This window comes from Desulfovulcanus sp. (assembly GCF_982781345.1).
In genome coordinates, this window is sequence record NZ_CEYAEZ010000016.1 from 1 (window position 1) to 42370 (window position 42370).

General features: G+C 43.9%; 38 protein-coding genes and 1 tRNA gene. 18 read left to right on the forward strand and 21 right to left on the reverse strand.

What is annotated here, in order from left to right; translation table 11 throughout:
• Nucleotides 1–197: 197 nt before the first annotated feature.
• The 8 genes from AC3WVG_RS04045 to AC3WVG_RS04080 form a co-directional block, all read right to left on the reverse strand.
• Entirely contained in the window at nt 198–482 is a 285-nt protein-coding gene (locus tag AC3WVG_RS04045; protein ID WP_488796899.1) for a hypothetical protein, read from the reverse strand.
• Between the two features lie 164 nt (nt 483–646).
• Nucleotides 647–1138 carry a phosphate-starvation-inducible PsiE family protein gene (locus AC3WVG_RS04050; RefSeq protein ID WP_488796900.1) on the reverse strand — a complete coding sequence of 164 codons (492 nt, stop codon included), beginning with the start codon at nt 1136–1138 and terminating at the stop codon, nt 647–649.
• A gap of 208 nt (nt 1139–1346) precedes the next feature.
• The gene (locus AC3WVG_RS04055) at nt 1347–4346 is read right to left on the reverse strand and encodes a phosphoribosylformylglycinamidine synthase subunit PurS (protein ID WP_488796901.1); all 3000 of its coding nucleotides are present in this window, start codon (nt 4344–4346) and stop codon (nt 1347–1349) included.
• Nucleotides 4347–4593: 247 nt separating this feature from the next.
• Nucleotides 4594–7101, reverse strand: a complete 2508-nt coding sequence (locus tag AC3WVG_RS04060; protein ID WP_488796902.1) for a sensor domain-containing diguanylate cyclase — start codon at nt 7099–7101, stop codon at nt 4594–4596.
• Nucleotides 7102–7351: 250 nt separating this feature from the next.
• Nucleotides 7352–8332 (reverse strand): polyprenyl synthetase family protein, encoded by a 981-nt coding sequence (locus AC3WVG_RS04065; RefSeq protein WP_488796903.1) that lies wholly within the window; start codon nt 8330–8332, stop codon nt 7352–7354.
• A gap of 69 nt (nt 8333–8401) precedes the next feature.
• The gene (locus AC3WVG_RS04070) at nt 8402–9193 is read right to left on the reverse strand and encodes a 1,4-dihydroxy-6-naphtoate synthase (protein ID WP_488796904.1); all 792 of its coding nucleotides are present in this window, start codon (nt 9191–9193) and stop codon (nt 8402–8404) included.
• A 119-nt stretch (nt 9194–9312) separates the two neighbouring features.
• The gene (gene mqnB / locus AC3WVG_RS04075) at nt 9313–9999 is read right to left on the reverse strand and encodes a futalosine hydrolase (protein ID WP_488796905.1); all 687 of its coding nucleotides are present in this window, start codon (nt 9997–9999) and stop codon (nt 9313–9315) included.
• Nucleotides 10000–10258: 259 nt separating this feature from the next.
• A complete protein-coding gene (locus AC3WVG_RS04080) occupies nt 10259–11572 on the reverse strand; it encodes a nucleotide sugar dehydrogenase (protein ID WP_488796906.1) in 1314 nt (437 codons plus the stop codon).
• Nucleotides 11573–11689: 117 nt separating this feature from the next.
• On the opposite strand from AC3WVG_RS04080, the gene AC3WVG_RS04085 reads away from it, so the two are divergent.
• Nucleotides 11690–11890, forward strand: coding sequence for a DUF2065 domain-containing protein (locus AC3WVG_RS04085; protein ID WP_488796907.1), 201 nt, complete (start codon nt 11690–11692; stop codon nt 11888–11890).
• Between the two features lie 52 nt (nt 11891–11942).
• Here AC3WVG_RS04085 and AC3WVG_RS04090 read toward each other — a convergent pair whose 3' ends face one another.
• The 8 genes from AC3WVG_RS04090 to AC3WVG_RS04125 form a co-directional block, all read right to left on the reverse strand.
• Complete coding sequence (locus tag AC3WVG_RS04090) at nt 11943–12644, reverse strand: ubiquinone/menaquinone biosynthesis methyltransferase (protein WP_488796908.1); 702 nt, start codon at nt 12642–12644, stop codon at nt 11943–11945.
• Between the two features lie 9 nt (nt 12645–12653).
• A complete protein-coding gene (locus AC3WVG_RS04095; RefSeq protein ID WP_488796909.1) occupies nt 12654–12827 on the reverse strand; it encodes a hypothetical protein in 174 nt (57 codons plus the stop codon).
• Nucleotides 12828–13148: 321 nt separating this feature from the next.
• Nucleotides 13149–14441 (reverse strand): hypothetical protein, encoded by a 1293-nt coding sequence (locus AC3WVG_RS04100; protein ID WP_488796910.1) that lies wholly within the window; start codon nt 14439–14441, stop codon nt 13149–13151.
• A gap of 62 nt (nt 14442–14503) precedes the next feature.
• Entirely contained in the window at nt 14504–14908 is a 405-nt protein-coding gene (locus tag AC3WVG_RS04105) for a cytochrome c3 family protein (protein WP_488796911.1), read from the reverse strand.
• Between the two features lie 329 nt (nt 14909–15237).
• Nucleotides 15238–16506, reverse strand: coding sequence for a glutamate-1-semialdehyde 2,1-aminomutase (gene hemL / locus AC3WVG_RS04110; protein ID WP_488796912.1), 1269 nt, complete (start codon nt 16504–16506; stop codon nt 15238–15240).
• A 126-nt stretch (nt 16507–16632) separates the two neighbouring features.
• Nucleotides 16633–17115, reverse strand: coding sequence for a siroheme decarboxylase subunit beta (gene ahbB / locus AC3WVG_RS04115; protein ID WP_488796913.1), 483 nt, complete (start codon nt 17113–17115; stop codon nt 16633–16635).
• A 347-nt stretch (nt 17116–17462) separates the two neighbouring features.
• The gene (locus tag AC3WVG_RS04120; protein ID WP_252379768.1) at nt 17463–17804 is read right to left on the reverse strand and encodes a P-II family nitrogen regulator; all 342 of its coding nucleotides are present in this window, start codon (nt 17802–17804) and stop codon (nt 17463–17465) included.
• Nucleotides 17805–17832: 28 nt separating this feature from the next.
• The gene (locus AC3WVG_RS04125; protein WP_488796933.1) at nt 17833–19182 is read right to left on the reverse strand and encodes an ammonium transporter; all 1350 of its coding nucleotides are present in this window, start codon (nt 19180–19182) and stop codon (nt 17833–17835) included.
• 867 nt (nt 19183–20049) lie between these two features.
• On the opposite strand from AC3WVG_RS04125, the gene AC3WVG_RS04130 reads away from it, so the two are divergent.
• The 13 genes from AC3WVG_RS04130 (at nt 20050) to glnA (ending at nt 33380) form a co-directional block, all read left to right on the forward strand.
• Nucleotides 20050–20856 (forward strand): 2-amino-3,7-dideoxy-D-threo-hept-6-ulosonate synthase, encoded by an 807-nt coding sequence (locus AC3WVG_RS04130; protein ID WP_488796914.1) that lies wholly within the window; start codon nt 20050–20052, stop codon nt 20854–20856.
• Between the two features lies 1 nt (nt 20857).
• Complete coding sequence (locus AC3WVG_RS04135; protein WP_488796915.1) at nt 20858–21832, forward strand: 3-dehydroquinate synthase II domain-containing protein; 975 nt, start codon at nt 20858–20860, stop codon at nt 21830–21832.
• A gap of 94 nt (nt 21833–21926) precedes the next feature.
• A complete protein-coding gene (gene pheA, locus AC3WVG_RS04140; protein ID WP_488796916.1) occupies nt 21927–23015 on the forward strand; it encodes a prephenate dehydratase in 1089 nt (362 codons plus the stop codon).
• A 57-nt stretch (nt 23016–23072) separates the two neighbouring features.
• Nucleotides 23073–24416: a 3-phosphoshikimate 1-carboxyvinyltransferase gene (gene aroA / locus AC3WVG_RS04145; protein ID WP_488796917.1), complete on the forward strand. Its 1344-nt coding sequence runs from the start codon at nt 23073–23075 to the stop codon at nt 24414–24416.
• On the forward strand, nt 24409–25188 hold the full coding sequence (locus AC3WVG_RS04150; protein ID WP_488796918.1) for a prephenate dehydrogenase/arogenate dehydrogenase family protein: 780 nt from the start codon (nt 24409–24411) through the stop codon (nt 25186–25188). The genes aroA and AC3WVG_RS04150 overlap by 8 nt, the downstream gene beginning before the upstream one ends.
• 140 nt (nt 25189–25328) lie before the next feature.
• Nucleotides 25329–26738, forward strand: a complete 1410-nt coding sequence (locus AC3WVG_RS04155) for an anthranilate synthase component I family protein (RefSeq protein ID WP_488796919.1) — start codon at nt 25329–25331, stop codon at nt 26736–26738.
• A complete protein-coding gene (locus AC3WVG_RS04160; RefSeq protein ID WP_488796920.1) occupies nt 26713–27282 on the forward strand; it encodes an anthranilate synthase component II in 570 nt (189 codons plus the stop codon). The genes AC3WVG_RS04155 and AC3WVG_RS04160 overlap by 26 nt, the downstream gene beginning before the upstream one ends.
• Nucleotides 27283–27413: 131 nt before the next feature.
• Entirely contained in the window at nt 27414–28403 is a 990-nt protein-coding gene (gene trpD, locus AC3WVG_RS04165; protein ID WP_488796921.1) for an anthranilate phosphoribosyltransferase, read from the forward strand.
• 39 nt (nt 28404–28442) lie between these two features.
• Complete coding sequence (locus tag AC3WVG_RS04170) at nt 28443–29213, forward strand: indole-3-glycerol phosphate synthase TrpC (RefSeq protein WP_488796922.1); 771 nt, start codon at nt 28443–28445, stop codon at nt 29211–29213.
• Between the two features lie 11 nt (nt 29214–29224).
• On the forward strand, nt 29225–29845 hold the full coding sequence (locus AC3WVG_RS04175) for a phosphoribosylanthranilate isomerase (protein ID WP_488796923.1): 621 nt from the start codon (nt 29225–29227) through the stop codon (nt 29843–29845).
• Between the two features lie 4 nt (nt 29846–29849).
• Entirely contained in the window at nt 29850–31019 is a 1170-nt protein-coding gene (gene trpB, locus AC3WVG_RS04180; RefSeq protein WP_488796924.1) for a tryptophan synthase subunit beta, read from the forward strand.
• 60 nt (nt 31020–31079) lie between these two features.
• Nucleotides 31080–31847, forward strand: coding sequence for a tryptophan synthase subunit alpha (gene trpA, locus AC3WVG_RS04185; protein WP_488796925.1), 768 nt, complete (start codon nt 31080–31082; stop codon nt 31845–31847).
• A 186-nt stretch (nt 31848–32033) separates the two neighbouring features.
• Entirely contained in the window at nt 32034–33380 is a 1347-nt protein-coding gene (gene glnA, locus AC3WVG_RS04190; protein ID WP_488796926.1) for a type I glutamate--ammonia ligase, read from the forward strand.
• Between the two features lie 158 nt (nt 33381–33538).
• Here glnA and AC3WVG_RS04195 read toward each other — a convergent pair whose 3' ends face one another.
• Nucleotides 33539–35047: an ATP-binding cassette domain-containing protein gene (locus AC3WVG_RS04195; protein WP_488796927.1), complete on the reverse strand. Its 1509-nt coding sequence runs from the start codon at nt 35045–35047 to the stop codon at nt 33539–33541.
• 274 nt (nt 35048–35321) lie between these two features.
• On the opposite strand from AC3WVG_RS04195, the gene typA reads away from it, so the two are divergent.
• Nucleotides 35322–37166, forward strand: coding sequence for a translational GTPase TypA (gene typA / locus AC3WVG_RS04200; protein ID WP_488796928.1), 1845 nt, complete (start codon nt 35322–35324; stop codon nt 37164–37166).
• A gap of 288 nt (nt 37167–37454) precedes the next feature.
• Here typA and AC3WVG_RS04205 read toward each other — a convergent pair.
• Nucleotides 37455–37530: transfer RNA gene (locus AC3WVG_RS04205), tRNA-Ala, on the reverse strand.
• 361 nt (nt 37531–37891) lie between these two features.
• On the opposite strand from AC3WVG_RS04205, the gene ahbD reads away from it, so the two are divergent.
• Both ahbD and ahbA read left to right on the forward strand, forming a co-directional pair.
• Nucleotides 37892–38962, forward strand: coding sequence for a heme b synthase (gene ahbD, locus AC3WVG_RS04210; RefSeq protein WP_488796929.1), 1071 nt, complete (start codon nt 37892–37894; stop codon nt 38960–38962).
• A 152-nt stretch (nt 38963–39114) separates the two neighbouring features.
• Complete coding sequence (gene ahbA / locus AC3WVG_RS04215; RefSeq protein ID WP_488796930.1) at nt 39115–39570, forward strand: siroheme decarboxylase subunit alpha; 456 nt, start codon at nt 39115–39117, stop codon at nt 39568–39570.
• A gap of 72 nt (nt 39571–39642) precedes the next feature.
• Here the strand turns inward: ahbA and AC3WVG_RS04220 are convergent, their stop codons facing one another.
• The gene (locus tag AC3WVG_RS04220) at nt 39643–40131 is read right to left on the reverse strand and encodes a universal stress protein (RefSeq protein ID WP_488796931.1); all 489 of its coding nucleotides are present in this window, start codon (nt 40129–40131) and stop codon (nt 39643–39645) included.
• Nucleotides 40132–40151: 20 nt separating this feature from the next.
• Nucleotides 40152–41108, reverse strand: a complete 957-nt coding sequence (locus AC3WVG_RS04225; protein ID WP_488796932.1) for a serine/threonine protein kinase — start codon at nt 41106–41108, stop codon at nt 40152–40154.
• 590 nt (nt 41109–41698) lie between these two features.
• Here AC3WVG_RS04225 and AC3WVG_RS04230 point away from each other — a divergent pair.
• Nucleotides 41699–41842, forward strand: a complete 144-nt coding sequence (locus tag AC3WVG_RS04230) for a hypothetical protein (RefSeq protein WP_488796935.1) — start codon at nt 41699–41701, stop codon at nt 41840–41842.
• Between the two features lie 353 nt (nt 41843–42195).
• On the opposite strand, the gene AC3WVG_RS04235 is transcribed toward AC3WVG_RS04230, so the two are convergent.
• A complete protein-coding gene (locus AC3WVG_RS04235) occupies nt 42196–42369 on the reverse strand; it encodes an RHS repeat-associated core domain-containing protein (RefSeq protein WP_488796934.1) in 174 nt (57 codons plus the stop codon).
• Between the last annotated feature and the right edge of the window lies 1 nt (nt 42370).

Sequence of the window (42370 nt, forward strand, 5' to 3'; positions counted from 1 at the left end):
AATTTGGGCCAAGATTGAAGCTAGTTAAATAACGGTGCAGCTATCGAATGCGCCCGAAGTTGGAGGCTGCCAGGGCGGCCAGAAAGGCAAAAAGGCAATACCTGACTTGCTGAATCTGCAAGTAGAGATGACGCAGAGGCTTCATCGACATGTCTCCAACAAAAAGGTTTTTAATGGCTGGTAGTAATCAACTTTAACTAACTAATTTGACGACGGCAAAATTCCAATTCCAGGAGAAGCATTACAAAGGTAGCCTTTTGATATTCGTAAATAAAAGTGGCGTAGCTATCATAGTCTGAAAATTTGATTTCTTGTTTACCAAAGTCGCCGGCCAAAGTTAGTTTAAAAATCTTATTGCCTCCATCATTTTTAATGCATTCCGATTTTTGTTTAATCTGATTTAACGGAATTTTTTTGCTAAATATCAACCATTTGGGGATGCATACACATTTTGAGTGAGGATCAATTTTGACTTGGCCCATAACCTGCTCCATTGACTAAAAAAGTTGAAAGAAATTTTGTCCTGCCATTTTTTACTTTATTCTTAGCACAGGATTAACCTTTTTGACAAGACTGGTGTGTAAAAAATAAAAAAGCAGTCTAAGAGACTGCTTTTTTATTATATATCCTTTTCCTTAATTTGCTTTCAAGAACCAGGTGTTTCTATTCCTACTATGGACTTTACCTCTTTTTTTCTCTGATCACATCGTCGCAAAAGTACAATGGCTACCACTAAAATCAGAATCAACGCGCCTAAAATAGCTGTTTCAACCATGGCCATTTTGAATTCTTCGATACTTGGGTGTGTTTCCACCAGATTCAAGGTCAGGGCCAGAATTCGGCGTACAGAAGCAATCAGGCCAACCAATAAAAAAGGTTCTGGTTTTATGACATGTTCCTGGTATGAAATCATTACTGTATGGGCTATTTCTAAAATCATAAGCACAAAAAATATCTTATTCAATATTGTGCCTACGGTTACGGCCAGTTCTTGATCTATAAAAAGTTTATCCAAGTTGCTCACGACGTGAATTACAAAGACACTGCCCAGGAGAATAAGAAGGATCCCAATTATAAAATGTAGAATATCACTACCAATCTCAAATACTTTTCTGGAAAAGACCTTGCGTGAAATCATCCTTACCTCCTGTCCTAAAACTAAATTTTCTTGTTAATAAATAAGCTAATAAATAAAGTGGTTCTTTGGATAGTCAACTGAAAATTGTTAGGAATGGATGTCTTGGTTGGGTTGGCTAAAGAGATCGAAGTGAGCAAATCTACGTAGCAAATAACATGAGTAGGGGCACAGCGTGTTGTGCCCCTTACTTTTGGAGTAGTAAGCTGGATCACCAATCGAGTGTCTTTTTCCAGGCAGCGGTTAGTTTTTCTACCTCACAGGCAAACAGTGTCTTATCTTTAAACTCAAATGTGAGCTTTGGTTCTGCCAGAGTTCGTCCTATAAGGCCCAATGTCTGACCTTGAAACAGGTCTTCAAATTTTTGTTTGTCTTCTTTTTTGACTGTGACCAGAAATCTACTCGCAGATTCACTGTACAGCATCTCTTCCAGAGATAAATCTCGTGGCAAAGTAGGAACATGGGCCAGATCCACACGTGCGCCCAGGCGACCGCCAATGGCCATTTCTGCCAGTGCCACGGCAAGACCACCGTCAGAGAGATCATGGCAAGACGTGATCAGTTTTTGCTGTATAGCTTGATTCAATGTTAAATATCTCTTCCTGGCACTTAAGGCGTCCACCAGTGGAACCTGTCCGGCCTTAAGTCCCAGTTCAGAGAAGAACTCACTGCCGCCTAACTCTTTTCTGGTCAGGCCCAGAATGTAGATCAGTTCTTCAGGTTGTTTGAAATCAGAAGTGACACAGATGTGGATGTCTTCGATCACGCTTATGACCGAAAATAAGACCGTAGGCGGTATAGAAATCTTTACTCCTCCACCGGTGTAGTCATTTTTCATGGAATCTTTGCCCGAGATGCAGGGCACACCAAAGACTTGGCAATAATGGGCCAAAGCTTTATTTGCCCGCACCAGTTGTGCGAGTTTATAATGTCCATCCGGTGTCTTTGCCGACTGAACTGGATCGCACCAACAAAAATTGTCTACCCCGGCCATATGGCGTAAATCTCCGCCCACGGCCACGGCATTGCGTATGGCCTCGTCAATGGCATTGGCCATCATCCAATAGGTATCGAAATCGCTGAACTTTGGACAAATGCCATTGCTAACAACCAAGCCCCGGTCTTTGCTTAGAACGGGCCTGATCACGGCGGCATCGGCCGGGCCATCGTTTACAAGACCCACCAGGGGTTTAATTACACTTCCACCCTGCACTTCATGGTCATATTGGCGGATTATATACTCCCGAGAACAAATATTTAACCTGGAGAGCATTTTTTCTAAAAATTTTTCCTGATCCCCAACTTTGTCTTTAGGAATTTCAACCCGCTCAGGCAACGAAGGCTTTTCCCAGATGGCTTTAAGTTCCATTTGGGGCAGGCCGTGATGCAGAAAGTCCATGTCCAGGTAGGCAACAATTTTATCTTTATACCGGACCAAAAACTTTCCGGAATCATTGAATTCGCCCAGAACTGAGGCCTCAACATCCATTTCCCGTGCCAGAGACAGAAAAGTATCAATTTTGTCTTTCGGAACTGCCAGGGTCATTCTTTCCTGGGCCTCAGACAAGAGTATCTCCCAGGGACGCAGGCCATCGTATTTGAGCGGTGCCTTGCTTAAGTCCAGATCACATCCGCCGCAGTCCTCGGCCATCTCGCCTACAGAGGAAGAGAGTCCGCCTGCGCCATTGTCGGTGATGGCATTATACAAACCCATGTCTCTAGCTCTCATCAAAAAATCATACATTTTGCGCTGGGTAATCGGGTCGCCGATTTGTACGGCTGTTGCAGGAGAGCCTTCATGAAGTTCCTCGGAAGAAAAGGTGGCCCCGTGAATACCGTCTTTGCCTATGCGCCCACCAGTCATGACAATCAAGTCTCCTGGCCGGGCCTTTTTCTCATATCCGGGCTGATCGTTGATTTCAGCAGGAATTGTACCGACGGTCCCGCAGAAAACCAGGGGTTTACCAAGGTAGCGCTCATCAAAAATTACCCCTCCATTGACAGTGGGAATCCCGGATTTATTACCACCATGCTCTACTCCTTCGCGCACGCCTTCCATGACCCGGCGAGGATGAAGCAGTCTTGGGGGGAGCTCTTTATCGTAAAAAGGCGACGCAAAACAAAAAACGTCCGTATTACACAGCAAATTGGCGCCCAGGCCTGTACCCATTGGATCCCTGTTCACGCCAACAATACCGGTCAACGCCCCTCCATAAGGATCCAGAGCAGAAGGACTATTGTGTGTTTCTACCTTGATGCAGACCAGGAGTTCCTCGTCAAATTCAATGACACCAGCGTTATCTTTAAAAACAGAGCGACAGAAATCCTTATCCCCTTTTTGCTGGCGGATGGTTTTAGTGCTTCCGGCAATATAGGTCTTGAACAGGCTGTCAATCACCTCTTTTTTATTAGTTTCCCTGTCTTCATACTCTATGCGGGCGTTAAATATCTTGTGTTTGCAGTGCTCAGACCAGGTTTGAGCCAGACACTCCAACTCCGCATCTGTAGGCTCAGAGGGCAGACCAAAAACCTGGCGTGCTTTCCGTACCTCTTCTCGGCTATAATAATTTTTTATGGCGTATAGTTCTTGAAGACTTAGCGCGAGAACCCTCTCACGGCTCAGGCGCAAAAGTTCTTCATCACTTAAACCTTGCAGAGGAACGATCTCCACCTCATCGCTGGCCTGACCAGTAACTTTGGGTTCAACAATAGGGAAGCCAGGTTGTCTTGACCACTCATCTCGGCTTTTTACTGCAAAGCGCTGAATAAGTTCGTTGGCCAAGAGGTCCCGGGCTATATGTTCAACCTGGTCTTGGGTTAAATTTCCTGTAAGCAGGAATTGTTCGCTGGTGTACACTTTAAAATCTGGCTGTTCAGCCCCTGTGGCGGAATCCAGAACCATTTTTAGGGCTTCAGTAGCAGTTTTCCCCTCATTGTCGGTAACACCCGGCCTGAATCCTACCTCAATAATCCAATCAAAATTCTGGGCTAGGGGAGTTAAGGAGGCTCTGTGCAGGACAGGATCAAAAAGGGCTTCTTTAGCCAGAACCTGGTCCACTTCTTTTTCAGTTAGTCCGGCGATGGTATAGCCTTTGATGATGCGCACCTGTTCCACCTGTATGCCCAGTTCATCCCTGATCTTTCGGGCTACTTTTTCTCCGCGCACATCTCTGACTTCGGGGCGCAAAGCAACTTCTATCTTAAAAAGCATAGTGTGTACTCCTTAAATTAAAGTTTACTTGTGAAATAATGAGGTCGTGGGGTTGTAGCTTCTAAGATTTAAAAGTTGAGGCTTGGAAATTTTTTTGTTTTTATTATCCTGGGGGGTGAATTTGATTTGCATATTTATTAAGTGGGTTTATTGGTTTTATCAGGCAAAATGCAATTATGCATATGCATAAGATTACTATAATAAATAAAAAAATCCAGTGCCTTGTGCTTTTGCAATCCCTCTATGCTTACACATCTTCTGCCCAAATAATTTTTTTGCCCCCTGAGCTTTTGGCCCTGTAACTTGCCAGATCTGCCTTGTAGAGCAAGTTATTTGCATCCTCACCTTCTTTTAACATGGCCAAACCAATACTTAAAGTTAATTGACCCTTAAATATCTGGTCAAAACTTTCTTTAATTCTTTCGGCTAGCGCTTCCAAGTTGTCTTTATCCACCTCGCTGGCCAAAAGGACAAATTCATCGCCCCCATAACGACAGGGAAAATCCATCCCTTGTCTTGAATTTTGACGTAAAATCCGGCCTAATTTTGCCAGAGCCCGATCGCCCTCTTGATGTCCAAAACGATCATTATATGTTTTAAATTTGTCTAAATCAAAAAAAATAAGGCCTAATCCTTTTCCGGTTCGTTTTGCCCGACTGACTTCCCGCTTCAAAAATAGTTTGAGTTGATGGCGGTTAAATATCTTTGTCAGATAGTCAAATGTCGCTTGCATTTTGATTTTTTGCTCTAATCGTCTAATGGTGGTCAGGTCACGGCCAACAATAAGATATTGAGGTGTTGGACCACTTAGTTTAGTTATGATTAACTCCAGGGTTTTCAGGGTATTTCCCAAAGGAATAGTGGCCTCGATTGGCATATCTTGTTGGTCAAGAATGCTTGGTCCCCAAATAGGAGCAATGACAGGTGCCGGAGTAGCAATGGTAAATAAATTTTTTCCTTTGAGGTGGGGAGCAGCATACTTTGGGGTGGCAAAGAGAATTTGGCCTTGTTTATCTACAGTTAGAACAAGATCTTGCATGGACTCAATCACACCATGCAAGAATTCGCGTTGCCGGACAATATCTGCCTCCAAAGAGGTAATATCGGAGATGTCCTGTACAACCACCATGATCTGCTCTACTTTTTCAATTTTAACTTTGTGGGCAGCGATATGCCAGCAAGGTTCTTTTTGTTTGGATGTGGGTTCAAAGGAACAAAAAAGTTTGCTGTAATATTTTGATTTGCCTTCCAAGAAGTCAAGCCATAGAGGATCAGGGGGTAATTTGTGCGTCTGTGACATTAAATTCCAGAAAAATGTACCCTGAATATGGGTGTTCACTCCTAATATCTCTTTTAATTTACGGTTTAACTGTAAAATTTCTCCATTAAGATTCAACTGGGCTATACCAACAGGAAGAAGGTCTATAGCCTTGGCTTTGCTTTCAATACCTAATTGTCGATAATAATAAACTTTATAGTGCCTGGCCAGGAAATCAGAGTATAAATTAAGTTCTTCTAACAGATCATGCGATAGCTCCTTTTTATCAATCCAGAGCCCGCCAATGTGCAAAGAGCCAGATGAAAGGGGTAACAGTTTACCCGATATGGGTATCTGTTCAAAACTCGCATATTTGCCTAGGGCCTGCACACCTTCTTTTCTCTGATATCGGTTTAGGTGATAGTATCTGGTCAAAGGAGAACGTAAGGCCAGATAAAAGTTGCTTAAGTTCCAAGTCCAGTAAAGATGTTTGGCTACTGTTTTGACGACTTTTTCTAAGGAGGCGCTTGACTGCCCAATCTCTTGGGCCATAAAGTAAAAATCTTGAATGCGTTGTACCGGCAGTTCGTATAATTTGATTCCATTTTCGGTTTCTCTTATGCCTAAAGTCTGGCACAGAGCCTTAAACCGATCTGTATTTTGAGCGCGTAACGCTTCAAATTCTTGTGCGTCAATGTGGAAAATCTTTTTGGCCCATTGCTTGAGTTGAAATAAAGCTTCAAAGTCTCTATGAGCGAACTCTGCTTCTGCCCAATAAGTTCCTAAAATTATAGCCTGGTCACAAGGTGAGTAATTGTGCAGGTTTTCAATGTCATGATGTTTGCCTATTCCTTGACAATTTTCTGCAGGGAATCCCCATGCATCGAGCAATGCGAGAGTAAGTTCCGGATGAGTTATGCCCCACTCATTTTCTTCCAGTTTCAGTTGGTTACCATGCAAAGAAATTATATTTTGTTTGTTTTCTGGTTGTAATTTTTTAAAAATATCCGCGCGTTCATCTTTCAGGCAACAAATTAAAAGAAGGGACAGGTCCTTTAGCAATGAGCAGAGATAAACCATCTCTGCTTTTTCCGGGCATACTTTCTTGGCCAAAAGCTCACTGGCAGAGGCCCCCCAGACAATCTGGCTCCAAGTATTATATTTTAAATTATAACATTTTTCGAGCTTGGTTGAAAGATTTCGTTGAAAGGTAATTGAGATGGCTATTTTTAAGATTTCTTTTGCCCCTAAAACTACGGCAGCTCTTTTTATGTCCGTAACTTTTTGACTCAAGCTGTAAAAGGGGGAATTGGCCAAGGAGAGAATGGCTGCGCTAAGAGCAGGGTCAAGGCTAATAATTTGGACTAATTCGTCCAAATCTGGTTTGGCCTTGGATGCCTCAAGCGCTAATTTAGACATGACCGGCGGAAAAACTATATAGAGAGTATCTTTGAGTGAGTTTTTCAGCTTATGGGCTAATTTTTTTTTGTCTTCCATTTTTTTTGTTTGGGGCCGGGACTTGGCTTAATAACATAATGATTTTACAAAATAATAATTAATATTTATAGCAAAACTAATAAGGCTTCTGGTCAAGTGATGCTTCTGATGTTCTTGTCGTCCTGAGCTCTAAAGAATCTGTGTCCAAACTCCATTTTAATTACCAGATTAGAAATCAGGATTGAAAAAATTATGAAAAATTGTCCTCTTAAGTAAGGTTTGGCCACAGACTCTAAACTCTATATCTATGCTACTTGTCTCTGGACAAAACCAACCCTAGAATTTTTTTTAGTATTTCTTTTTCCAGTGTGTCTGGAAAATTGTCCAAGGCTTTTTCGGACTTTTGCAAAAAAACTTGAGCTTCCTGACGTACTTTTTCGGCCAATCCCATCTCTTGTATAGATGTTATAACCTCTTCTATTTCTTCTTCACTCAAACTGTTTTCCGCTATTTTAGATAGTAGATTTTTTCTTTTATCTTCATCCAATTTTTTAAGATATAAAATAAGAGGCAAAGTAAGTTTTCCTTCTCTTAGATCCCCGCCCAGAGGTTTACCAGAGATTGCGCTTATAGAAGTATAGTCCAGGGCATCATCTACAAGTTGAAAAGCAATGCCAAGATTTAAGCCATAAACGCGTGCCTTATCCTGCATATATTCATCACTATTTGCAATAATAGCACCACACAAGCAAGCGGCCTGTATAAGAAAAGCTGTTTTGCCTTCAATAATTTGCAAATAAGTGTCTTCGGTTAGATTTGGATTTCTTAGCCAATGAATTTCTTCAATCTCTCCACTGGCTGTTTTTAAAATCGCCTCGGCCACACAGTGAGTCAAAGGTGGCAAATTGTATCGGGCCACGATCATATTGGCTAGTGCCAAGAGCCCATCCCCGGCCAGAACTGTCTGAGTCAATCCAAAAACCAAGTGTGCTGATTTCTTTCCTCTGCGCAAATGAGCATTGTCTAAAATATCATCATGCATTAGCGTAGCTGAATGAAGAAACTCCAAGGCGCAGGCTAGTGGATAAAGATTTTTATCTGTATAACCTAAAGCACGGCCCATTAAAATGGTCAGAAGTGGACGTAAGCGTTTGCCTCCAGCGCTTAAAGTATATTCGGCAACCTGGCGTACAGAAGGGTGTAACCCTTTTAACTCTTCTTCTAGAACCAAGTTTATCAGGGGTAATTCTTTTTGCAAATATTCTTTTACTTTCATCTTATTTTTATTCAAGTCCAAGCTGTTTCCATTATCATAATTGATTTATCGGTTAACTGGTTCATGAATCAACTGTTTAACTGCTCAACCAATTTCCTTTAGCATTTCTAAAGCTTTTTTTCCCAATGGGCCAATTTCCAGACTAAAAGAATTAACATAGGCATTTATATGCTCTTCAACGACAGGGTCATCCATTTCCTGGGCCAGGGATTTTATAAAAGGCCAGACAGCCTCTTTTTTCTTATGAGCAAGCCCAATAGATGCCTGTATTTTTTCCTGCACTGCGGAGATTAGTTTTTGCCCGAGTGATTTCTTGGCAATAATCACTCCCAGGGGAAGGGGAAGATTATCTGTCCTGGTTTTCCACCACTGGCCTAGATCCAAAATCAGATTCAGTCCATAATGTTCATAAACAAGGGCAGTTTCATGAATAACCAGCCCGGCGTCAACCTTTTGTCTCTGCACTGCCTCAACTATTTGATCAAAAACCATGGGAACAGGCTCAAAGTCATATTCAAGTGCCCCTTTAAGCAGCCAAAAGGCCGTTGTCTTTAACCCTGGCACGGCAATACGCTTAAACACCCCCTTTTTTCCCGCCAGAGCCACGAGTTTTGGCCCGTGCTCTAGCCCAAATGCTCCGCCACAACTTAAAATATGATACCTTGCATCAAGTTTCAGAGCCTGAACTGCTGAGACCTTGACTATATCAAATTTTCGTCTCTCAGCCTGTTCATTCAGGGCCTCCACATCATTCCAAAAGAATCTGCTCCTATACCCTTCTACGTCTCCGACCAACCCCAGTACCCAAGCTCCAAAAATATAACTGTCATTGGGGCAGGGAGAAATAGCTATGGTTAATGATTTAAGATCAGACATTGGATAATGTTGAATGTTTAATGTTGGATGTTGAATTATTTTAAAAGGCTCAAAGTTAAGCCTGGATTTGTGAAAAGGCTACGATTACCTCGAACTCAAAAAAACTCGAACGTCGAACCTTAAAAAAAAGTCGGCCAAATTGAATTCAATTTTTTTAAAGCCAGATTTATGTCCCAGTCTTTTTTTTCTCTAGAGCCGACCAAATTAGAAATAGCTCTTATTTCTATAAAAGGAATCTGTCTTAAAATACAAACATAAGCAAGAGCAAAACCTTCCATATTCTCAATATGTGCGCCGTATTTTTGTTTAAGCAACCGGGCCCTTGCTTGTGTCCCTGTAACTCCGGCTACTGTTAAGCTAATTACCCTGGACCAGGACATGGGAAGGAAAATACCCAAGTCTTTGCTGGCCAAGTCAGGAGAGAGTTCGAGAACATCCCAAATCTTTTCTCCGTTTAAAAGGGCCTGGGCAAACCCTAGGCCCCGAGCCTGGATGCCATCATCAGTGACCAGACCAAACTCAGGCCAGATTTCTCGTTTGGCCACACAAATATCTCCTAATCCGAGAAAGTCCAGGTCGAAACTCCCAGCAATGCCGATATTAACTACTCCGCTTACATTGTGTTCGGTTACACACGCAGATAATTTATGGCTGGCATTTAGGGGGCCAATACCTGTAACTAAGAAAGCCACCTCTTTGTTTTTATAAGTAGTGACAACCAGCCCTGAATCAGATTTGGGCATGGGCACGTGGCCGTGAATAAATGAGCCTAGTTCTTTTATTGTGGCCGCAGCAAAAACAAGCATCAACTCTTTTGGATCGCTAAGTATTTATGATTATTTTTAAGCTCAGTAATGCTTTTAATGTTGGCTTTATTCTTCGCTAAAATTTTTTGCAACTTATCAATCTGTTCCTGAGTACACTCAACAAAGATAGTGTCTCCAGAGTTTAAAGAGTCCAAGTGGAACCCCACCTGCAAAAATCCACTTCAACAATCTTGCCACAAATGGATGGTCATGATGCTACGTTAGTTGGCAGATCTATCATTTAACAAACTAAACCAATCTACAATCGCCAATACGATAGCCCATGAGCATTGATGTCGTTTGGCTTAAACATGCCTTTGACATCCACCAGCACTCCATTTTGAGGATTTTTAAACAACCTGGCCAAATCAGCAGCACTCAAATTTCTATAGCTCTGATGCGGCACGGCCAAAACCAGAGCATCTAAGTCTGTCAGTTGGTCAAAAGGAAGTAAATTAACTCCATATTCTTTTTCGGCCTCTTTTGGATCGGCTAGAGGATCATGGACAAGAACCTGAAGGCAGTATTCAGAGAGCTCTGTAATTATATCGATTACTTTACTATTTCTTAAATCAGGCACGTTTTCTTTAAAAGTAAGACCTAGGACTCCAACCCGCGCTTGGCCTATGAGACAATTACGTTTAATTAGTTCTTTGACTGTCTTTTCGGCCACATATTTGCCTACAGAATCATTTATCCGCCGGCCAGCCAAAATCACCTGGGGATGATAGCCTAGCGCCTCGGCCTTGAAAGTCAAATAATACGGATCCACTCCGATACAATGACCCCCCACCAAACCTGGTCTAAAGGGCAGAAAATTCCATTTGGTCCCGGCAGCTTCGAGTACTTCTAAGGTATCAATGCCCATGAGATCAAAAATCATGGCCAACTCATTCATCAAGGCAATATTTAGATCTCTTTGGGTATTTTCAATAACTTTGGCCGCTTCAGCTACTTTAATGCTAGAGGCCTTATGAATGCCGGCTTTGACCACCTGTCCGTATACTTGAGCCAGAAATTCTGTGGTCTCTTTGTTTTGGCCGGCAACAACCTTGACGATTGTTTCTAAGGTATGGACTTTATCACCGGGATTTATACGCTCCGGAGAGTACCCAACCCAAAAATCACGGCCGCATTTGAGCCCTGATTCCCGTTCTAAGATTGGCACGCATTCCTCTTCTGTTACTCCGGGGTAAACAGTGGACTCATAAACAACTACAGAACCTGCTTGTAAATTTTGTCCCACACTAATGGAAGCATTTATTACCGGCCTAAGATTGGGTCGACGATAAGTATCTATGGGAGTAGGCACAGCCACTATAATCAACTTGGCCTGCCCAAGGATTTTGGGGTCAGCGCTGAAGTTTATGGATGCTTTTTTCAATTCATCTGGTTCAACTTCTTTGGTTTTGTCCTCGCCTTTTTTTAGAGCCGCAATCCTTTCCTCACTAATATCAAAGCCGATAACTTGAAAATACTTACTAAAAGCCACCGCCAGGGGAAGCCCTACATAACCCAAACCGACAACAGCAATGGTCTCCTGTTTACTTATCAGTTCCTCAAAGCGGATCATTTTTCCTCCCTGATTTAACTCGTAGTTTGAGGCATTAATATTTTCTTTCCATAGCTATCAAATATGAGCTATCTTCTAAAACTGGACTTTCATTATCTTTGAGGATAAGTATTATCCATGAAGTTTGATTTTTCCCTCTTTCTCTCAGCCTTGGGGCTAGCTTTTGTCATAGAAGGGCTACCCTATTTTCTATGGGCGGAAAAAATGTCTCAAATTTTAAGCCTCTTGTCGCAAAAACCACCTTCCGCTCTTCGCCGAATGGGCTTTACGGCCATAATACTCGGCTTGCTTATCGTTTTTGTGGGCCGGAAATTTTGAATTTTCTAATGTATAGTTAAGAATCGTTTTTTAACGGTAAGAGGCCGCGACCCTACTTTTGTGCCACATGAATATACACAATCCCTGAACTTAAAGGGTAAAAAAATGCCCGGGAAAATCCAGTCTGAACAATTTCTCGGGCCAGCTCATTGGGACCTGGAAAACTGCAGATAGTTTCGGCAAGATATCTATAGGCGAAAGCATCTTTTGATACTATCTTACCTACCAGTGGCAACACCCGGGACAAATAAAAGTTGTATATACCCTTCCAGACTTTTCTTTTCCCGGTCCCGAATTCCAGAATGCACAATGTCCCGCCAGGCTTTAAAACTCGCAGGATTTCAGCATAGGCTTGATTTCTAGGTAAGATGTTGCGGATACCAAAGGCAATGCTTGCACAGTCCACACTTTCGTCTGGCAACGGAATTTTTCTTGCATCAGCCTGGAGAGGAAATATGCGTTTTTTTTCCCTGGTACTCAACTTTTTTTGTCCGGTGAGAAGCATAGGCAGGGTAAAATCAAGCGCCAGTACTTTAGCTGAAGGATTCTGACGCAAAACTTCTCTGCTCACGTCCAGTGTCCCTGCAGCCAAGTCTAGGACGAGCCCCTCTGCGGGCACGGCCATATTTCTGACTAGCCTATACCGCCAATAAATATCTAGGCCCAGACTTAAAAAATGGTTTAAAAAATCATACCAGCGGGCAATACGGCCAAAAAGTCCCGCCACTTTCTGACTGTGTTCAGAGATAGTCATTGCCTGAAATTAGCTTTTATCCTCGATTTGTTCTGACTGGGGCCTGGAAATGTTTTTTAAAACTTCTTCATAGATGAGCGAAAAGAATTCCGGAAAGTTGTTCGGAGAAATCCGGCCAATTTCAATAAACTTGACTACTATTTCTTTGGTTACCTGCAGTGCCTGCTTCTGTAGTTGGTCCATAGTCAATGTCCTTTAAAGTTTAGTGTCTAAGGCTCAAGGCGTAGGACACGTAATTTATCACGGGAACCATTTACCTTTTACCTTAAAATAAAAAAATCCGCCCGGTGGGAAATGGCTTTGACCAGACAATTTTTTATCCGGGCGGCAAAAAAGGAAAAAACCCGTTAGGCCCTCCCCTTTTTTTAAAAATATAGCACCAACTTGCAAGCTAGTCGAGAGTTTCTTCTGTTGAATAATTTGTGTCTAGCCTCAGCCAGCACTTTGACTCTAACCTAACTTATTACTTTATGTTTACGGCTAGTGATTTACACATTTTTTAAGCTATTTTTTATTACTTCTTTGAGCCAAAAGCGCATTGATCTCTTCTCGAATTACCTGGGCTGCTGCAGCTGGCACCTTTTTGCTCACAAATTCTTCCATTTCTATTTTTAACTGGTTGGCCAAAAGCTTCAAATCATCCCGGGTTACAAAGTTGTGAGAAATATCTTCAATTTGTTTTGAAAATTTTTCAGAAGAAGATATGTCTTTGATTTTTGCCAGTTCAGAGGACATATTTTCAAGCCTGTCTTGTAGTTTTCCCCAATACTTTAAAGCATCTTCAATTTCTTGAGCCAAAGCCTTCTTTTCCCGGTGCCAGTCTGAAGCCTTTTTCTCTAAACTTTGATCAACCAGTTCTATCACATATTCTTGCAATTCTTCTTTGAGTTTGTCATCATCCGTTTCTTTATTTTCAATCTGAATTTTGTTCAGTTCTTGAACAACGATTTCTTTTATCTCATCGTTTCCAGGAATGGATAAATTATCCAGTTTCTCTTCGACCTGTTCAATCTTTTGTTTCAACGGGTCAAGTTCAGTTGGCAGTATTTCCGCTATCTGGAGCTTAACTTGGTCAGCTACTTGGTTGTTAATCTCATTTATCAGCTTTGTTTTTATTCCAGTGAGCTTATCCTCAAATTCTGTTTTTAACTTATCTATTTTTTGTTCCAGATTCATCAATTTGTCTTCAAGAGCAGCTATTTTTTCTATGTCTTGATTCTCTGGATTATCTAGGGAGGTCTCCGTATTTAAAGCATCCTCGTCAAGTTTCTTCTCTTTATGTTCAGACTGATTTTCCTGAACGCTTTTTTCAATATACGATGAGCTCTTTTTCTCGGTAGAAACATCTTTTTGCTCTTCATCATGGCTACTTTCATCCAGATCGGCAATTATATTATCTAATTCCGCAAACTCATCTCCGAATTCTTCTGTGGTTACGGAAGATTGAATAGTGGAGTCCTCCTGGATCGGCCCTTCTCTTTTATCATCTGTTGCTCGTTCTTCGGGAGACTCCTTCGTTTCAATTAGGGCCTCTTCTTCAAATAAGTCGTCAAAACCTAAATCATCAATCTCATCTTCCTTTGTCTCATCTTCCGGCTTTGATTCATCTATGACGCTCTCAAAAATATCGCTTAACTCTTCATCAAAATCTTTGCCTTCTACCGCCTTTTCTTTGGGAAAGGCTTCCACGTTTTCAGACTCTTTCTTATCTGTTTCCTCTTGGGAGGTGCCCTCTTCAACCACTTCGGTTAACTCTATTATTTCATTTATATTTTGCTGCTCATTATTGGCGGTCATATTTAACCCTCTCACTTAATAAAAAAGGGGGAGCTATGTCTCCCCCTTTTTTCTTTTCCAAACTACTTTTTTTTGGGGTGGCAGCCATTACAAGAAGTTGGACCGGTCTTCTTTCCGGCCTTCTTCAGTTCTTTATGGCAGCCCTTCATACATAGCTTATGATAGGCAGTATAAAAGTACTTGATGCTCTTTCTGTCTTTTCCCTTTGCCTTGGCAATGTCATGACAGCCAGCATCAGTACACTTCTTGATGGGTGATTTGCCGTCCCAGGTGTGATGACACTTAGTACATTCAATTCCCTTATGCGCTCCTTTGTGGGAGAAAGGTACCGGAGCTTTTTTCATCTTTACCCCAGCAGGGGCCTTAAGCAACATGTCATCAGGTACATCTACAGCATAGAGATTTGGAAGAACAAATGCACCCACTAGGGCTGCACAAACCAGGGCCACAAACAATGACTTTTTCATCTGCACTCACCTCCTTTAAACGTTTTTGATTTGTAAAAAAAAGCACAAAATTAATACATTGTTTAGGAAAGGTCAATTTGCTCTGTCAAGTAGCTTATTCATTTTTTTGAAGTTTAGTGGACACGCAATTTTAATGATTATTGAGTTAGTGGAGGTGTGTTGTATCCAGCTTAACAAGAGTTTAACTTGTTGATCCTAATTATACTTTTAACAGCCGAAGGATATCAAACTTCCGGTTATTATACAGGTTCAAGCGCGATTGTGGAGTTTGCGCCAGCCCTCATTAACTTATTAAGTTTACTCCTTACCTAAAAAAGATCATCACATGATTAAAATTTAATTCTTTGCGCTGCGCTCAAAGTTTTTTCCAAGTCTTCCTCTGTATGTGCGAAGGAATTAAAAGCACACTCAAACCCTGAGGGAGCCAGATAAATCCCTTGTTCACGCATTTGGTTGTAAAATTTGATAAAAAGTTCCTGGTCAGATTTCTGGGCACTGGTAAAATCTTTTACTGGTTCAGAAGTAAAAAACAGTGTAAACATAGATGCAATGAGGTTTACCTGAACAGGGACTCCTTTTTCCGACAAAATATCTTTGAGCCCCAGGGCAAGTTCCTTGGTCTTTTGGGCCAGAAGTTCGTAGTCCATTGACTTCAAAGTGTTAATCGTGGCCAGACCTGCAGCCATGGCCAGAGGGTTTCCAGACAGGGTTCCGGCCTGATAAACGTCTCCGCACGGTGCAATTCGGGTCATGATTTCCTTTTTTCCTCCATAGGCGCCGACAGGAAGTCCTCCACCGATAATTTTGCCCAAGCAGGTCAGGTCCGGAATAACTCCATAGAGCCCTTGTGCTCCATTAAATGATACCCTGAAACCGGTAATCACTTCATCAAACACCAATAGAGCACCGTATTCTGAGGTTATTTGTCTCAAACCCTGCAAAAAGCCTTCTTCTGGCAGGACTACGCCCATATTACCGGCAACTGGTTCAACGAAAACCGCAGCAATATCTTCTCCATAACGGGCAAATAATTCTTTTACCTCGTCCAGATTATTGTATTCAGCAAGAAGAGTGTGTTTAACTGTTTCTTCTGGTACTCCCGGCGTGCCAGGAATGGACAATGTAGCTACGCCAGAACCGGCACTGGCCAAAAAGGCATCGGCATGACCATGATAGCAGCCATGAAATTTAACTACCTTGTTTCGACCGGTATATCCCCGGGCCAGGCGCAAAGCACTCATGGTCGCTTCTGTTCCTGAATTGACCATGCGAACCATTTCCACGCCGGGCAGGGCATCAACTATAGCCTTGGCCAGGTCAATTTCAGCTTTACACGGCGCACCATAACTCGTGCCTTTGTCTACAGCTTCGTGTAAAGCTTTGTTTACCGCAGGATGATTATGTCCCAAAAGCATGGGGCCCCAGGACATTACATAATCTATATATTTCTGCCCATCTTCTGTATAAACGTATGCCCCGTCTGCCTTGGCAATAAATAAAGGATCGGTCTTTACGCTCTTACAAGCTCTAACCGGACTGTTCACTCCGCCGGGAATAATCTCCTGGGCTAACGAAAAAAGTTTTTTGGAGTTAGTCATAAATTGCTCCTTCTACTGGGTTTATGGGTGAATAGCTGGATGAGTTTATAATTTTATGGGGGAAGATAGGGGCAGCCCTTTACACTCTTTCACCCATCTACTCATTCCCTTGTCCACTCATAAGCCTTAAAAATATTCCATCGAGGTCTTTTTTAATTCTTTATAACTAAATAATATTTCGTACTGGGTCACTCCGGTTTCTTTAACCAGTTCGGAGATAACCCGTAGACAATCTTCCTCGCTTTGACCATGAATCATGGTATACAAATTATATGGCCAATCCAGACAATTTATACGTTCATAACAGTGGGTGATTTCAGGTCTAGAGGCCATAATTCGTCCAACCTGGTCAATATCGTGGTCCTCTTCGACATACCAGGCAACCATGGCGTTGTGTTCATAACCGGCCTGCTGATGGCGCAGGGTAGCTCCAAAGCGTCGGATATACCCTTCATTTTTTAGTTTGGTAAGCAGGTTGAGCACCTCTTGTTCTGAAGTGCCTGTTTGCCTGGCAATCTCAGCAAAAGGAGTGGCTGAATCTGGCAGGTCTCCCTGGACGATCCTTAAAATCTCTTTTTCCTTAGAATTTAACTTAATAGAATAAGTCAAATTTTCCCTCCAGCAGTTAATCTGAATCGACTAAAAATATGCTTCTTCTAAACTTAATGATTGTTGGTTGCAAGTACTTATGGTCAAAATTTTTGTCTTTACCGCCAGATTATTCTTGCTTGATACTTTTTGAGCTCAAGGATGGTTGTACCTTGATTTCAAATCTATTTTTGCCTCTACGAAATATGCCTGGGAATAGTTTTTTGAGAGCTTTGACGGAGGGATAAAACTCAAAGGGAAAGGTAGCAGCGGCGGAAGGACAGCTTGAATTGTCTGATAAGTAAAAGGGCAGGTAGATTAGCCTGCCCTTTTGTTATTTATTAGGAGGAGGGATATATGCCTGAAGTTTAACCCATCGCTGCTGGGCCCTTTTCCTCGGTCCTAATGCGCATTGCATCAGCTATTTCCAGGACAAAGATGACTCCATCGCCTTCTTTGCCGGTCTGGGCGCCTTTTTTGATAGCTTCTATTGCTGGCTGGACAAAGTCATCGTTTACACCGATTTCCAGCCGGATTTTTTTCAATAAATTTACCTCTACCACCACACCTCTGTAGGTTTCTGTAAAGCCTTTTTGGCGTCCGCTACCCAGGACATTGGTTACGGACATATTAAAGATTTTGGCTGCATACAATTCCTGTTTTACACTGTTTAGTTTTTCTGGTCTTATATAGGCAATGATTAGTTTCATCTCTCCTTACTCCTTTTAGTTTTTGCTTTTATTCAGTAGTAAAGATCTGGAATCCATTGTAAGCTTCCATGCCATGTTCTGTAATATCCAGGCCCTTAAGTTCTTCTTCCTCACTGGCCCGAACACCCATGATGAGATCGACTATCTTAAACAGGATAAATCCCGCCCCAAAGGCCCAGATAAACACAGCGGCAACACCGATAATCTGTGGCCAGAGCGGAGCAAAACCACCACCATATAAGAGACCAGTAATATCTCCATAACCTGGTGCAGCAAAAATACCTACGCAGATAGTCCCGAAAGCTCCGCATACGCCATGTACGGATACAGCACCCACGGGGTCATCAACTTTCAGAACTTTATCAATGAACTCAACAGATATAACACAGAGGATACCGGCCAGGAAACCAATAATGATGGAGCCTATAGGAGAGACTTCATAACAGCCAGCAGTAATAGCAACCAGTCCGGCCAGAGCACCATTTAAAGTAAATGATGCATCAGGTTTGCCAAATTTTATCCACGCAGCGATCATGGAACCTAAAACTCCTGCTGCTGCTGCCAGGTTAGTATTTACTGCGATATAGCCGATGGTCCCGTCAGCGGTGGTTGTGGAACCCGGGTTGAAACCAAACCAACCAAACCAAAGGATAAATACACCCAGAGCTGCCAAGGGGATATTGTGTCCTGGAATGGCCCGGGAAGTTCCATCAGGTCCATATTTACCTTTACGGGCACCAACTACTATAGCTCCGGCCAAAGCGACCCATCCGCCAACAGAGTGAACGACTGTGGAGCCGGCAAAATCGGCAAAGCCCATACCTTCCAGCCATCCAGCAGCTGAATCACCTAACCATAGACTTCCCCATGCCCAGTGGCCGGAAACAGGATAGATTATTGCTGTGACAAATAAGCTAACAAGGATATAGGCGGGAAATTTAGTCCTTTCGGCAATACCTCCGGAAACGATAGTAGCTGCTGTTGCAGCGAACACGCTCTGGAAGAACCAGAAAGTCAGGGCCCACTGGCCATCAGGAGTGGTGGCATTGTAGCCGGACAGGGCAAAGCCGGAACTGCCAAGAAATCCGCCAATGTCAGTGCCAAACATGATGGCAAAGCCAAAGAGAAAAAATGTAATGGCACCAACACTGAAGTCTAGGGCATTTTTCATCAAGATGTTGGCTGCATTTTTGGCCCTAGTAAAACCGCATTCAACCATGGCAAATCCAGCCTGCATGAACATAACTAAAACGGCAGCAATCAAGGTCCATAAAATATTGGCATTGGCCTGAGACAAGGTCTCTTCTGCTGCCATGGCTGTGTGGGGGATAATCAAAGCTCCACCTGTTAGAAGCGCACACTTAAGCCACGAAGTCATCTTTGAAATTTTCCTGTTCATAAAACCTCCTTTTAATATTTTTTTCGGGCAATGTGTCAGGGTGAGGGGGATATATTTGTCTGTAACAAAATATGTCCTCGCTCCTCACCCGTCGCCTGAACAGTCTTGATTTACAGTGTTTTTAAAGCAAAGGTCGGACCAATTGCATAATATGTTGAGATCATTGAGTGATTTATTTGAATGTAGAGGGATATCTTAATATTTTTACAAATTTGTTAGTTAAAGATAACAAAAAGGGTTTTTTAGGGGTAGGGATTGTACAATTTTGTTAAATACTTTTGGATGAAGTTTTTGTGAGGTAATTATAGTGTTGGAATTATGTTATCTCTTTATGGTGATGTTTGTTTTACCTTGTTTTTTGAAGGAGCGAGTTTTAGATGACAAATTATACAAAATTGTAAATAAGCAATTACGCAGAGACCGGGCGTGTTATCTTAATATATAATCTGGTATATAATCTAGAGTATTTACTCCTTTATCGGGAGGGTGGAGGTATGAGGTATTAGGATGTTCGAAGAGGAAGTGGAGGTTGTGTATTGTTTGTAGAAGCAATCGTTTGACCTCGCTTGAATGGCCTAAAGAAAAATTGCTGATTTTGAAAAAAATAGTTGACAGGAACTCAGAAAAAGAATTAAGGCAAATCTCCATGTTAAACATACCTTCCAACCACAGCAGCTTTAGCTTTTATTTTTGGTACTTTTATTTTAGCAGGGCCTGTGGTCTGGAGGGAGTGGTTTAAAGTTTAATAGTCAAACCAAAACCAAAGGGCCGCAGGCAAAAGCCGGCGGCCCTTTTTTTGTTTTTAAGGTCCGCCAAGCCTAGCGGCCCCAAATAAAGGAGGACGGTATGCATCTGGGTAAAGCTATTCGTTTGGAGAGAATTTTTAACCGTAACACAGGGAGAACCATTATTGTTCCTTTGGATCATGGGGTCACTGTTGGACCGATATTTGGCTTGGTGGAGTTAAGAGAAACTGTGGACAAGGTAGCTGAAGGCGGAGCAAATGCTGTGCTTATGCATAAAGGACTTCCTCGCTGTTCGCACCGGGGGCATGGTCGGGATGTTGGACTTATTGTCCACCTATCGGCAAGCACTGCACTTTCACCGTTTCCCAATGCCAAGACTTTGGTTGGCACTGTGGAAGATGGATTACGTCTGGGAGCAGATGCTGTTTCCGTACATCTTAATCTTGGTGATGAAACTGAGCGGGATATGCTAAGAGATGTGGGAGAGATTACCTCCCGGGCCAATGAGTGGGGTATGCCCGTACTCGCTATGGTTTATGCCCGGGGTCCCAAGATAGAAAATGAATTTGATCCCAAGATAGTTGCCCATTGTGCTCGGGTTGGCGAAGAGCTGGGTGCTGATGTTGTTAAAGTTCCTTATACGGGCAGCCCTGAGACTTTCGAGAGGGTGGTCGAAGCCTGTTGCATCCCCGTAGTTATTGCCGGGGGACCAAAAATGAACAATGACCGGGATATCCTGCAAATGGTTCATGATTCTGTTGCTGCAGGGGGAGCCGGTCTTTCTGTGGGCCGAAATATTTTTCAGCATAAAAATCCCGCCCTTATAGTTAAGGCCCTGGCCAAGATTGTCCACGAAGACGCCAGTGTTGGAGAGGCATTACAAGTTTTGACAGAAAAGGAAGATTAAAATGCGTAAAGAGATTTATTTTAAAGCTATACCTTTTGACAAGAAATTGGTCACCCTTGCCCTGGAATCAGGAGTGGATGGGATAATTGCGAAAGATAAGGACGTAGACAAGATATCTGCCCTTGGCCGGACTACGGTTTTGTCTGAAGGTGAACTGGAGTGGATAGCTATAAAAGAGAAGAAGGACGAAGAGATAGTGGTTCAGAAGATTAAGGGAGGGCAGAAAGTAGTACTTTCTCGCGGTGTGGAGATTATCCCTGTGGAAAATATTCTGGCCCAATGTCCTGAGGTAGGCATGGAAGTGGCCAGTGCACAAGAGACTCGGACTGCTCTGGGCATTCTGGAAAAGGGGGTTCAATTTGTGGTAGTTCTGCCTGAGGGAGCAAGCGAGCTCAAGGAGATGGTAAAATTGGTCAAGCTGGATCTAGGCCGTATTGATCTTGTGCCGGCTCAAATAACTGCTATCGAGTCTATTGGACTTGGACATCGGGTGTGTGTGGACACTATTTCGATTTTAAAGACCGGACAGGGTATGCTTGTGGGTAATTCAAGCGGCTTTACCTTTCTTGTTCATGCAGAAACAGAAGTTAATCCTTATGTTGCTCCCAGGCCTTTTCGCATCAATGCCGGAGCCGTGCATTCATATACATATTTACCAGGGGATAAAACCAGGTATCTGGAAGAACTCAAGCCTGGCACGGAAGTCCTGGTTGTGGATAGCCAGGGTCAGGCCCAGAGTGTAGTTGTGGGCAGGACGAAAACAGAAGTGCGTCCAATGTTGCTTATAGCAGCCAAGACTGAACAGGCCCAGGGCAGTGTTGTTATTCAAAATGCCGAGACTATTCGTCTGGTGGGCAAAGATGGCCAGCCTAAAAGTGTAGTGGAACTGAACGTTGGCGATGAAATTCTTTGCCGAGTGGACCAGGCAGGTCGGCATTTTGGTCTGCGTATTCAAGAAGAAATCAGGGAAGAGTAAAGGCGAAAAGGTTTAAAGGTAAAGAGTCGAGAGTTCAGAGGCATGAGTAGAGCGTCGGGTCTCGCGGCTCAATAACCTTAACCCCTAAATTAAAATGAGCATAGAAGAATTAAAGAAAATAAGAGATAAGATCAGTGCCCTGGATCTAGAACTGTTGAGGCTTTTAAATGAAAGAGCAAGCTTGAGTCTTGCTGTGGGCAGGTTAAAATCCAAATCCAATGATACAGTTTTTAAGCCATTTAGGGAAAAGGAAGTTTTAGCCAGACTTCTATCTCAAAATAAAGGGCCTTTGCCTGATGATCATTTAAAAGCCATTTACCGAGAGATTTTATCTTCATCTCGGCGTCTGCAAAAACCACAGACTGTGGTTTATTTAGGGCCAGAAGGCACGTTTTCCTACTTTGCAGGGGTTGAGTTTTTAGGCCATAGTGCCGAGTTTCTTCCTAAAAACAATCTGGAAGACGTATTCAAGGCAGTAGCCCAAAAAAAAGCAGAATTGGGTATAATTCCTTTAGAGAATTCGTTGCAGGGTAGTGTGGGTCAGAGCCTGGACCTATTTTTGCGTTTCGATGTATACATTCATGCTGAAATCTTTTGTAAAATCAGCCACTCACTGCTTAGCCGGGAAGAGGATTTAAGTAATGTTGAGCGAGTCTATTCTCATCCCCAGGCTCTGCAACAGTGTTCGCAGTGGTTAAATACCCGTCTGCCAGGAGTTGCAATTATCCCTGAAGAAAGTACTGCTAGAGCAGCCAAGAGGGTTGTTGATGAAGCGAAAAGTGCAGCAATCGGGCACAAAAGATTGGCTCAGAAGTTTGATCTGAATGTACTGGCGGATGGCATTGAGGATTTGCCTGATAACTGGACCCGTTTTTTAATAATTAGCGCTGCCCCTCCGGAGACAGGAAGTCATGACAAGACTTCCCTGGTATTTACCCTGCCTGATAGGCCGGGGGCCCTGGTTCACGTCCTCCAGGTCCTGGCTCGGAAGGGGATTAATATGAAAAAGTTGGAGTCCCGCCCCTTGCGCATGGAAAAGTGGAAGTATGTCTTTTTTGTTGATGTGGAATGCGATCTGACTACAGACGCATATAAAGATATGCTTGAGGAACTACAGCATAAATGTCATACCCTGCGCATTTTGGGTAGCTATCCCAAGGGAGAGTATATTGACTTTGATTAACAGGGGCTGAGCGGGGAAACTTTAAGCTTTTAGGAAATGAGTGAAAGGAAGAATAGAGTGATTCATTTAAATGCGCCAAGCTCCAAATCCATATCCCATCGGGCTTTGATGGTTGCAGGGCTCGCGGAAGGGGAGTCTTTGATCTCCAATTTGCTTGCCAGCGAGGACATCGCCTGGACCAGGACCTGTCTTGAAAAGTTGGGAGTGGGGTTTGAGGATACAGAGGATGGGCTTAAGGTAAAAGGTTTGGGCGGAAAAATAGCTTCAGCGGCGTCAGCGCAAGCTTCTTCCGGGCCGCTTGTTCTAGATGTAGGGGAGTCAGGCACTACCTGTAGATTACTCACGGCTATTGTGGCTGCTGGCCAGGGAAGTTTTCAGATCCAGGGTCAGGGAAGGATGCATGAGCGACCCATTGATGCGTTGGAACTGGCTTTGAAAGAACAAGGCGTGACCTTTTCTTACCTACAAAATGCCGGATGCCCGCCTTTCATACTGCATACAGATGGCTTTCGAGGGGGAAAAATCGAGATCAGCATGGAGCAAAGCAGCCAGTTTTTGTCTGGCCTCCTTCTGGGCGCGAGCATGGCCAAAGAGAGAACAGTGATTACTGTCTCGGGCCGGAAAATTGTTTCCTGGCCCTATGTGGGGCTAACCATTAAAGTTATGCAGGAGTTTGGACTGGGCCCGGAAATAGAAATTCTGGAAAACGGGACCTGGCAGACAAAACCATTGGATGAGATTGATGAGATCGTACCCGGCAGGATCAGATTCATTGTAACTCCCGGACGGTTTTGGGCCAGGACTTTTAATGTTGAAGGCGATTACAGCAATGCATCCTATCTCTTGGCTGCCGGAGCTCTAAAGGATGAGCCGGTAGTCGTACATAATCTGAATCCTGATTCCTTGCAGGGAGATAAAGAGATTTTAAATATCTTGATTAAGATGGGGGCTAGGGTCACCTGGCAAGGCGAAGCTGGAGGGGGCCCAGCTAGAGTGTTGGTTGAAAAACAGAGATTGCACGGAGTCCAGCTTGATATGGGCAGTTGCCCGGATCTGGTGCCCACGGTGGCTGTACTCATGGCCTTGGCTGATGGTCCAAGCAGGATCACTAATGTAGCCCATTTGCGGATCAAGGAAAGTGACAGGTTGCAAGCAGTAAGTAATGAACTGGCTAGGGTGGGCTGTAAAACAAGGCTCCTTGAGGATGGGATAGAGATTTTCCCCCAAAAGATTCCTCAAGGACAAAGTTTTTTCTTTAAAACCTACAATGATCATCGTTTGGCCATGAGTTTATCCTTGTTCCAGCTTGCAGGTATTGACGTGCATTTGGATAACCCAGGATGCGTGGCCAAATCTTTTCCTGGCTTCTGGCAGGAATGGGCAAAGGTGGTAAATGAATAGTCCTCTAAAGAATGTAACCATCATTGGCGGACATGGCCAAATGGGGCGTCTTCTCACGCGTAAGTTCAGAGATGTAGGGGTAGAGGTTAATTCCCTGGATAAACCTTTATCCGAAGACTCCCTGGCCAATTGTATTCCTGAGGCCGATGTTGTGTTTCTGGCCGTGCCTATTACGGCCCTGGATGACGTTTTGCAGAGTTTAAAAAGGTTTTTGACCCCTCCCACCATTTTGGCTGATATCTGTTCCGTTAAAGTTATCCCCATGACTAAGATGGAAGAAAGTTATGCTGGCCCTGTTGTGGGCACGCATCCTCTTTTTGGGCCTGAACCTGCGGCCGATGATCTACTTAAAGTGGCATTATGTCCGTCTAGCCGAAAAGATGAGGAAGCTCTGAAAGCGGTACAGGAACTTTTTTCTCGCGGTGGTATGTATACTTTTATCACCAGTGCTCAGGAACACGATGAGGCCATGGCCTATATTCAGGGTTTAAATTTTATTACTTCCCTATCTTATTTTGCCTGCTTGCCCAAAGATCTGGATATGGACAAGTTTATCACTCCTTCGTTTAAACGAAGGATGGATGCAGCCAAAAAGATGCTTACCCAGGACCATGCCCTTTTTGCCAAACTATTTGAGCAAAATCCGTTTAGCGGCAAAAGTGTGCGCAGGTTCAAATCTTTTCTAGGTCTTTGCGCTGCAGGTGATGTGGAACTTTTGACCCAAAAGGCCCTCTGGTGGTGGCGTGCGTCTAGTGACAAGGGAGGACCTTAAGGCCCGGGTATAAGTTTAGACATAAAAGGCCGTGTCCTCCCAGAGGATACGGCCTTTTTAGTATTTAAACTGTGGCGGGTTTAAAATCCGTCGGACTAGCAGGGTTTAAGAGATAAGTTTGGGTAAAAAAGGAGAGGAAAATGATTAAGCTACAACAAAAAGGAAGGTGTTTACCTGCAGATACTCAGACCCCCGTGTCTTTGTATCTGGACCTGATTGGTCGCAAGCAGGGTATCCTTCTGGAAAGTTCAGAGGTGGATGGCCGGCTGGGCAAATACAGTCTTCTGGCCTGGGATTTTCGGCTTAGACTTGAGAGTGTTCAGGGTAAGCTGAAGATAGAGGTTAACGATCCTCGTCTACAGAGCTTAAAGGAATTTGAAGGGTTGGATTTCGTCCAGGGGCTTAGGCGGGTTTTACAGAATATTGAAATCGTTCCTCCGGAGGGAAGCGCCTTTCCGGCCATGACGCGTTCTTTATGTGGTTACCTGGGATATGGACTGGTTGGTCTGTGGGAACCGAAGTTGCGACCGGTGCTTCCACCCTCCGATGCCGAGGCCGTGCTTGTTTTGCCCGGTAAGGTCTTATTGTTTGAGCACCTTTATCACCATTGTTTTTTGTTGAGTTTAGACGATGATTTGAATTTGCCAAGGCCAAAGAGCCACAGCAAGGAAAGGGAAAATGTCCTTGGTCCGATACAGACTTATCCTGACCGGGAGACATTCAAACAAAGCGTGGCCGAGGTCAAAGAGTTGATCAGGCAGGGGGAAGCCATTCAGGTGGTCTTGTCAGTGCGTTTTGCTGCTGATTTTAGTGGTGATCCCTTTCTGGTATACAGGCACTTGCGTCAAATTAATCCCTCTCCATATACATTTTATATGCATCTGGGAGAGATAACCCTCCTTGGTTCTTCTCCGGAACTGATGGTTAAATGCGAAGGCAATAAACTGCAGCTTAGACCCATAGCTGGCACCAGGCCCAGAGGCAAAGATAAAGATGAGGATGAGCGTTTAAGCGAAGATCTGCTCCAGGATGAAAAAGAGCGGGCCGAACACGTTATGCTGGTGGATTTGGGGCGTAATGACCTGGGGCGTATTGCCCAGCCAGGCAGCGTGGAAGTGGATAAATTTATGCAGGTGGAAAGGTTTTCTCATGTTATGCACCTTACTTCTTATCTGTCAGCCGACTTAAAGCCGGGTTTGGATGCTCTGGATGTAATTCAAGCCACTTTCCCCGCCGGAACAGTATCTGGCGCGCCAAAGATCAGAGCAATGGAAATTATCTCCCAGTTCGAGAATTTGCCTCGCGGTCCTTATGCCGGAGCTATTGGCTGGATAGGTCTGGATAAGGATAAGGTGAATATGGATACTGGGATTACCATCAGGAGTTTGTGGGTTAGAAACGGTAAAATTTATTGGCAGGCCGGGGCCGGGGTCGTATTTGATTCTGATCCGGAAAAGGAATGGCTGGAATGCCAGAACAAGGCTCGCGCCATAAACAAAGCCATAACCAGCACAGGAGGCACTGATGATTTTGCTCATAGACAACTTTGACTCCTTTACTTTCAACCTGGTGCAGGTACTGCAAAAAATGGGGCACGATCCTGTTGTTCTTAGAAATAATGACGAAAGTTTGTTTACTTATGTAAAAGATCCAGAGCTTACAGCAGTGATCATCTCCCCAGGGCCAAGCAGTCCTGAAAATTCAGGCTTGTGTCTTGAGTTTTTAAGTAAGCTTAAACCAGAGATTCCGGTTCTGGGCGTATGCCTGGGACATCAGATTCTGGGCTACTATGCCGGGGCCAAGGTGGAAGTGGCAGATGAAATCATGCATGGGAAAACTTCACTGGTTTATCACGATCAAAAGGGGTTATTTAAGGGCTTGCCCAACCCCATGCAGGTTTGTCGCTATCACTCTCTTGTGGTTGTTCCGCAAAAAGATTCACCATTTTCAGTGACAGCCCGTACAGAGGACAACAAGGTCATGGGGCTTTGTTACCACGACAGACCTTGGATGGGCGTTCAATTCCATCCGGAATCCATACTTACGCCGGACGGCCCAAAACTTGTTCAAAATTTTATTGATTTGATGGATTGATGGTTGAATGGTTAAGTGGTTGAATAGTAGTATATAATAAGTAGATTATTGGCTAAATAGTTTATTGGTGGAATGGTGGAGGGATAGTTGACCAATCAACTAATCAACCAATAAGCAAAAAGGAGAGGAGAATGAATATTAAAGACATCTTGAACAAGGTTAGTGAGCATAAAGATTTGGAATATACGGAAGCTAAAGAAGTTTTTGCGGCTTTGTTTGAAGGAGACCTTACACCCGCTCAGAGCGGGGCACTACTGATGGGGCTTAAAAGCAAAGGAGAATGCGCCGATGAACTTCTGGCTGCAGTTGAGGTTGCACTTGGCAAGGCAAGGCTTGTAAAAGATATTGAAGGCGTGCGTATAGATACTTGCGGTACTGGTGGGGATGGGAAACAGAGCTTTAATTGTTCTACTGCAGTGGCTTTTTTCCTGGCTGACTTGGGTTATAAAGTAGTTAAACACGGAAACAAGGCGGTTTCCAGTACCTGTGGCAGTGCCGATGTAGTAGAGTCCCTTGGACTTCCTTTATTGAAAGATCCAGAGCAGGTAAAAGCAGAGCTTGAACAAAGAAATTTTGCTTTTATTTTTGCCCCGCATTTTCATCCTGCCTTTGCCCTCATAGCCCCGATTCGTCAGGAATTGGGTATTCGGACTATCTTTAATCTTATGGGTCCCCTTTTGAATCCAGCCCGGCCTACACATCAGATTCTGGGCGTGGCCAGGCCAGAGTATGGACCGCTCATGGCCAAGGTTTTGGCCAGAGGTGATGTGCAAGCGGCTGCTGTGGTTCACGGAGCTGGTGGATTTGATGAACTTACCCCCTGTGGTCCGGCCCAGGTGAGTCTGGTCCGGGAGGGTAGCGTAAAGGAAATAGCTCTTGACCCTCAAGATTACGGTTTTTCCAGGTGTGAGCCAGCTGATTTGACCTGTGAGAATAAAGAAGAGGCCCTTGCAATGCAAAAAGAGGTTTTAAGCGGTACAGGGCCAAAGGCTATCCAGGATATGGTGGCCCTGAATCTTGGACTGGCTTTAAGTCTTTTGCATACGGACAAGGACTTAAAAGAATGTATGGATATGGCAAGGGATGCTGTGGGCAAAGGGATTAAAATGATTGAGAGCTGATCAGCTATGAGCTACGAGCCATAGAATAGCGAGGAAGACATGCTGGATAAATTCAAACAGGCAAAAAAAGAAGAAATAGACAGGCTTAAGACCCTGGAACAAAAGGGAGCACTGCCGAAGGCTTATGCCGGGGGGCGCCTTTCCTTTGCCGAAAGTTTAAAAGATGGCCATGATATAAAAATTATTGCTGAATACAAGCGGGCATCTCCGTCCAAAGGAGTAATCAATGAGGATTTGGATGCTCAGGAGGTAGCCAGAATTTACAGTCAAAATGGAGCGGCAGCCATTTCTGTGCTCACGGAAGAAAAGTATTTTCAGGGTCATCTTGAATTTTTAAGTCAGATGGCTGGCTACGGTCTGCCTCTCTTGCGCAAGGACTTTATTTTTCATCCCTTGCAGATTGTGGCCACGGCAGCCACTCCGGCGTCGGCCCTGCTTCTGATTGTTCGCCTGATCCCAGAAGTTTCGGTTTTAAAAGACCTCATAGCCAGGACGTATGAACTGGGACTAGACCCTGTGGTGGAGATATTTAACCATGACGAGTTAAAAATTGCCCGCAAAGCAGGGGCCAAGATTATTCAGGTCAATAACCGTGATCTGGACACCCTGAAGGTGGACATTATGAACTCGTATGAGCTTATCAGATATAAGGAAGAGGGCGAGTTGTGGATCTGTGCCAGTGGTATTGAAAACAGAGAAGAGATCCTAAAGCTGAAAGACGAGGGCTTTGATGCCTTTTTGATTGGAACCTGGCTTATGTCTGCCCCAGATCCGGGCAAGGCACTTCAGGAGTTAAGGGCAAAGGGATAAGAAGAGGCAGTATGAAAATTAAAATTTGTGGTTTGACCAATAGAGACGATTTACAATTTTGTCAAAAACTCGACATAGATTATGTGGGGTTTATATTTCATCCACCCAGTCCGCGTAATGTATCTCCATCCTTGGTGGCCACGTGGGAACAAAAAAGTGAAAAGCGGGTAGGCGTGTTTGTCAGGCAAGATGCGGAGCAGGTCCTGGAAATTATGGACATGGCCGGACTGGATCTTGCCCAATTACATGGAGATCAAGATGAGGACTTTTGTCTCAAGGTAGGTCCGTCACGGGTGATCAAGGTCCTTTGGCCGGAGAGATTCTCTACACCCAGTGAGTTGCAAAAAGAAATGGAACGTTTTGCCCCGTATTGTGCGTACTTTCTCTTGGATGCAGGGAAATATGGCGGGGGGCATGGCAGGCGGATGAATTGTTCGTTTTTAAATCAGATCAAACCATTAAAGCCTCTTTTCCTGGCTGGAGGCCTGGACATCCGCATACTTGATGAGATTGGCGAGAGCTTGGGTGAAAAGGTGTTTGCTTTGGATTTTAATTCCGGGGTGGAAATGCGGCCGGGAGTCAAAGATAAGCAAAAAATATTGGAGTTAGTGCAGTCTTTAAAAGGAGAATAGTAGAATGAAAGAAGGTTACTTTGGTTCATTTGGCGGGCAGTTTGTGCCTGAACTTTTAATCCCACCTCTTAAAGAGTTGGAACAGGCCATGGATAAATTCTTGACGCACAATGATTTTTTGCAGGAACTAAAATTCATTCTTGCTGATTATGTGGGCCGGCCAACTCCTCTTTATTATTGTAAAAACTTGTCTCGTGAGCTTGGTTTTCATCTGTGGCTGAAGAGAGAGGATTTAGCTCATACTGGCGCGCATAAAATCAACAATACCATTGGCCAGGCCCTTCTGGCAAAATATATGGGCAAGACAAGCCTCGTGGCTGAAACCGGCGCCGGCCAGCACGGTGTGGCTACAGCCACGGCAGCGGCCATGCTTGGGCTTGAGTGTATAGTCTTTATGGGCGCCAAGGATGTAGAGCGTCAGGCAATAAATGTCAGACGGATGGAGCTTTTGGGCGCTAAAGTGGAAGCTGTTCAAAGCGGGACCAAGACCTTGAAAGACGCCATTAATGCCGCATTAAGGTACTGGATCTCTCACCAACAAACGACCCATTATTGTCTAGGTTCGGTTGTTGGTCCACACCCCTTTCCACTTCTGGTGCGCGAGCTGCAGTCGGTTATTGGCCAGGAAGCAAAAGAGCAAATCAAGGAGAAAACAGGCAGGCTCCCAAAAATTATAGTCGCCTGTGTCGGCGGAGGCTCCAATGCCATGGGCATATTTTATCCTTTTTATGGCGATAAGGAAGTGGAACTCGTTGGAGTTGAGGCCGGAGGGAGCGGGAAGCCGGGAAGTTATCATTCAGCCACTTTAAACAAGGGTACCCCCGGAGTTTTACATGGGACCCATACCTTCCTACTTCAGACTGATGAAGGTCAAATTCTACCTTCCCATTCCATAGCCCCGGGGTTGGATTATCCGGGAGTTGGCCCGGAGCATAGTTTTTTCAAAGATAGTGGGCGGGCCAGGTATGAAGTTGTTTATGATCATCAGGCCCTGGAGGCCTTTTATACGCTTTCCAAAAAAGAGGGCATTATCCCCGCACTGGAGAGCAGCCATGCCGTGGCTTATGCTCTAGAGTTGAAGGGGAAATTAAATAGTGATGACCACGTGGTGGTCAACCTGTCCGGTCGGGGGGATAAGGATCTGGGCATAGTTTTTGGTTTGGAGAACAGTTGAGCAAGTTCACTGCAAAAATACAACAAGGCCAACGAACGCATAAACTTGGTGGAGCAAATAATGAGTAAACAAGGACTTAGAGATAAGATAAATCAAGCGGGAGCTGAGGGGCGTAAGGCCCTGATCCCGTTTCTGCCAGCTGGTTTTCCCAGTATACAGAGGTTCTGGGAAGAGATTTTGATGTTAGATGAGCATGGTGCAGATATCATTGAGATTGGAGTTCCCTTTTCTGATCCTGTAGCTGACGGACCGGTTGTTGAAGGAGCCTCGATTAAATGCCTTGCGCAGGGAGTAAACCTGAAGTGGATATTTGCAGGTCTTAAAGAATATAGAACTAGACTAAAGGCTGAGATTGTGCTTATGGGTTATTTTAATCCTTTTTTGCAATTTGGTATAAAAAAGTTATTGGCTACGGCTAAGGAGGCAGGGGTAAGTGGCTTTATTGTCCCTGACCTTCCATTGGAAGAGGTAAAGCCATACCTCAGTGAGTTTAAAGCGCAAGGATTGGAATATATTCCCTTGCTTGGCCTGAATACTTCCGTGTCCAGAATGGAAGAGTATGCCGAGTTGGACCCGGCTTTTGTATACATGGTTTCTGTCCTTGGTATTACCGGAAGTAAGGTAGATATTAATCAGGTGTTAATTGAAAAATTAAAGCAGGCAAAAGAAGTCTTTTCCTGCCCCATTGCCTTGGGTTTTGGCTTAAAATCCCCTGAGCAGCTTGGCTCTATTGCAGAGCATATTGATGCCGTAGTCTTTGGTAGCGCGTTAATCAGATACATTGAGGATGGGGGAAGCAGTAGTGATTTTATGGGGCAATGGAGGTAAGTCTTTGGGTTACAATTTTGTAAAAAAAGAAAATTATTAACAAGAGATTTATAACAAAATTGTGAATTTTTACAAGAAGTCACGTGGTTTGTTTTTTTATAAATAGTTAAAAGATAACAGTCTTTTAACTTTTGGCCCTTATATTGTATGCATTTACTAAAGAATTTTAATAAACGGAGGTAAAAAATGGCTGATACCCCTATCTTCAATTGTAAGAATGCAGATGATGTGCTCAAGGCAGTTAAAGAGTATGATGTCAGTTTTATTCAATTTTGGTTTGTGGATGTACTCGGAACTTTGAAGAGCTTCCAGATTACTCCGGCTGAACTTGAAGCCGCTTTTGAGGAAGGAATGGGCTTTGATGGTTCATCCATTCAAGGTTTTACCCGTATTCATGAAAGTGACATGGTCGCTTATCCCGATCCCACTACATTTCAGTTTGTTACCTGGCGGCCATCAGAAAAACCAGTGGCCCGCATGTTTTGCGACATCAAGAACCCAGATGGTTCAGCCTACGAAGGCGATAGCCGCTTTGTTTTAAAACGTATGCTCGCCAAGGCTGCTGAAAAGGGCTATACATTTTATGTGGGCCCAGAATTGGAATTCTTTATATTTGAAAGCCCAGATAATCCTAAGATTTTAGATACTGGCGGATATTTTGATGCTCCTCCGCTAGATTTGGGCAATGATATCCGCAGAGATATCATCTTTTCCCTGAATAAAATGGGCATCCAAGTGGAATATAGCCACCATGAAGTAGCCCCCAGCCAGCATGAAATCGACCTGCGCTATCAAGAAGCCCTGAAAATGGCTGATACTGCTATTACTTATCGAGTTGTGGTCAAGGAAGTTGCCCGCAAGCACGGCTGTTATGCTACCTTTATGCCCAAGCCTTTGTTTGGTGAAAACGGTAGCGGCATGCATGTTCACCAGTCTTTGTTCAAGAATGGCAAGAATGCCTTTTTTGATGCTAAAGAGGAGTTCAGCTTAAGTGCTGATTGTAAAAAATACATTGCTGGTATCTTAAAGCATGCCAAGGAAATCACCGCAGTGTGCAACCAGTGGGTCAACTCCTATAAACGTCTGGTTCCCGGTTATGAGGCTCCTGTGTATGTAGCCTGGGCCCAGAGAAACAGGTCTGCGCTGGTCAGAGTACCTATGTACAAACCAGGCAAAGAGGCAGCAACACGTATTGAACTTCGTTCTCCAGACCCAGCATGTAACCCATATCTGGCTTTTGCCGTAATGCTCGCTGCCGGTCTGAAAGGTATCGAAGAAAACTATGAATTGGCTTCCCCTGTTGAGGAAAACATCTTTGATATGGATGAGAAAAAACAGGCCGAATACGGCATCGAGAGCCTGCCGGGCAACCTTGGCGAAGCCATTGCAGCACTGGAAAAGAGCGAGGTTGTCAAAGAGGCTTTAGGCGAGCATATCTTCAATGAATTTATTGCCAACAAAAAGATGGAATGGGATGAGTACCGCACTCAAGTAACTGAGTTCGAGATTAAGAAATACTTGCCGTTTCTGTAGAAGCCTTGACTATACGCCTATAAAAAAGCCCGGAGCCTTTGGCCCCGGGCTTTTTTTGTGTTTAGAACCTGTGGCCGAATCCTTTTGCCAATTCAAATTTCATGGTTAATTTCAGGCCTTTCAATCAGTGGCTGGAATCGGGATTGGGCACAGGCTCTTTACCCTTGGTTTAGCCACGCATTTATAGCTTCCTTAAAGGATCCCTGATAGACAATTCTACCCTGGTTTAAAACGATACCTTTACTAATGAAATGCTGTATTTCCTTGGGGTAATGGGTGGTCATAACCAGGTTTGTGCCTTTATTTACGGCCTTTATTAAAGTCCTTAGAAAAAGATACCTTTCTTTCTCGTCCAGTCCGGTTAAAGCTTCATCCAGAAGGAGTACTTCCGGGCTGTTTATCAAGGCCCGCAGAAGGAGGACTTTTCGAGCCTGGCCAAAGGAAAGGGTGTGGATGGGCTTATGAGCTAGATTGTCTGCCCCCCATTTATGCAAAAATTGTAAAACATTAAGCTTTTCTTTTTTCTTGAGGTCAGAGCAGATACCAATGGTACCTAAAAGGCCTGAAGCAACCAAGTCAAACACTGTCATCTCTGGTCTGAGTTGGGCCCCGAGTTCCGGAGAGACAAATCCGATTTTTTGTCGCAGTTCCCATAAGGTTATTTTGCTTTTTCCCCACCACTTTATCTCTCCGCCCGGAAGTGGGTGAATTTCGCCGAGTAGCAAGCGTAAAAATGTACTCTTGCCGCTGCCGTTGGGTCCTAGAATAGCCCAGGTCTCTCCTTTTTTGAGCTCAAAATAAATATCCTTAAGGACTGGCTCCCCTTTCCGTTGTACAGAAACATTGCGGAGTTGAATAGCGATAGCTGCGTAAGCAGCGTTAGCTGGTGTTTTGCCCTCTTTGAAAGGTGATTTAAAAAGTTTTTGTGGTTGAGATAGTTGTTTAGGTTTAGAAGTTTTGGCTGGCGGTTGCGCCGTTTGTGCTAAAATCTGTCCATTTTTAATTTGCCAGAAATATTGGATAGTTGCTGGTTTTTCCTCGGCCTGGTGTGTTGTGCAGACAATGGTGCAGGATCTTTGTGTTACAATTTGTTCCAGGGTGGAAAATAATTTTAGCCGACTCTTGTGGTCCAGGTTTAGTCCCAGTTCATCCATGAGCAGGAGTTTTGGATTGCCCATCAGTGCCCTGGCAATCAAGGCCCTTTGGGCCTGTCCGGAAGAAAGGGTCAAGAATCCTTTTTCTTTAATCCCGTTCAGTTCAAACAGTCCCAGTAACTCAATGGCCTTTTCGATATCCTCTTCTTTTGGGCGTGTATATTGATAAATGGTATTGCTTATCCCCGACAAGACCAGATCAAGTACCTTTAAATTCAGGTTATGATGGGCGTAAAAGGCATAGTCTTCAGGACAGACCATCTTGATCTTTTCTTTGACCAAAGCAGGGCTGTGGCTCTTCCTTCCGTTTACGACGTAGGTTCTTCCCTTGTATGTCTCGGGAGTTGGCCAGAGCTGTCCGGCCAAAAGTCGTAAGAAAGTAGTTTTGCCGGCCCCGTTATCGCCTTGCACAAAGTGGATTTCCCCGGTTCTTATGCGCCAGGAAAGACGGCGTAAGATTTTTTTGGGGCCAAGATTTACATCTACATTTTTAAGAATAATTTCCAGTGTCATGGTCTAAAAATAGTCGATGATGCACGGCTTCGTCAAATTTGCCACCTCATTTTTCTAGATGGGAGAGTACGTTCATAAATCATCACGCGGTACTTCGCAGGCGGTAACTTCAAGGAAAGTCATCAAATATGGTGAAATCTTTTATTGATTTTTTACCGTACGTGGCGTAATTATGTAAACTTGAGCTTAGCTTAAGAAAAAGCGGTTCAACTGCTTGGTTGAACCGCTTTTTCATTGGATCAAATAATCATGTTACTTGTTAAGGAAGATATTCATGCATAAATCAGGATTACAAAATGAAAACATCAGGAACATCGCAATCATTGCCCATGTAGATCATGGCAAGACCACCCTTGTTGACAACATGTTCAAACAAAGCGGGCTGTTTCGCCAAGGTCAGGAAGTGGAAGAAAGGGTCATGGACTCTATGGATCTGGAGCGCGAAAGGGGGATTACAATTGCGGCCAAAAATTGTTCTGTGAACTGGAAAGGTGTGAAGATTAATATCATTGATACTCCGGGACATGCTGATTTTGGAGGCGAGGTCGAACGTTCCCTGTCCATGGCAGAAGGGGCCATTTTACTTGTTGATGCCTCAGAAGGCCCCTTGCCTCAGACCAGATTTGTCCTGAAAAAGGCCTTGGAGGCCGGGCTGGCCATTATTGTCTGCATTAATAAAATTGACCGCAGAGATGCCAGGCCAGGAGAGGTCTTGGATGAGGTGTATGATCTGCTCATCGACCTGGACGCCACTGAGGAGCAATTGGAGTTCCCTCTGCTGTACGCCATTGGCAAGGATGGGATTGCCAAAAAGAGCCTGGATGATCCAAACGAGGATCTTGAACCGTTGTTTGAAACAATCCTGCAAGAAATTCCTGCTCCTAGTTATGATCCTGAAGAGCCATTTCAGATGCTGGTTTCTGACCTGAGCTACTCTGACTATTTGGGCCGATTAGCTATCGGTAAGGTCTTTCATGGTACAGTCCGCTCCAATGAGACTCTGGTTTGTATCAATGAGCATGGGAAGCAAATCCCCCTAAAGGTCACAAAACTGCAAGTCTATGAGGGGTTAAATTATAAAGAGGTAGATCAGGTAGACCCGGGTGATATTGTGGTTCTCTCCGGGATTGAAGATGTCAAGATCGGGGACACCATTTGTACTCAAGAATCACCTAGAGCTCTGCCCAGGATTACAGTGGATGAACCTATTGTGTCCATGAGGTTTAGCATAAATACCTCTCCTTTTGCCGGTCGCGAAGGCAAGTATGTCCAATCCAGGAAAATTTGGGAGCGGTTGCTCAAGGAAACCCTGCTCAATGTGGCTATTAAAGTGGAAGAGACCGACGACAAAGACAGTTTTATTGTCAAAGGCAGGGGAGAGTTCCAGATGGCTATTCTCATTGAGACTATGCGCAGAGAAGGGTACGAGCTATGCGTGGGCCGGCCAGAGGTTATTTTCAAGAAAATAAAAGGGAAATTGCAAGAGCCCATGGAAAAGGTCTTTATAGATTGCGAGGAGGATTTCATGGGCGTGGTTACCGAAAAGTTGTCCATGCGCAAGGGTAAGATGATCAACCTGGTTAATAACGGCAGTGGCCGGGTGCGAATGGAGTTTTTGATCCCTGCAAGGGGGCTTATTGGGTACCGAAATGAATTCTTAACTGATACAAGAGGTACGGGCATTATGAATACCCTGTTCGCGGGGTATGGGGATTATGCCGGTCCTATCCAGGGAAGGTTTACTGGCGCGCTCGTGGCCGACCGGCAAGGAGAATGTGTAGCCTATGCTCTGTTTAACCTCGAACCCAGGGGACGGTTGTTTGTAGTTCCTGGTGAACCAGTATATGAAGGCATGATTATTGGCGAGCACAACAGGAGCAATGATATCAATGTAAATCCCTGCAAGAGCAAGAAATTGACCAACCTGCGTGCCTCGGGAAAGGACGAAGCAGTGACTCTCACCCCGGTTATGCCCATGACTTTGGAAAAGGCCATCCACTTTATCAAGGAAGACGAACTTGTCGAGGTTACTCCAAAATCCATCCGTCTGAGAAAGGCTGTCCTTTGTGCCAAAAAACGCCATGTCTTGGAGACTGCCGCTAAGAAGCGAGCTAATTAAGTTGAGATAGCATTGAACGTGCCCCTGCAATCCAGCCATGGCTGGATTGCAGGGGCTTTTAAGTAAGTTGTTTCAATGTGTTATCTGAAATATCTTTTTGTCTAAATTGTTAATTCGGACTTTTGCGGAAGGAACTCGTCGCTGGTTGATTCTAACTTTTTCTAGACTTTGCCCTGTTGATTGGGGGGTGTTGTTTAGGTTTGGTTAGCTTGCAAAGATTTCGGGATAGAATGGGCTGAAAAACAAAAAAGGCTTATGGATTATTGTCCATAAGCCTTTGATTTCTTTTGGTGGAGCTGAGGGGAGTTGAACCCCTGACCTCTTGAATGCCATTCAAGCGCTCTCCCAACTGAGCTACAGCCCCACAAACGAAGAAATCACTTCATAATTATCTTGTTCATTCTTGTCAAGAATTATTTGATGTGTACGTAAAAAATAAGAGAAGTTTTTTAAGATTGAAGAGAGAGGTTTTCTAGATTAGTCGGTTCCAGGTAAATTCTGTAACCATTTAATATTTCGGTAAATTTATATGAACTGGGGTAAAAATTTTAGTTTAAGGCTTTTGGGGCGGGTGAATATTTCTGCAGGAGGATAAGGAAGTACAGGATGTTTTTGTGGTCAGAATATAAGAGCGTGTTAGATTTTGACTTTATAACAAATTGCTGGCAAGGAAAGGTTCCAGCTAAGAAAAGCTACTAGTTTCAGTCATAAAGAAGGTAATTTAAATGCATCCACAAAAAGTGAATCAAGTGCCTCCATTGAGGTTGATTGCCTGGGAGGTTACCAGATCTTGCAATTTGGCCTGTAAACATTGCCGGGCTGAGGCTCATCCAGAGCCTTACCCGGGAGAGTTGACTACTGAAGAAGCCAAGGCTCTCATTGATACTTTTCCCCAAACAGGAGATCCGGTAATTATTTTTACTGGCGGAGAACCATTGCTTCGACCGGATATCTTTGAGCTTGTTTCCTACGCCAATGACAAGGGCCTTCGCTGCGTTCTGGCTCCCAACGGGACTTTGATAACGGCAGAAAACGCCCACAAGATGAAGGAAGCAGGCATACAGAGATGCAGTATTTCCATTGATGGTCCTGATAGCTTAAGTCATGACAGTTTTCGGGGCGTAAATGGGGCTTTTGAACAGGCCTTAAGGGGGATCGAGTACTTAAAGGAAACCGGTGTTCCTTTTCAGATCAATACTACCGTGACCAAGAAAAATTTGAGCCAGTTCAAAGAAATTTTTCATCTGGCTCAAGACTTGGGTGCTGTGGCCTGGCACATCTTTTTGCTTGTACCAACGGGTCGGGGGGCAGGCCTTGCGGAAGAGGTTATCACTGCCCAAGAGTATGAAGAAGTACTCAATTGGTTTTATGATTTTCGCAAGAAAACCGATATGCATTTAAAGGCTACTTGTGCTCCGCATTATTACCGGATTATGCGTCAGAGGGCCAAGGAGGAAGGAGTGCCTGTAACCAGAGAAAACTTCGGCCTTGATGCCATGACGCGGGGTTGTCTTGGCGGCATCGGTTTTTGCTTTATTTCGCACACTGGCCAGGTTCAGCCTTGTGGTTACTTAGAACTCGATTGCGGCCAGGTGAAACAGACTCCGTTCCCTGAGATTTGGGCCAAAAGTCCTCAGTTTTTAAACTTACGCAATCCAGAGTGCTACGAAGGAAAATGCGGTATTTGTGAGTATCACCGTGTTTGTGGAGGTTGCAGGGCCCGGGCCCATACCATTTATGGCAATTATCTGGCTGAAGAGCCATTATGTACATACAAGCCCAGGAGGCTTGGTTAATTGGTTTCTTAGTTGACTGGTTTATTAGGTTGGATGATTAGTGGGTTTACAGATTTAATGGCAAATTGGTTTCCTGGGTTATTTACACCATTTTCCAACCATTTAACTAATCAACCATAAGACCAAATAAACTAAATAACCTCATACAAGTTATGGATAAGATCGACAAAAAAATTTTAGACATCATTCAGACGGATTTTCCTTTGGTCCCCAGGCCATATGCCAAAGTAGGCGAGATGGTGGGGCTGACTGAGGCTGAAACGTTGGCCAGGGTCAGGGCTTTAAAGGAAAAGGGAGTGATTCGGAGAATCGGAGGTAATTTTCAATCGCGTAAACTTGGTTGGCACAGCACATTGTGCGCTGCGTCTGTCCCGGAAGAAAAGCTTGCAGAGTTTGTAGCAGAAGTAAACAAGCACCCTGGCGTGACGCATAACTACTTGCGCAACCACAGGCAGAACGTCTGGTTTACCTATATTGGTCCCTCCAAAGAGTTTGTGCAACAGGCCTTAAAGGACATTACTCAAAAGACAGGGATAGAAATTTTGAATTTGCCCGCCAGGAAGATGTTTAAGATCAAAGTGGATTTTCCCATGGACAAAGGCCAATAAATATTAGGGACTGCCGCAAAGATAGCTGTTATCTGTGTTTCGGGTTTGGTTTTTTGTAAGCACACACTCCTATTATTGTACCACCCAGACGGTGCACCTTCTGGCAGCGTGAACGATTTTGTTGGATACGCTGCCGAATAAAAATTCATCTGCTTTTGATACCCCTCTTCTGCCGATAACCACCGTTTCCCAGCCTTCATTTTTTTGCGTGTCAAGGATATCCTGGGCGATACTAGTCCCCTGGCTGCACTTTAACCTGGAGGCAGTGGGGGATTGGCAACTATCGATGTACTCCCGGGATATATTTTCCTCCAGGATGCCTTTGGATACCAGCAGGTCTTGGCCTTTATGCAAGAACTCCTGCATGGTTTCTTTCTGCTTTTTGCATTCTTCGAGCCAGGTTTCTTCGTCTGCAAAGAAATCTCGGGATGGCAATCGTTCGATATAGAGTAGTTTGATCCGAAATCCTGGGCAATTTTCTACGATCGATCCTACATAGGATACAGCACGCATAGAATTTTCCGAACCATCAATGGCAATGAGAATTTTTTTTACGTCCATAGCCATCTCCTTATAGGTCTTTATTTGATTAATTGTACGCAGTTGCGGAGATCTTTTAAAAATTCATCTACGGTTTCATAAAACACATTGCTCCCGCAAGAAAAATGAAGCAGCATCCAGTTGAGCTCTTTGGGGATATATGGGAAGAGCTTGCCCAAATTGGCCAGTCTGTTGCGGAACAAGAGAAGGTAATCATCTTGCTTCAGGGAGGTGAGGATATCAGTTGGAAAGTCGAAATCAGGTAGATTTTGAGGGGTGTAGTAGTTTTTCCCCACTAAATAGAGCAAAAGTGCGCCTAGACCAAAGATATCCAGGCCAAAAGGATTTTCATAGAAGTCAAAAGTGTAATCAAAATCTATCCACCGGTATTGCTTAGTTTTTGATTCTTCCCACAGGTGATCTCTGCGGATATCGCCGTGCTTTTCTCCATGCTTGTGCAGAAAAGCTATGGCTTCGCATGCATCGATAAACTTCTCTAAAATTTCAGGCAAAAAATCATGAAAATAGGTTTTATGATCAGCCTGGATGTTGAATACTACGATATCCAGCCTTTTCCCTCTGATAAGATCTATAATCCGTACACGATTTCCTGCGGTATCGTCGATGGAAAAGCCTTGCATAAAGCGCTTATCGTCCCGGACCAGGTCTAAGATGCGGGCTTCTTTTCGCGGACTCCTGTAACAAAGTATTTGAGTCCCCTCGAAGTTTAAGAAAAATTTTTCATAAAAGACGAGTTTCAGAAGTTTTCGATCACCTGTTTCCAAGAGTTTACATCGCTTGACCCAATATTTTGGATCTTCAAGACCAAAGGAGCGCTCGGCCTCTTCTCGAAGGACAAGATAATGTTTCCCCCCGATTTTGATTACATCGCCGTGGCCAATGCGCATAAAATCGGAAGTATCCGTGTATATCTTCCCGCAACGGCCCACGTAAGTATCTGGCTGAAACCGATTTATAAGCTCCTTAACTTCTTTCATGGTATAGGTCTCTTATAGTTTTTTTAAAACCTGTTTCTATTAGAGCGACTTTAACTTTTTAACATAACAAATAGTTTTTGCCAAGGAGAGATTGGATTTTTGCGGTCTCTTTACACTTAACGGCAAGCACAGAGCAATAGGTGGAATTAAAATAATAACAAGCTAATAAAGTTTCTTGAATAAGGATGGGGGGCGAGAAAGGCGTTTTGGGTGCTAAAGAGCCTGTGGACAAACCTTACTCAGAGGACAACTTTTCAAATTTTTTGGCCATTGGACACCTAGGGCTTTTATATCAGCCGCAATACTTCTTACGTGCGTGCTCTCTTTTTTGATCCAATATCGGAATCTGTTGGTCTATTGCCCCCAGTGATTACAATGCCTTTGTCTTCACCAATGTATTTATTAAACTGTTCTAATGCTTGCTTAACGGCTGGAGATATTGGATTGGATTGTTAATGGCCATTTAAAATGAGCCAGAATCGGTCAATAATTTTGATCAACTTCTAAAGTGCAATAGTGGCCAAAAGGCCATATACTCCTGATTGTCTTATAAAGGACAATTGGGAGGATCAAAACTTGAAGGAGTGTTCGTGATTCACAAGATCAAGGAGTTGTACGACGAAGGGAAAGGGCTATCAATCCGGGCAATTGCCCGAGAACTGGACCGGAACACCGTGAGAAAGTATCTGACCATGGAGGAAGATGTCAGCCAAATGCAAAGATGTCGAGCCTGATAATCATTCATTAGCCGTCTTAAATCAACACCGTCCCCTTTTACTTTTTTTGATATCGCGACGAACTGTCTACTCCCTCTTTTTGAAGGTAGACCAAATTAGCAAACTTCCGACCAAAATAGAGAATAATTCAATCGGAATATTGAATCCTGTAAGGTCTATCGTCACACCATGCCTACTATCATAGAAAACTGGAGCAAAACAAATCCCGGTCCCGAATATAATCAGTGAAACGCCTAATATTGCGAAAAAGAACTTATTCATTATTTGCTGTTACTTCGAGCAGTTATTATTAGATGCGTCTTGGCCCCAATCGGAAATCCTATCAATCGCTTCATCAATTGCATATCTTGTTAAGGAACCTGCAATCCGGCAGGACTTGGTGGCGGAGGACCAGGCACAACGAATCCTTCTAACCCTGAGACCAGAAACTCCCCAGTAGGATCAATCCAATTAACCGGATTATTTAGGATATACCCATACAGATTAACATCGCCACCGGCAAACCCAATCGGGTCTTTGGAGATG

Bases quoted from the DNA above. Each gene is read 5' to 3' on its own strand.
- AC3WVG_RS04045 (WP_488796899.1), bottom strand. From the start codon at position 482: ATGGGCCAAGTCAAAATTGATCCTCACTCAAAATGTGTATGCATCCCC.
- AC3WVG_RS04050 (WP_488796900.1), bottom strand. From the start codon at position 1,138: ATGATTTCACGCAAGGTCTTTTCCAGAAAAGTATTTGAGATTGGTAGT.
- AC3WVG_RS04055 (WP_488796901.1), bottom strand. From the start codon at position 4,346: ATGCTTTTTAAGATAGAAGTTGCTTTGCGCCCCGAAGTCAGAGATGTG.
- AC3WVG_RS04060 (WP_488796902.1), bottom strand. From the start codon at position 7,101: ATGGAAGACAAAAAAAAATTAGCCCATAAGCTGAAAAACTCACTCAAA.
- AC3WVG_RS04070 (WP_488796904.1), bottom strand. From the start codon at position 9,193: ATGTCTGATCTTAAATCATTAACCATAGCTATTTCTCCCTGCCCCAAT.
- mqnB (WP_488796905.1), bottom strand. From the start codon at position 9,999: ATGCTTGTTTTTGCTGCGGCCACAATAAAAGAACTAGGCTCATTTATT.
- AC3WVG_RS04080 (WP_488796906.1), bottom strand. From the start codon at position 11,572: ATGATCCGCTTTGAGGAACTGATAAGTAAACAGGAGACCATTGCTGTT.
- AC3WVG_RS04085 (WP_488796907.1), top strand. From the start codon at position 11,690: ATGAAGTTTGATTTTTCCCTCTTTCTCTCAGCCTTGGGGCTAGCTTTT.
- AC3WVG_RS04090 (WP_488796908.1), bottom strand. From the start codon at position 12,644: ATGACTATCTCTGAACACAGTCAGAAAGTGGCGGGACTTTTTGGCCGT.
- AC3WVG_RS04095 (WP_488796909.1), bottom strand. From the start codon at position 12,827: ATGGACCAACTACAGAAGCAGGCACTGCAGGTAACCAAAGAAATAGTA.
- AC3WVG_RS04100 (WP_488796910.1), bottom strand. From the start codon at position 14,441: ATGACCGCCAATAATGAGCAGCAAAATATAAATGAAATAATAGAGTTA.
- AC3WVG_RS04105 (WP_488796911.1), bottom strand. From the start codon at position 14,908: ATGAAAAAGTCATTGTTTGTGGCCCTGGTTTGTGCAGCCCTAGTGGGT.
- hemL (WP_488796912.1), bottom strand. From the start codon at position 16,506: ATGACTAACTCCAAAAAACTTTTTTCGTTAGCCCAGGAGATTATTCCC.
- AC3WVG_RS04120 (WP_252379768.1), bottom strand. From the start codon at position 17,804: ATGAAACTAATCATTGCCTATATAAGACCAGAAAAACTAAACAGTGTA.
- AC3WVG_RS04125 (WP_488796933.1), bottom strand. From the start codon at position 19,182: ATGACTTCGTGGCTTAAGTGTGCGCTTCTAACAGGTGGAGCTTTGATT.
- AC3WVG_RS04130 (WP_488796914.1), top strand. From the start codon at position 20,050: ATGCATCTGGGTAAAGCTATTCGTTTGGAGAGAATTTTTAACCGTAAC.
- AC3WVG_RS04135 (WP_488796915.1), top strand. From the start codon at position 20,858: ATGCGTAAAGAGATTTATTTTAAAGCTATACCTTTTGACAAGAAATTG.
- pheA (WP_488796916.1), top strand. From the start codon at position 21,927: ATGAGCATAGAAGAATTAAAGAAAATAAGAGATAAGATCAGTGCCCTG.
- AC3WVG_RS04150 (WP_488796918.1), top strand. From the start codon at position 24,409: ATGAATAGTCCTCTAAAGAATGTAACCATCATTGGCGGACATGGCCAA.
- AC3WVG_RS04155 (WP_488796919.1), top strand. From the start codon at position 25,329: ATGATTAAGCTACAACAAAAAGGAAGGTGTTTACCTGCAGATACTCAG.
- AC3WVG_RS04160 (WP_488796920.1), top strand. From the start codon at position 26,713: ATGATTTTGCTCATAGACAACTTTGACTCCTTTACTTTCAACCTGGTG.
- trpD (WP_488796921.1), top strand. From the start codon at position 27,414: ATGAATATTAAAGACATCTTGAACAAGGTTAGTGAGCATAAAGATTTG.
- AC3WVG_RS04170 (WP_488796922.1), top strand. From the start codon at position 28,443: ATGCTGGATAAATTCAAACAGGCAAAAAAAGAAGAAATAGACAGGCTT.
- AC3WVG_RS04175 (WP_488796923.1), top strand. From the start codon at position 29,225: ATGAAAATTAAAATTTGTGGTTTGACCAATAGAGACGATTTACAATTT.
- trpB (WP_488796924.1), top strand. From the start codon at position 29,850: ATGAAAGAAGGTTACTTTGGTTCATTTGGCGGGCAGTTTGTGCCTGAA.
- trpA (WP_488796925.1), top strand. From the start codon at position 31,080: ATGAGTAAACAAGGACTTAGAGATAAGATAAATCAAGCGGGAGCTGAG.
- glnA (WP_488796926.1), top strand. From the start codon at position 32,034: ATGGCTGATACCCCTATCTTCAATTGTAAGAATGCAGATGATGTGCTC.
- AC3WVG_RS04195 (WP_488796927.1), bottom strand. From the start codon at position 35,047: ATGACACTGGAAATTATTCTTAAAAATGTAGATGTAAATCTTGGCCCC.
- typA (WP_488796928.1), top strand. From the start codon at position 35,322: ATGCATAAATCAGGATTACAAAATGAAAACATCAGGAACATCGCAATC.
- ahbD (WP_488796929.1), top strand. From the start codon at position 37,892: ATGCATCCACAAAAAGTGAATCAAGTGCCTCCATTGAGGTTGATTGCC.
- ahbA (WP_488796930.1), top strand. From the start codon at position 39,115: ATGGATAAGATCGACAAAAAAATTTTAGACATCATTCAGACGGATTTT.
- AC3WVG_RS04220 (WP_488796931.1), bottom strand. From the start codon at position 40,131: ATGGACGTAAAAAAAATTCTCATTGCCATTGATGGTTCGGAAAATTCT.
- AC3WVG_RS04225 (WP_488796932.1), bottom strand. From the start codon at position 41,108: ATGAAAGAAGTTAAGGAGCTTATAAATCGGTTTCAGCCAGATACTTAC.